Genomic DNA, 43,291 nt, shown 5'->3' on the forward strand with positions numbered 1-43,291 from the left:
GCATCGATGACGCGCGCGTGCGCAATGCGGTGCGCACGGTCCACCCTGATGCCGCAGCCCCCGCGCAGGCCTTGCCGCCGCCGCCAAGCTGAGCCATCATCTGGCGCTTACTGACGGCCCTCCGCCATTTCTCGACGGGGGGCCGTATCCGTTCCGCAGGGCCTTTCGGCAACGAGGACAGGATGAGCGTCAACAAGTCGGGTCACATCAGGCTGACCTCGCATCCCGGTGCCGGCACGGCGTCGCGTTTCAAGATCGCCTGGGGCGCCGCCACGCCGGAGGCGCGGGGGCCTGTCGTCGCCACCGTCAATTCAGCCTCCGACCGCAATGCCATCGGCACCCATGGCGGGTCCTACGCCCTCTACCGCGCCCTCGCCGTCTCGGCCGGCGCCCTCAACCCGATCCAGCGTCCGGACCTGACCAACACCCATCCCGTCGTCGGCATCGGCCCCTTCCCGCAATGGTCGGAGCCGGGCCGCATCGTCTCCATCGATCCCTTCGGCCACCTCGTCGGCGAGGCCTTCGGCCAAGACATCGCCGAGGGCGTCGATATCCGTCCGTCCATCGCCATCACCAAGGCGCGCCTGACCCTGCCCGAACTGCAGCACGATATCGGCAAGCGGCTGCCCGTCGACGGGACGATCGTGCGCGACAGCGGCGACATCGCCTGCGTGAAGATCGCCATCGACCCCGTCTGGTACCTGCCGGGCATCGCCGAGCGCTTCGGCACGTCGGAGACCCATCTCAGGCGGACGCTCTTCGAACAGACCGGCGGCATGTATCCCGAACTGGTGACCCGTCCGGACATCGCGGTCTTCCTGCCGCCCATCGGCAACACCACCGTCTATCTCTTCGGCGATGTCGCCAGGCTCGGCGATCCCGCCACCTTCATCTCCGGCCGCCTCCACGACGAGTGCAACGGTTCCGACGTCTTCGGCTCCGACATCTGCACCTGCCGCCCCTATCTCGTGCACGGCATCGAGGAGGCCGCCCGCGACGCCCAGAACGGCGGCGTCGGCTTCATCGTCTATAACCGCAAGGAAGGCCGCGCGCTCGGCGAGGTGACGAAGTTCCTCGTCTACAATGCCCGCAAGCGCCAGGAGGGTGGCGACCAGGCCGCCACCTATTTCGAGCGCACCGAATGTGTCGCCGGCGTCCAGGACGCGCGGTTCCAGCAGCTCATGCCCGACGTCATGCACTGGCTCGGCATCCGCCGCATCGACCGGTTCATGTCGATGTCGAACATGAAATATGACGCCCTCGTCCAGGCCGGCATCGACGTCGTCGAGCGGGTGCCCATCCCGGTCGATCTCGTGCCGACCGACGCCTCCGTCGAGATGGAGGCGAAGAAGGCGGCCGGCTATTTCACGCCGGAGCCGACGCCCTCGGCGGACGACCTCACCCGCGTCATCGGCCGCAAGATCGAAGACTTCTGATGGCGCTGCCCTTCCGCAAGACGAGCGTGAGTCCCGTCAGCTCAGGCATGTCGAAAATGCCCCACCCGCACCCTCCCCTCGCTCCGCGAGGAGAGGGGGACTTCGACGTCCAGCCCATCTCGTCAGGGTCGCGCCTGGCTCGGCCGACGAAGATCAGGCGTGACGCTGGAGTCCCCCTCTCCTCGCGGAGCGAGGGAAGGGTACGGGTGGGGCCTTCCATCGGGCACCATGCCGGTCGCCCGCCGTCCCTCCACCCCGTTCACTGCCCCCCGGAGCCCTGCTGATGGCCTTCGCCATGCTCGACGCCCCACGGGCCGCCCGCGCGCTGCTCACCGCCTCCGCCGTCCGCGAGCGCTCCGCGAGGATGCTGGACCTCGGTCTCGACGGAAAGCTGACCGCCTTCACCGTCGCCATGGACCGCCTGCCGGCGGCGGCCGATACCGTCGTCGACGTCATCCGCGCCAATTATCCCGACCTCGTCATTCCCTTCCATGCGCGCTGGCGTCACTTCGTCGCCGGCGGCCGCGATCTCGGTGCCGAACTGATCGCGGCCATCGCCGATCCCGCCGAACGCGGCCGCACCGCCTTCGATCTCGCCATCGTCTCGGTCCTGCTCGACGCCGGCGCCGGCATGGGCTGGCGCTACCGCGACGGCCCGACCGGTGCCGACCTGTCAAAGTCGGAGGGGCTCGCCGTCGCCTCGCTCCGGATGTTTGCCGCGGGGGCCTTCGCCACCGACGGGCGGAGCCCGCGGGCCGACGCGGCGCGCCTCGCCACGATCACCGCCGATGACATCGCCGCGGGCTTCCAGGTCGGGCCCGGCAACCCGCTGGTCGGCCTCGAGGGTCGCGCCGCGCTGCTCGCCCGCCTCGGCCAGGCGGCAGCCGCCGCGCCCGCCGTTTTCGCTGCCGCCGACACGCCCCGCCCGGGCGGTCTCTTCGACCATCTCGCCGCGAAGGCCGAGGCCGGGCGCCTGCCCGCCACCGCCATTCTCGCCGCGGTGCTCGCCCATCTCGGGCCCATCTGGCCGAGCCGGGTGACCCTCGGCGGCATCGCGCTGGGCGATTGCTGGCACCACCCGCTGATCCGCGCCGGCGATGCCAGCGATGGCCTCATTCCCTTCCACAAGCTGTCGCAATGGCTCTCCTATTCGCTCATCGAGCCGCTCGAGAGCGCCGGCCTGACCGTCACCCATGTCGACGGGCTGACCGGCCTGCCCGAATACCGCAATGGCGGCCTGTTCATCGACATGGGCGTCATCGCCCTGCGCGACGCGGCCATGGCGACGGCGGAGAATCATGTGGACAGCGCCCTCGTCGTCGAATGGCGTGGCCTCACCGTCGCCCTGCTCGACGCCATCGCGCCGCTGGTGCGCGAGCGGCTCGGCCTCTCGGCCGCCGACTTCCCCCTGGCCCGCGTCCTCGAAGGCGGCACCTGGGCCGCCGGCCGGCGCCTCGCCCGGGAGCTGCGCGCCGATGGCGGCCCGCCCATCCGGGTCGTCAGCGACGGCACCGTCTTCTAGGATAGCTCCCACACCGAGACCGCCTGGAGGGGCGCATGAACAAGGTCACCGTCGTCGACCATCCGCTGGTGCAGCACAAGCTCACTCTGATGCGCGACAAGAACCGCTCGACCAAGGGCTTCCGCCAGCTCCTGCACGAGATCGGCATGCTGCTCTGCTACGAGGTGACGCGCGATCTCCCGCTTGAGATGACGGAGATCGAGACGCCGCTGCAGACGATGATGGCCCCGCAGATCGGCGGCAAGAAGCTGGTTCTCGCGCCGATCCTGCGCGCCGGCCTCGGCTTCGTCGACGGCATGCTGGAGCTCGTGCCCTCGGCCCGCGTCGCCCATATCGGCCTCTACCGCGATCCGGCGACCCTCACGGCGGTCGAATATTACTTCAAGGCGCCCGAGGATGTGGCCGATCGCCTGGTCATCATCATCGACCCGATGCTGGCGACCGCCAACTCCGCCATCGCGGCGGTCGATCGGCTGAAGGAACGCGGCGTCGCCAACATGCGCTTCGTCTGCCTGCTGGCGGCGCCGGAAGGCATCGCCAATTTCCACGCCCATCATCCCGAGGTCGGCATCTGGACGGCGGCCATCGACAGCCAGCTCAACGACCACGGCTATATCGTGCCGGGCCTCGGCGATGCCGGCGACCGCATGTTCGGCACCAAGTAGCGACCGGCGCAACGCGGCGGGGGACCAGCAAAAAAACACGCCGCCTGGGAAGGCGGCGTGGGTGTCAAACGGGTTCGCGGCAGAGCCGATGGCATGGCCGGACGGCGGGAGACGACCGCGGGACGGTCGCCCCTCACCGCCCCTGGAGCTCAATAGCGCGCCGAGATCGGGCCGCGGCGGTGATATCCGTGATGCTCACGGTGACCGACAGAGTGGGACCGACCGTAATGGGCGTGATGGCCGCGGTGGCGCGCCTCCGCATAACCACGCTGGCGGCCGACCCGGACCCACTGTTCGGTGGCGGGCGCGACCTGGACGGTGCGCGCCACGACGCCATACTGCGCCGGGACATGCGCCGCGACGACCCGCTCCGGCCGCACCACGACGGTGCGGGCGACGGTGCCATACTGGGCCGGCAAGGTCTGGTGGACGATCTGCTCGGGACGGAGGACCACGTGGCGGGCGACGGTGCCGTAGCGGGCGGGCTGCCTGGTCTCGCAGATGATCTTGCGGCCATGGGCGTCGTAACGGGTGGTCCAGCCACGGGTGGCGGGCGCCAGCTGCACATGCTGGTGGACGACGCCGTATTCGGCCGGGATCCGGCGCGCGACCGTCACGGCCGGACGGACCTGCACGGTCTCGTGCACGACGCCGAGCTGGGCCGGCTGGCGGTAGAGGACCGTCTGGGCCGGGCGGGTCTGCACGGTCTGGTGGACGACGCCATATTGGGCCGGCCGCACCTCGCGACGGAAACAGGTTTCGCAGCCGCCGCCGGCAAAGGCCGGACTGGCGGACAGCAACGCTGCCGATGCGACGGCGAGCGTGATCGTCTTACGCATGATCAATCTCCAAGAGCTCAAGTCCGGCGAACGGCGATCGCTGATGCGCCCGTGCCTTCCGCACCTGCAGCCAGTCTTGGCCCGGCGGACGCGCGGCGACAATCGAAACACTCTGTTTACCCTAAGCCTTCACCCTAATGCCGGCCATCACCGCAGGGACGGGCCATGATCCTGGGCGGCCGCGCCGCTGGAACGCCGGCTGACAGCTTGGAGGCATTCGGCCCCACCTTGGCCTTTCGGCCTCATCCGTCCACGGCTATCGGGGCGCCTGTTGGAGGTCTGGACAGCAAAAAGCCCCGCCGGGGTGAGCCGATCGGGGCTTTGGGTTTGGTTGCGGGGGCCAGATTTGAACTGACGACCTTCAGGTTATGAGCCCCATGCAGGGATATAGACCCCAACAAGCGCCAATACCGAACAGTAGCATTTACAGGGGTTTAGGGCCAGTCGCCTGTTGAAAATCATTGGCGGATGAGGCATGTTGATGGGAGAAAGTGTCCCCAATTTGTCCCCGCGTGTCCCCGAGGCCCCGCCATGCCCACCATCGAAAAGCGTGTCCGTAGTGACAACGGCGATACCTACTATCGCGTCAGGGTGCGGGTGCGCGGACTGCCTGAGAAGCAGAAGACCTTCAAGCGCCTGACGGATGCGAAGCTGTGGGCGCAACAGACGGAAGCGGCCATCCGGCGCGGTGAAGTGCAGAACGTCGTCCCTGCCGCGAAGGGAAAGACGCTGGCCGACGTGATCGAGCGCTACAAGAAGCGCGTGCTGCCGCACCGGGCGGAAAGCACGCAACGGGCGGCGGTGACCTATCTCGCCTATTGGGAGAAGGCGCTCGGCGCCTATGGGCTGACCTACATCACGACCGATCTGATCGAAGCGGAGCTTGAGAAGCTGGCCGCTGCCGGGGACATGCGGCGCAAGAGCGATGAAGGCGAACCGGCTGGTAAGCCGAAGAGCCGCAAGACGATCAAGCACTACCGGGACACGCTGGCGCTGCTGATGAAGCACGCCAAGTCGTGGGGCTGGGCGACCCAGAACCCCATGGAGGGGGTGACGCCGATCACCAACATTCGGGATGAGCGCACGCGGTTTCTGAGCGACTCGGAACGCGCCGTCCTGCTCGACGCCTGCAAGGCGAGCGACAACGATCAGCTGTTCAACATCGTGGTGTTCGCGCTTTCGACCGGCGCGCGGAAGAGCGAAATCCTCGGCCTGACGCTGGCCGATGTGGACCTCCAGCGTGGCTCGGCGATCTTTCGGGACACGAAGAACGGGGACACGCGGGCCGCTCCTCTCGCCCGCCATCTGCGCGACCTGCTGACCGGACAGGTGGCGAAGGCGGAAGCCCTCTATGCCGCCCTGCCCCATGCGCCGAAGACGCGTTGGCTGTTTCCGCGCGCGGACGGCGTGCTGCCCATCGACATTCGCACTGCCTGGGAAAACGCCCGCGACAAGGCGGGGCTGGTGGATTTCCGCTTCCATGACCTGCGGCACTCGACGGCAAGCTATTTGGCCATGAAGGGCGCGAGCCTGGTGGAGATTGCGGAGGTGCTTGGTCACCGCACGCTTCAGATGGTGCGCCGCTACGCGCACCTGTCCGAAAGCCACGTCAAAGGGCTCGTGGAGAGCCTCGGCGAGGACATCTTCGAGGGTGCGGCGGACGGCACGCGACCTGCGAAGGAATTGAACCGGGGCGGAAGTTCGGTCATAAGGAAGGTTCCTGCTCCTTTATAGGCCCCGAACCATGAGGTAACCCATGGTTGACTACAGGGACCTGGCGACCGTGAAGCAGGTAGCGGCGGAAGCGCCGTTCATCACGGAAGCCACGCTGCGCTGGTGGATATTCCATGCGGAGACGAATGGATTGAAGCCCGCGCTGCTGAAGATCGGTGGCCGGGTCTATATCGACCGCGCCGAATTCAACAAGTGGCTGGAGGGCCAGCGCATGGCTCCGAGGCCGTTGAAGCCCGCGGCCTGACACGGCCTTGATCGACGACTGAAGCCCCGCCGCGAGGCGGGGCTTCTTTGTCATTGGGCTTCTGCAACCGCAGCCGTGCTGGCCGCCCCCTCCTCGCGCAATGAATATCGGGACATCAGATCGGCATCCACCGACCGGGTGTGCGTCGCCATCAATCCGCTGATCGTCGCGTTCGGCAGTACGGCGGTTTCAGGCACAAGCAGGTAGGACCATGGCTTGTCGCCAGCGCCTTCGCCGTTCGCACGGTTGGCGATGTGGCACCACAGGGCGGCGGCATCGGCCTTCCTGACAACGAGCGGGTTGGTCATCTCCGATGCGCGTTTCGTCTCGATGATGAGCTTGTCCGTCTTGGTCTCGACGACGAAGTCGGGCTGGTAGGGCGCATTGTCCTCGTCGTAAATCTTGAACTGGTTCGGCCCAGGCTTCATCCAAAGCTGCACGGAAGGGTCCTGCTCCAGGATGACTGCCATCCGCCGCTCGGGGTCGGAATCGAACTTGGCCATGTTGTAGCAGGACTTCTCGAAGCCGACGAAGATGAAGCGCTTTATGTCGCTGAGGCGGTCAGGCGGACTGCGATAGTCACGCATCGCGTCCTTTCCGCTGCCATCGAACGTCTGCGGCTTCAGCTGGTCAAAGGCAGATACCCGCGTGACGCGGTAGTTGGTCTGCTCGCGCCACATGTGGCGCTTCATCTGGGCGACGAGGGCTTCGGCGATCTGGCGCGCATGGCCCTGAAGGATCGAGCGGACCTGCTCGTCATCCGAATGCTTCGCCCGGAAGTGGGCGACCACTTGCCCGGCCAGGTCATACAGAATGTCGGCATGGGCGTCGTAGTCGATCTCGGGCACGTCGATCAGCTTGGCGACGACATAATCCTCCAGCCGCGACGGCGTTTCGCCGCCTGCATCGCCGGAAATGACGCTGCGCTCCTCCGTCCGGAGGATCTGGATCAGCAGCTCGCGCGAGAGCGGCTGATAGTTCCAGGACTTCAAATCGACGTCGAAGCGCCGGAAGCCGAAGGAGACATGCTGCTCGGGCGTGATCGTCAGCATCGGAATGGCGATCGTCCGCTGGACGAACTGCTTGCAGACCTCCGCCGCCACGGCCTTGGCCTGCTCCGGCGTCACCATGGAAAGCAAGCCGTCCTCGAACTTCTGGGCGGCCATCGCCGCCTCCGCGATCCGCTGTACGACCTTCGGGTCTTCGAGGTCCTTGATGGAGGACACCTGCTTGCTGATCTGAGGCAGGACGACGTTGAGGACGGTCTTTGCCAACCCGATCTCCTCGGGCTTGTCATACTTGAACGGGGGCGCGGTCGGCGCCTGGAATCCGGGCGGGGTGACTGCCACGCCATCCTTGACCGATGACGCGTCCGGCGCTGTTGCCGCCTGTGGGCCAGCCGCCGCTTGCAGCACCATCTGCTCGACCAGCGACGGCGCGATCACCATGATCGGCTTCGAGGCCGGAACGTCGCCGCCTTCACCGATGGTCAAAGCCTTCAGCTTGCGCGTGACGCCGTTCTCTTCCTTCGCCTTCTCGATCAGCTCGTTGAACCGCTCGTGGGCGATGACGGTGAGAGTATCGACGACCTCGACCCCGGTGCGCTTGCCATAGGGCAGCCGCAGGCCGCGCCCGAGGGTCTGCTCGGTCAGGATTTCGGACGCCGAGGCCCGCAGCGGAACGATGGTGAAGAGGTTGGTGACGTCCCACCCTTCCTTCAGCTTGTTGACGTGGATGACGATGTCCGTGTCGCCGCTCTTCTCGATGTTCAGAAGGCGCTGCGCGTTCTCGTCGCTTTCCTCACCGGTCAACTTTGAATGGATTTCGATCACGCGGCCCTTGTAGCGCCCGTCGAAGAACTGGTCGGACTGGACGAATTCGTTGACCTGCCGGGCATGCGTCGTGTCCTGGGTCACCACCAGCATGAATGGGCGCACCACATGGGTCTGGTGCTGCAAGGCGTAGGTCTCCAGCGCGACGCGCACGTGCTCGTGGTAATTGACGCCGTCTTCGAGCTTGATCCGCTCCAGCGTCGCCTCATCGACCGATTTCGGGTTGAAGTTGGCTCGCGTGCCGACGGCAGGCTCCTTGACGTAGCCGTCCTCCATCGCGTCCGGCAGCTCGTAACGATAGACGACGTTCTTGAACTCGGCCGACCGCGCCCCGACGCTTTTGGGCGTCGCAGTCACCTCTAGGCCAAGGATCGGCTTCAGCTCGGCGATGGCCTTGGCGCCAGCGGACGCTCGGTAGCGATGCGCCTCGTCCATCAGCAGGACAAGGTCATCGAGGCCAGAGAGGTAGGCGAAGTAGCTGTCCCCGATGTATTCCTGAAGGCGCTTGATGCGAGGCGAATTGCCGCCGCGAACCTCGGAGTTGATCTTCGAGATGTTGAAGATGTTGATGATCGCGCCCTCGCGGCCGAATAGGTCGGTACCGCGAACGCCGCGCCCTTCCTCGTAGTTCTCGGCGTTGACGATCAGCGGCGCCTGGTGCGCGAATGCCTCGATACCTCGGAAGACGTATTTCGGGCTGGTCGGCTGAAAGTCGGCGAGGAGCTTCTCATAAATGGTCAGGTTCGGGGCCAGAACGAAAAAGTTCCGGCTCTTGCCGATCATGTAGAGGTAGCTGATGAACGCTCCCATCAGCCGCGTCTTCCCGACGCCCGTGGCGAGCGCGAAGCAGATCGAGGGGAAGTCCCGCTCGAACTCCTCGAACCGGGCATCGGGCATCGGGCCGTAGACCTGGCGCACGGCATCGCGCGCGGCTTCGACATCGGTGTCCTTCGACGGGGCGATCAGGTCCACGATATCGTCGAGACGCCGCAAAGCCTCAGCCTGCGGCTTGCGCAGCGAGAGGCGCTGGGTGATCTGGGTGACGGCGCGTTTGGGATCGACGGTCTGCATCCTCAGCCCTCCGCCTCATCGGCGAAGAGGTCGCCCGTGGCTGCGTCTTTCTTGCCGTTGCGCTTGGGCGCGAGCGGCAGGTCGTCTTCCTCATCCTCCTGCATCATCGGCAGGGACTCGATCTTGAGGGAATAGTCGTCCTTGCCCCACTCGCAGCGGTCCAGCACGGCGCCGGGGATTTTCCGGATCGTGAGGTTGCCGAGCGCGCGCGCGCTCTGCTCCTCGAACGCCTTGCAGCAAATCAGCAGGCTGCGATGCTCGCCAACCTCCTCCGACAGGGCGCGCAGCTGCTCGCCGGTCAGGCTGTTGGTGGTGACATAGATGTAGGATGTCTCGGAGCTGTGGCCGTGCATCCAGAAATGCTCGGTCGAGGGCGCGTAGGTGTAGTTGAAGTGCTTGCACATCGCCTCGGCCAGCATGGCCGGGTTGTACTCCTTGCGGATGACCCAGTTGCCCCAAGCATCCTTTTCCAGAAGCGACGGCGCAAGACGCGCAAAGCGGTAGCCACCGCCACCCTTCCAGTCTGCGGCCTCGGTGACGCCACCCTTGTCGGTGCCGTCGATCACTTTTTGCAAGCGAGGCACAATATGGGTTTTGGCATGGTCGCCGAGCTCGACCATGATCCAGCGGCGACCCATCTTGTGCGCTACGGCGCCGGTGGTACCGGAACCCGCGAACGAGTCGAGGACGAGGTCGCCGGGGTTGGTAGCAATCTCCAGTACCCGTTGTATCAGTCTTTCTGGCTTGGGTGTATCGAAGGGCTTTACGCCCTCAATGTAACCCTTAGCTTCAAGCTTAGCGGTCCGGTTACTGCCTACATCGCTGTGCGGCCAGATTGTCTCCGGTGGCCGCTTATCATTGTCTTCGGCATAAATCCGAAAGTATGGAGCCCATCCGTTTCTACCTTTTACCCACTCAAGTCGGTGTGATTCCTCTTCAACTCTCTTAGGGCTCCAGCGCCACCTGCTATCGGAACCATCCGGATTTTTCGGAAACACGTCCTCGCCATCTGGAGCTTTTATTGAAAAGTACATAGACGGTCTTGCTTCACGCGTGCCATCCGCACCCATTGCGCGAAGCGGCTTCGTATAATAACGGCGCCCATCGGCGTCAGTCTTGTTGTAATGACTGGCTGGCTCGGCTCCGGCAGAAAGGCGATTGAGCTTCCAGTTACTCCTATCTCTCGAATAAACCAGCATGTGGTCATGCCTTGAGGAAAAAAACTCCACATCCATCCGTGGACTATCAGCTTTCTCCCAAATGAGGTTGGACATAAAATTTCTTCGACCGAACACCTCATCTGCAACTATCTTCAGATAGTGGACCTCATTGTCGTCCAGCGTAATCCATATTGATCCTTCATCCGACAAGAGATTCCGCAATATCTCCAGCCGCTCACGCATCATTCCCAGCCAAATCGAATGCTCCAACCCATCGTCATAATGCTCGAAAGCCGATCCGGTATTGTAGGGCGGGTCGATAAAAATGCACTTTACCTTTCCCCGCAACGCCGGGTCAGTCTCAAGCGCCTTGAGGGCTAGCAGGTTGTCGCCGTGGATCAGCAGGTTGTCGAAGATGTCGCCATCACGCCGCGCCTTGGCATGGTAGGACAGCTCCGGCTCTTCGATCAGGATGCGCGGTTCCAGCCGGGGACGGATGTCCTTGCCAATCCAGGTGAGTTCGAGCTTGGTTTTGGCGGCCATCAGACAAGGCTCCATCTTATTGTAAACAGCGTGGTCAGTGCCGGGGTCAGGTTCAGCTGATCGGCGATTTCGTCGAGCATGCGCTCCCGCTCTTCGTCGATTTCTCGAAGGCGCGTGTAAAGCTGGTGTTGCAGGTCATCAACCTGCCGCTGGATTTGCTTCGCTTCCCGCTGAAGCGCCAGCTTGGATTCAAGATTGGCCGTGGCGCGGGCGAGCTTCTTCTTCTCGTTCGCTTCCTTGCTGAGCGCCTTGATCTGCTGGTCGAACAGCACCTTGGCATCATCGCGCCAAGCGTCGAGCCGCTCTTCCTCCTCGTTCAGGAACTCGCCCAACCGCTCCTGCGCGCGCGCAACGACAGCCGTCTGGCGGGCATCCATGACGCCGGACAGGTGATCATCGGGCACCGCCCCCGTCGCCGCGCCCGTCTCCTGCGCGGGCACCTGCAAGAGGCGCTCCACCGTTTCGGAATGGACCTCGCGGCCATCGTCGGTGAAGGCGGCGCAGATGATCTCGTCATAGGTCTTCGCCGGGGTGTGGAGCGTCAGCCGCGCGACCCGCATCCAACCCGACTGCCCCCGCAGCTCGGCCACGTCGGCGAGATTGCCGGGGTAGGCCGCATAGTCGAACTCCAACGATGCAGGCGCCAGCTGCCGGTCCTTGGCCTGGGCGATGAGCAGGTCGGCCAAGCCGCCATCGGCGAGCCGGAAGAACCGCCAGCCCCGCTCGTCGGCCTCGGGCCACTCGGTCGACCAGGTCTCGCCCGCGTAGTCGAAGCGCTGCGCATGGTCGTTGTGGAAGCGCGCATCGGGCAATTCGGCCCGCGCGAGCCCGAGAAGCGCCCGCTTGAAGTCGCCGATGGCGGAAACGACGGCCTCACGCCGCCCCAACAGGCGTTCGATCACCCGATCGTCCATCTCAGCCAGCAGCTTGTTGCGGGCGTCCTTCTTGGCCTCGTCGATCTCGACGCTGAACTCGGACTGAAGGCGGTCGAAGGCCGCGTTGATCTCGTCATTGGTCCGGCAGGACTGCACGATATCGAGGATGCGCCGCTCGATATCGACGCCGGATTCGATGGCCCCGAGCACTTCGTCGGAAGACCCGAACACCCCCTCGAAGAGCTTGAACTTCTGTTCCAGCAGCTGGTGAATGCGGGCTTCGGCGTGGTTCTTCCGGTTCAGGAAGTTGATGACGGTGACGTCGATCTTCTGGCCGTAACGGTGGCAGCGCCCGATCCGCTGCTCGACCCGCTGCGGGTTCCAAGGCAGGTCGTAGTTGATCAGCAGGGAACAGAATTGAAGGTTGATACCCTCGGCCCCGGACTCGGTGGCGATCAGGATGGTTCTGTCATTGCGGAAGGCATCGACGATAGCGGCTTTCATGTCGGCGGTCTTCGACCCCGACACGGCTTCGGTTCCCCTATGCTTGTCCAGCCAAGCCTTGTAGATCGCGTTGCTGTCCTTGTCGGAGTTGGAGCCGTTCAGGATGACCGTCTGCCCCTGGAAGCCGTTCGCCCCCAGCAGGTCGCGCAGATAGGACTGCGTCCGCACGGATTCAGTGAAGATCACCGCCTTGCGCTGCCCGCCCTTGCCAACGATTTCGGTCAGGACATGCGGCAGGCAGTCCAACAGCGCGCGCCCTTTCGCGTTGTCCGCGATGGACATGGCGAGGTCGCGGTAGCGGGTCAGCTCGTCGATTTCCGCCTGAAGCTTCTTCGGATCGATGCGCTCGATAGCGTCGTCGTCATGATCCTCGACGGCATCGGCCTCGGCGCCCCCTCCGGCATCGCGCCAGTCTTCCGCTTCCTCGGCAAAGCCGTCGATATCGTCCAGCGTCTCGTCATCGACGATCAGCTTGCCCTGTAACCGCTTGACCATCTTGTCGAGGGTCTGGGCCACGGCAAAGGACGATGATCCGAGGATCTTCCGCAGCATCAGCGTCACGAGGTGCCGCCCGTTCTGTCCCAGCGCGATGGTGTCGGTCCTCTGGAGATAGGCCGACATCAGGTCATAGAGGTCGGTCTCCAGCCGGGCGGGCGTGAAGTCGAAGGTCTTGGCCAGGCGGTTGGTGTAGTTGATCAGGCCCGCCTTCTGCACCTGACGCCGAAGCGTGCGCTTGCAGATCGGCTCAAGGCGGCGGGCCAGCAGCGCCTGCGAGGCAACCTCTTCCCGCCCGCCGAACTCGGCGCGAAACGCCTGTTCGGACCCGAAGTAGGTGTCGTCGATGACGCTGATCAGCCCGAACAGCTCCATCAGATTGTTCTGAAGCGGTGTGGCCGTCAGCAGGAGCTTCTGGCGACCGGCCAGCGCGTCCCGCAGAACGGCAGCCCGTGAGGTTTCGGCGGCTCGGTAGACGTTTCGTAGCTTGTGCGCCTCGTCGAACACGACCAGGTGCCACGGGACCATCCGGATGGCGTCAGCCATTCGGGCGGCGAACTCGTAGGAGAGGATGACGATGCTCTCGCCCCGCCCGATAGGGTTCGGGCGCCCGCTGGCCGTGATGTCCTTCAGGCGTTTCGCGTCGAGAATCTCGGACGGAAGCGAAAACTTCTCCATCAGCTCGGTGGCCCACTGCTTGCGCAGCGAGGCCGGAACGACGAGGAGCAGGTTCCGCTGGCGGCTCCACCAATACTGGCTGAGCACGAGCGCGGCCTCGATCGTCTTTCCCAGGCCCACCTCGTCGGCCAGCAGTACGCCCTTGGACAGCGGGGATCGAAGGGCAAACATGGCGGCATCGACCTGATGAGGGTTCAGGTCCACGCGTGCGGAAGAGAGGGACTGCGTGAGTGCGTCACCGTCCTCGAAGCCTTCCCGTGTCAGGAAGTGGGCGAAGTACTTCGCCTGATGCTGACTAAAGCCCCGCTGCACCGCCCCTATGTCCCCCGCTTTTCAGTCTCTCTTTTTTATTGGCCTCAGTGCCCGATCGTTGCGCGTGTTCTGCGAGACGCTCGTACTCTTCGACGGCGACGACCACGACCACCCCCCTGCCATGCTTCTCGATCATCACCGGCTCAGCCCTCGCGGTGTCGATCAGAAGACCGAAGGCGTTCTTGGCCTCCCTCGCAGACATGGTTTTCATTGCCGCCGCCCGCTGTGGACATTGTAGCCATAATAGGCACAAGAGACAGCCGGTAACAACTCAGTCTTGGGGCGCTGGCCCCAGCCTTCTGTCGATTTAGCGAGGCTTCGGCCTCACAACGGCAGCTCGGCGGAACCGTCCTGCACGGCACCACGCCCTCCGGGCAGATGCCGATAGAGCGTCGCGATGGAGACCCCGAGTTCTCGTGCCACTTCGTCCATGGTGATGGTCGGGTTGGAAAGCATGCCCTTGGCCATCGCAATCTTCTTCGTCGTCATCTGCTTCGGCCTGCCGCCGCGACGCCCGCGAGCGCGCGAGGCCGCGAGACCTGCCATCGTCCGTTCCTTGATGATGCTGCGCTCGAACTCGGCCAGCGCGCCGAAGACGTGGAAGACGAAACGGCCGCCGGCGCCGCTCGTATCGATTGCCTCGGTCAGACTGCGGAAGGCGATGTTCCGCGTCTGGAGCAGTTCCACCGTTTCGATCAGCTGCTTCAGGGATCGCGACAGACGGTCGAGCTTCCAGACCACCAGCGTGTCGCCTTCGCGAGCGAACTCAAGCGCCGCCTTCAACTGGGAACGCTCCCGCTGCGCGCCCGAGGCTTGCTCGACGAACACCTTCTCGCACCCAGCCTGCGTCAGAGCGTCCAGTTGGAGCTCGGGCTTCTGGTCTAGTGTGGATGTGCGCGCGTAGCCGATGAGCATGCATGTCCTCTCAAAACTCAACTCACATGGTACCAAATTGAGATGTTGGTTTCGAGAAGCTTTTTTGATAGCCTGAATCAATGAGGGTGCCTCGCCCGCTTCGGGCGGCGCCAGCCCTCTCAAAAACGGATGATTTCAAGAAGGGCGTGCTGCATCACCACTTCTCTTTGTGTCCGCAGGCGATAACTGAGCACGATCAGCCGTGCTGACGGAATTATGGGGGCGACCGCGTGCGACTTGTTAGATTTCGGGTTACGAACTTCCGCTCTGTCGATGATAGCGGCTGGGTTGAGGCGGATGCCGTGACCGCGCTCATTGGCGTAAACGAATCCGGCAAGACAAACCTTCTCCTCCCGCTCTGGAAGCTGAATCCCGCTCGCGATGGCGAGATTGAACCCACATCCGACTACCCGAAAATCAAGTTTGGCGAAATCCGCGAAGCGCCAGGGCGCTACAGATTCGTAGAGGTAGATTTCGACGCCGGTGCTTCTGGGGCGAAGTTCGCAAAGGCCACAGGCTTGTCCGAGAGTGAGGTAGCTATAGTCAACGTGTCCCGGTTCTTCGATGGCACTTACCGGTTTCGCTTTCCCGCCGCACGCCGCGCTGAGACGGTTGAAGGTACAGCCCTGCGTGAGAAGATTCTCGGATACGCAATGTCTTTAGAGAGTGCTAAGGCTCTCAAGCAGGAAGTGGAGCTTCATGCACAGCTGCCTGAACGCCTGCGTGAGATCGCAGCCGACGTGGCGGAAGATCAAGATCTCGACGCCTCGCAACTAGAGGCTGTTCTGGCCTCTGTTGCAGCACTCATCCCTTCCGATCCAGCGAAGACGAGCGCGATTGTCCCGCTGCTCGCGCAGTTGCACACAGAGCTTTCGGATGAGATCGTCGCGTTGCGCGCGCCCGAGCCCGGCGAAGTTGAGGAGGTAAAAGCGCTTGTTCTCGAAGCGCTGCCGAAGTTCGTCTACTACTCCAACTACGGCAATCTCGATTCCGAGATTTATCTTCCACATGTCGTCGAGAACCTTACTCGGACTGACCTGGGCGCCAAGGAGGCTGCCAAAACCCGTACACTGCGCGTGTTGTTCGAGTTTGTCCGCCTCAAGGCACAGGAGATTCTAGAGCTGGGGCAGGACTTCCGCGACCCCAATGGCCGGAGGCCGACCGACGAGGAACTGGAGAAAATCGCGGAAGCAAAGAAAACGCGCTCCATCTTGCTTCAGTCGGCCGGAGCAACGCTCACGATGCGTTTTCGTGACTGGTGGAAGCAAGGCGACTATCAGTTCCGCTTCGAGGCCGATGGCAATCACTTCAGGATCTGGGTGAAGGACGACCGCCGTCCCACGGAAGTCGAGCTGGAAAACCGGAGCACGGGCCTCCAGTGGTTCCTTAGCTTCTACCTCGTGTTTTTGGTCGAGAGCCAGGGGGAGCATCGCCGTGCTGTCCTGCTTCTTGACGAGCCGGGCATGTCGCTTCACCCGCTCGCGCAGCGCGACTTGTCCGCCTTCTTTGAGAATTTGTCGGCGACCAACCAGCTGATCTACACCTCGCACTCGCCGTTTCTGGTCGACGCTGATCGGCTAGAGCGGGCGCGCAAGGTCTTCGTCGCAGCCGACGGCACGACAAAGGCTACCCCTAACCTGCGCCATTCCGAAGGCAGGGACGAGCAAAAGGGCGCCGCCTATGCCGTGCATTCGGCGCTGAACCTCAGTGTCGCCGAAAGCCTGCTGGTGGGCTGCCAGCCTGTGCTCGTCGAAGGCCCATCCGATCAGCACTATCTGACCACCATCAAATCCCTTCTCGTCTCGGCGGGACGAATCAAACCATCGCGCGAACTCGTGTTCCCACCCTCGGGCGGCACCAAGACCGCCCGCGTGGTGGCCAGCATCCTCACGGGGCGGGACGAAGTCCTGCCCAAAATTCTGCTCGATGCCGACGCGCCGGGACGCAAGATGGCGACGGCACTCAAGAGCGAGCTCTACGCCGATGCGCCGGATCGTGTGCTGTCGGTTGAGCAATTCGTGGGCTTCACCGATGCCGAGGTGGAGGACCTATTTCCAGCTGGTTTCCTGGCTGATGAGATAGATCGGATGGTGCGCGACCCAGACGAACGGCTGGCGGATGTCATCCAAATAGACAGACCTTTCGTCGGTCAAGTGGAGGCATGGACGGCAGCCCGCGGACATCAACTCGACCAACACTGGAAAGTGGCACTTTCGATCAAGGCTAAGCAAAGAGCACTTAATATTGGACCGGGGAAGTTTGACGAGGATACGCTCGCGCGGTGGGAGCGTCTATTTTCCGTCCTTGTGTAGGCGAAGCTCTGAGTACTTGACTCAAGAATTTTGATATTTGCATGAATCCATTAAAATTGAATTGCGGCCTTTGGATGGGGCAACCCGTGGCTGTCTATTTTGACCGTTATTTTTTCATGCACATCGCATAAACATAAGCAACTCCATTCTGTGCATAAGATGTATCACATCCAATAGTCCATCCGTTTCCGTGCGGCCTGTTTGTAGGCATACGCCAGTCTCCACTTCCGCCGGTGCAGACTCCTCCGCCGCCGGTTATCTGTTCGCTTGAGTCGCAGCTCGCTGTGGCGCCAGGCCAGCGCCAAGCCGACCCCGAAGCAGAAACCACTCTCACGGCGCCCGCGCCACCACCGCTCGGGGGTGACTGGTCGCAGATAACCTGCGATCCGTTAGTGCGACACCAGCGACCGTTGATCAACGTGCCTACTTTCGGGTCGATTTCCGTCGCGGCCGTTGCGCCAATGTTATCGGTCACGCAGCTCCAAGCAGTACCGCTCCATTGCAATTTTTGGGCGCTGGTACAGCTGGGAATGCTGCCCACGTTGCCGCTGCCCACAAACAGCTGGTTGGTTGTCACACGCCCGGTGACGGTCATGTTGTTGCCAAAGGTGGAGGTGCCGGTCACGTTCAGGGTGTTGTTGACGGTGGTTGGCCCACCCACTGTCAGGTTGTTGTTGAACGCGCTGTTACCGGTTACCGTGACTCCGCCGCTATTAACGGTTACTCCGTTGGTAAACGTGGCCGACCCCGTTGTTGGGTTGAGCGTGAGATGCGGAATGCAGTCGTTAGCATCACGATTGGGATGGGTGGGCGCGTAAATCCGACCAGTCACAGTGCATGCGTTCATGCGCATGGATTCATTCTGGATTGTAGTTAGCTGCGCTTGCGCTCGGGCACCCTCTGCCCCACCCCGGCTAGGCGTCACCATCCACTTGTCTTGGCCCAGCACGTCCGCGCTGGTGAGCACAAAAACAAACAAGAAGACTGGCACCCCGAACAGAACCAGTAGAGCGAAATTGAATGCGCGATGCGCATCATGGCGATTTTTTATTGGGAGATCGTATCGCAATCTAGGCATATCGTCCGTCCTATTGTTAGGCTTCTTGTTTATGACCGGCACACCAAATGATATTGCTGACATAATGCCCACCGTTCCCGACGGCACCAAACTTCCTTTGCGTCTATGTCAGGCGATGAAACGCCAATACTTCTGCCGCTTTTCATAAATGAATGCGTTGCCAGCTCCATTTGGTTCTAGACATGTCAATCGGAGATCGGACATGGGAGCTGGCAACATATTTAAGTATAGCATCAAATTTATCGTCTTTGCAGTCGTCAGTCGTCCGTTTTTTCTTCATCCCATAAGATTTCGGTTCTAGATGTTTTATCAATTGGAGATTTCCGTCATGGAATTTCTCACGCGTTATGCGCTATTGGCGCGGGTCCTGTTGGTTACCGTGCCGTTTTGGTTCATCGTCCTCGTCGGATTCGGCCTGCTCATCGATTACCTCCTCGAAGGCGGACCGGTGTATTGGCTCCTTGTCGGCATCGGCACGGCCGCCGCGATCCTTACTCTCACCGGCCTGAAACGCCTGTTCGCCGCGACGCCGTCAGCGTTCGGCGCTGCCTGCTTCGCCACGCTGAAGGAGCTGAAGGCAGCCGGTCTGTTCGCCCGCGGCCCGGTCATCGGACGGTTCGCGGGGCGCTTCCTACGCTTCGACAAGCCGGGTCATCTGCTGACGTTCGCCCCAACGCGGTCGGGCAAGGGTGTCGGTGCCGTCATCCCGAACCTCCTCGATCACCGGGGCTCCGTGTTCGTGACGGACATCAAGGGCGAGAACCTCGCCATCACGGGCGAGCACCGGAAGTCCTTCGGACGCGTCATCGCCTTCGCCCCCTTCGAGGAAGGCATGCAGTCCGACTGCTACAATCCACTCGACTTCATCCGCGTCGGTACCCCCTTGGAGGTAGACGACGCGCGGATGATCGCGGAGATGATCGTCTCCCCCGACGGCCAGGAGGAAAACCACTGGGAGCGCGAGGCGCGCGTCCTGATCACGGGGCTGCTGCTGCACGTCCTGCATGACCGACAACCCTATGAACGCACCCTGTACCGGGTGCGTTGTCTTCTGATGCGGTCAAAGGAGAGCTTCACCGCCGTGCTCTCTAGCATGACCGGGTCAGGGCACCCGGCTATCAAGCGGATCGCGGAAGGGTTTTCCCAGAAGGAGGACAAGGAACGCTCGGGCGTGATTTCGACGGCGCAAAGCCGGATGGAAGCCTTCGAGAGCCCGCTCATTCAGGCGGTCACCTGCCGGTCCACGTTCCAGATGGAGGATCTGAAGCGGGACACGGTCTCGCTCTACGTCGTGATCCCGCCGGAATACACCTCCGTCTACAAGCCGGTGCTGCGGCTGCTCGTGGGCCTCGCCACGGCCGCCATGACCCGCGACCGGCGCACGCCGCGTCGGCCCGTACTGTTCCTTCTCGATGAGCTGCCCGCGCTTGGGTACATGCGGCCCATCGAAGACGGGATCGGCTACCTGGCCGGGTTCGGCGCGTCGCTGTGGCTGTTCGTGCAGGACCTCGATCAGCTCCAGAAGACCTACCGGAAATGGAACTCGATGATTGCCAACTGCGCGGTGCGACAGGCGTTCAACGTGCAGGACGTTGCGACGGCACAAGTCCTGTCGGATATGCTGGGGCAGCGCACCGTCCGCATCAAATCGGGGGTTCGTTCCGGCAAGATGCCGTGGCTGTGGATGTCCTCCACCTACGGCGAAACCGTCGGCGAGACGGGCCAGCCGCTTCTGTCGCCCGCGCAGATCATGGCCTTGAAGGAAGATCAGATGCTGGTCTTCGTCCAGGGCTGCAAGCCGATCCTCGCCGAGAAAATCCGCTACTTCGCCGAGAAGGCATTCGCCGGGCTGTATAGCCCGCCGCCCATGGCGCGGCCTCTCGACGATGGCGAGCATGATGACGTTCAATGACGAAAGGGTATTTCCATGAAGACTATTCTCACCACGATGGCTCTGGCCGCATGCCTCACTTTGGGATAGGCAAGGGCGGAAACCGCCGACATCGCAGCTTCACCTGAACTGCCCGCGTGCGATGCGCCGCTTACTGCGTATTACGTGCGCACCGGCTACGAGGCGACGGGCAATGTCCTGGTGGCATCCTTGTCTGACCTTGTCGAAGCCGAGCCGAGCGACGGCACACGACGCCAGTGCCGAGGCACGTTGATCGCCCTCGATGGGCGCCATATGGTGACCTTCGAGATCGGCTGGCACGATGCCGAGCGCACGGTCCCCTCCTTTTCGGGCGATGTGATTGCGTCGGAATAGACCTGACAACGGACACGCCGCGCGGGCGCAGACCGGCGCGGCGTCCCCGTCAGAGCTCGAAGCCCAGTTCCCGCGACAACTCCTTCTTCCTCGCCAGCTCACGCTTGCGCTCCTGATGCTGCCGCCACGCTTTTTCGAGCTGCTGCTTGCGATGATCGGCCAGGCGGGCACGGGCGAAGGCCCTCTCGGAGAGCCGTTCCAGCGCGCGGGCGCGGGCGCGGATGCGCTCCAGAAGCCGCTCCTTCAGTTCCTTCGGCGTCCCGGCCACCTGCTGAATCAGCTCGTACTCACGCTGCACAGCTTTGGTCTTGCGGCGGGCGAGCTCGATCTCGCTGCGCGTGTGGTCGAGGCGGAGACGGGCGTCCCGGAACTTCTGCCGCCGCTCCATGAGGTACTTGAAGGTCCGCCGCGCCTGCTCACGCTCCGGCGTGCGGATGTTGCCGGTGCGGATGCCCTTCACCGATCCCAAGAGGAACGGATTGGCCTTGATGGCGTCCTCGGCCTCCTTCACGCCGAGCTTGCCCTCCAGCGCATCCCAGAGGCTACGCGCCTTGTCGACGTCCTTGTAGACCTTGCCCAGCCCCTCCATGAAGCTGCGCTCGCGCCGGGCGAGCCAGCCCCGGTCCCGCTTCTCCTGGTTTTCGAGCGCGCGCTCGCGCTGGTGGGCGTAGCGCACCACGCCCTGCCGGGAGCGATAGGCCGCCTCCACCTGCTGCCAGTAGCGATAGTCCATGTCGGCCTCGTCGGCGCGGCGCACCGCCGTCCCCTCCGGCGAGCGATCGACGTCGCCTTCCATCATGGCCTCAACCGTCCGCCGCGACGCTGGATCGAGGTCGCTGGTGTCGAGGCCGCGCTCGCGGGCGTCGCGGGCCACCTCGGCGGCGCGGTCGGCCATGAAGTCGTCGAAGCGCTGGCCGAAGCGCTTCTCCAGCGTCTGGAAGCGCAAGCCCTTGCCCATCTCGGAGAGCTTAGTGTAGCGCTCGCCGTCGGTGAGGATGAGGCCCTGCCCCTTCCGCTCCAGGGTGATGCCCTTCTGGGCGAGCCGGTAGTTCAGGTCGGCCCATGTCTGGGCGCGGTAGAAGTCGTCCTTGAGGCGGCGGCGCAGATCGCCGACGGCGTCCTTGCCGAAGGGCAGCTGTGCGTCGCGCTCCTCCCGCTTGGCCTGCCAGTATTCGGCATCGGAGACGGCGGGGCCGTAGTCCTCCACCACATCCCGCCCGAGCTGCCGCTCGTACTCGCGGTTGCGGAGGATGTTGAGTCCGTGCTCCTGCGCCAGCTCCTTGACGATGCCGGTCAGCCGCTTGCCGTCCTGATGGCGATCATAGGCGACATGCTTCTCGGGATGCACCCGGTTGACGAGGAAATGTAGGTGGGGGTGGTCGGTGTCGCGGTGGCTGTAGACGAGGAGCTGGTGCTCTTCGAGCCCCATGCGCTCGATGACCTGCTGGGCGATCTGCCGCTTCAGCTCCGGCGTCACCTTCCCCGCCTCGGCGTCCTTCGGGTCGAAGGTGATCATGAAGTGATAGGCGGGCTGCTGGCAGCGCACCGACTTCGACGCCGTGGCCTCCATGAGCGCCGCCGCCGCGCGCGGGTCGTCGGTGTGGATGTTGCGCGTCTCGACGAATTCCACCCGGTCGGGGCTGAGACCCTTGATCCGACCGGCGAGGTAGAGCGCCGATCCCTTGAAGCTCTCGGGCTGACGGGCGGGCACCTTAAAGCGCATCGTCGCCCTCCGTCCCCGGCTCGGGGGACGGCTCCTCGGCGGGGAGCCCCTTCGCCGTCCGGACGATGGCCTTGCGCAGGGGCTCCAGCATCTCTTTCAGAATGGTAAGGGCCTCGTCGCGCTCCCCTTCCTCGATCTCGCGGCCCATATTGGCGCGGCGGGCGATGCCGTTGATGAGGTGGCCGACGCCGTTGATGGCGTCGAGGTTGCGTCTCAGCACCCCGGCCAGGTCGTTCCGCTCGGCCAGGCGTTCGATCATGTCCTTGCCGACATAGGTCACCCAAGGGCCATAGGTGTCGTCCCCGGTGGCGACCTGGAGCTGGGCGAGGTTGTTGGCGATCCGCCCCAGCTCATAGAGGGCGTCATCGAGGGTGGCGGTGGTGGCGGGCTTGGCGCGCGGCCTGCGCCCGAGCGCGGTGTCCCGAACGTAAGTGGCGAAGGTCACCCCGGCTTCTACGGCGCGCTTCTGGATGGCGCGCTGCTCGTCGGGGGTCAGACGAATGCGGGCGACGACGCTGCGACGGTCCTGAGGAGGCTTAGGTTTCCGTCCTGCCATCGCGCCCGCCTCCGCCTAGCGGCACCGATTGGTGGAAGACAGGGGTAAGTCTGTCTCCCCGCCTTGAGGCCGCAGGGCCGAATGGCGAGGCAAGACGGCGCCGCTTGAGACCCGGTCACGGGGTCGAATGCGGGCCGTGTTGGGATGCAAAACATGCCGTCGGGCGGCCCCGAAGGGGGCGTCCGGATGGGCCGGTCGCAGACCGCCCGTCAGGCATTTTTGTAGACCAACATCCATCTTGCCTCCCCCCTGTGGCACGCTTTCGCTTACCCACTTATGGGGTCGGACAGAAGCAGGAAATGGATTCGCAGAGGAATCACAGTCCACTAGGGCCAGTGATAGGCAACGGGAACATAACAGAATCAACGCGCACCCGCAACGCTCAACACGCGGACACAGACACCAACAGGGCGGCAAGCGCCAGCGCAGCCAGGCCCTGCGCCGCGCCAGCGGACCGGGGGAGAGGCGCGACAGCGCCCTCTTCCGGCCGCCGCGCGGGTCCCCACGCGAACGCGAAAAACCCCGCCCGGCGGATCACGCGGGCGGGGCGAGCGGAGCGACCTCCGGCTCAGGCGGCGAGGAACCAGTGCTCGCGCTGCTCCAGCGGGCGGCGGGCGTCGATGATGCTCATGACGCAGCCGTTGGGGCAGAGGCCGCGCTCGAAGGCGGCGAGCACCGTGGCGTAGTCGTCCTCGGCCAGGTCGTTGCCGGTCTCGATGAGGTGCAGGTCTTCCACGGTGATGACGAACTCGTCCCAGGTCAGCTCGTAGTCGGTGTCGATGGTGTGCAGGGTGTTCATGGTTTGCCTCCTTCCGTTGCTCTTGGCCGCGACCGCGGCCTTCCATGGGCAACGTGAAGCGTCGGCAAGGGCGGCCAGCCGCACCCGAAGGGCGAAGCGCAGCGGCAGACGGCGAGGCCCGTCTTTCTTGGAGCGCAGCGACCGCGAGGAAGGCGCCATCGGCGCCGGGGAAGAAAGTCGGGCAGCGCCGTTGCGGCGGACGCTGCCGACGCCAGTTTGCCCAGTTGGAAGGCCCGCATCGGTCGCGTGCCTCGGAAGGTGGCAAGCCCCGCCCTGCATGCCTGACCTCCGACCCGCTGACCGTGAGGACGTCAGGCGCCGGGTGACACGTCACCGCCATAAGACCCGTGTCGGCCGACCGACGCCTGTGCCGGGGCCAGCTCGCCACGTCACGCCTCGCCGCCGCCGCTCGTCAGAAGCAGCGTCGCGCCACCGGGGCACGATATGAGCCGCCTACGTCTGACCGCAGGACGCACCGACCGGCCGACCCCGCCGCCGTCGAGGAACCTCTGACGGGAACCGCGGTTGAGGCCGCCCTTGGCCAGGGCGGCCTCGTTCCGAGCGGCGCTCACCACCACGAGGTGTAGAACACCGTCTTCCCTTCGGCGATGGCTGCTCGCGCCTTCGCGATGAAGGCGAGGTCGAGATCGATCTCGTCGGGCCGCGAGGTGCCGAAGAAAAACCCCTCGGTGTGCGGCAGAGCCTGATTGCGAAGGTCACGCTCCAGCCGGTCGATATCCTCGCCGGTCAGCGCGACGTTCACGCAATTGAAGTCGGCGTCGGTGCCGCCCTTGGCGCGGTAGAGCTGTTCCATCCACCCGTGAAGGTCGGGGTGTTTGCGCCAGTAGGCGAGTTCGGTGGCGTTCTCGGTGGTGAAGTCCACTGCGGCCGCGACGGGCTCGGCGGTGGTGAAGGCGTACATATCCAGTCCCATGAGGGTCTCCTTTCGGTCTTTGGTTGCTCGTCCTGATGGACGCGACCGAAAGGGCGGACGGCATCAGCCACCGCCGTCCTGACCAACACGGGCGGGCTCGCCCGCTGGCGCGGGCAGGTCATGGACGGCAAGGCGTCGTCCGCCAGGGAAGCGGACTCTCCGAAGGGCGGGCAACGGACCGGGAGATGCTATGGTGAACGGGCTGCTGCCTTCAGCGCGGCCGGAATCGGATGCAGAGGATGACCAACATCGAGAACCTGAACCGCCTCATCGCGCGCGGGCTGCCAACCACGGTGGCGATGGACGTTGACGCCGGGCGGCTCGACGAAGAGTTCGAAGTGGCGTTGTGGACGACGCGTCGCGAGGCCGAGAGCTGGGCGAAGGACGCCGCGAACAGGTCTGCGACGTTCAAGCCGGTCTGGGATTTCGACCCGTCACGTTTCTACCTGGCGCTCGACGGCGAGAAGCCGGACACCGTCGATGGTGCGGCCCTGACGGTGGTCGAGGTGACGGTGGGCGAATTGCACGGTGCCCTCCAGCACGGAAGCGGGCGCGACGAAGACCCGTGGGCGGAACGGTATCGGTCGAAGACCGCCGTGCTCGCCTATCGTTGGGCAATGGGGCTGGCGGTCACGCCGCCGTTGATCCGTCCATGGCAGGGCGAGATCGTCATCGCCGGCGGCATGCATCGTTTGCATCTCGCGCGGCACTACGGGGCGCAGTCGATGCCCGTGCTGGTGTGGCGGAAGGAGCTGGACGAGGTGGTAAGTGTTCTACCATCGGCGCGGGCGCCGTAGCGGCCGACCGAAGTGGATGTGCGTGGAAAATCCGCCTCAATCGAGGCGGATTTCCAGTTGGTCGATGCCGTTCCAAGGGCGCTCTGTGATGAAATAGCCCAGCCGGTTGACGAAGTGGCAGCCGGAGAGAAGCCAGAGGCTCTCATCCTCGCCATCGACGATGGTCCAGACGCAGGCCGGATCGGCGGCGGCGACGGCGTCGAGTTCGGGGCCGAATGTCTCGAACATCAGCCCGTCGAACGGCGCAGCGGGGCGCAGGGTGTTGCGGGCCGGACGGTAGGCGTCGCGCCAGTCGTCGAAGGTCAGGGTCGTGTCAATCGTGGTCGTCATGATCAAAGTCCTTTTGGTGCAATGGTGGAAGGCGACGCCGCCCGCCTCGTCGGCGGGCGGCGGGGTCGTCAGCGGCTCCAGATGAGGGCGAAGCCTTTGTCCTGCTCGACCAGGTTGGCGTAGATCGGGGCGGCGAAGCTCGGGTCGTCCAGCTTGACCGAGATGTACTCGTTGCCGCCCTTGGAGGTGCGGTGCCAGGCCGCGCCGATCTCGACAGCGCCCGCCTTGACGCGGAAGTCGGGGGCGGCGTCTGCGGTTTTCTCGACGCTGGTGATCGCGACCTTGGTAGCCTTGACGCCGAGGGTCTGGATGGTGCCGGTGAAGCCGCTGTCGGTCTTGGTGAAGGTGCCGATGGTTGCCATGATGTAAGTCTCCTCTGTTTGGTTCTGGCGGTCGCGCCCATCGCGACCTTTCCATGGTCCATGACGGAGACCGTCAAAGGCCGGACCCGCACCCGGAGGGCGAAGCGAAGCGGCAGACGGCAAGCGGGCTGTTTCTTGTTTCGCGAGGAATGACCGGAGGTCAGGGGAAGAAACTGACCGCGCGCCGTTGCGGGGACGGGCGACGGGCTCAGATGTGGCCATGAGAGGAAAGGACGCAGCTGGGCGGCTGATCCGCGCCAAACAGAGGCAAGACGCGCTGGCGACCTCGGCCTACTTCGCCCGACACGCGGCCAATCGGCCTCCGTCCCCTCACGGCTTCCGGCCAGATCGCGTCACTTGAGCACCGAGAAACCGCCCCGCCCCCTGACGGGAGCGAGGCGGCGTTGTGGGTCGGTGTTTGGCCGCACCGCCCTCGATGCGGCACACGGGATCTTCGGTCAGCTGGGCTTCGACCCGCTTCGGATCGCCCTGACAATCCAGCCGAGGATGAGCAGAACGTAGAACAGCCCCAAGGCTGCCAGCGGCGCGACGACCAGCACCGCGATGAAGGCGTCGGCGCTGCCGGTTCGGGTGCTGACGAAGGCGGCGAGGATGATGAACGCGAGGGTCACGATGATCGGCATGGCGATGGCTCCCCGACCGTCAGGATGACGGCGGCGGACCACGGAACGCAGCCAGCAGCTTGCCGATGATCCAGAGCACGATGGCTGTGACGGGAATGACGAAGGGCACGGCGACGATCGTCCAGAGGAAGTTCTCCGGATTGCCCGTGACGTGGGCGATGTAGGCGGCGAGGACAAAGAGCGCGATTGCGCCAAGGATGGTGGGCATGGGACACCTGTTGGATGAGGAATTGACGAAATGAGGAAAGGACGAAGCCCGCCCATGGCGGGCGGGCCTCGCAGGACGGATCAGGCCGCGTGGGCGGGCTGCACGTCCTCGGCGACGGCGGGCGTGGGGAAACCGTCGCCAACTGCGTCATCGGCCTCGATCTCGGTCACGTCCTCGGCCTCGGCCATGTCGCCGCCCTCCACCGCGACCCCGCGGAAGCGCATGGCCTCGGGCAGCCACGCATTGGCGCGGGCCTTCAGGTCGGCGGCGATCAGCTTGTCATCGGCCGCGCAGCGCTCGAAGTGACGGGCAAGGGCAGCGGCCAGCTGCGTCTTGTTGTAGTCCTTCAGCGCCCCGAGGCGGGTCACCGCGCCCGTCTCCTTGGCGATAGCCTCCAGCTGATCCTTGCGGCGGCGGGTAAGGAACGCCTCGTCGGGGCACCAATGATCCCGCATCGACACCCCGAGATCGCTGGCCACGCGGTTGAACAGGCTCGCCCCATCATCGAGCGCGTCCATGTTGCCCTGACCGAAGGTCAGCGTGGTCAGAAGCAGATGCAGCGCATCGAGCGCGGCATCATCGAGGGCGGTCACGGCCTCGTAAAGCGCGAGCGGCTCCTTCTGGGGGCGCAAGAGCGTCTCCCATGCCCCTTGGTCGGGCGCGGGATAGCGGCTGGTGAGCGTGCCGGCGATGTCGAGCGCCTCCACCACCGCCTGTGCCGCCCCTTCTACCTTGGCATAGGTTTCGGGCTGGCTGTCCTCGCCCGCGAAATATCCCAGCGCGGGATGGGCATCGAGACGCGCCCGCGCCGTCCAGTCACAGGCGTTCAGCATCGTCACCACGGCCACCTCCCGCGCCTTGCGGGGGTTGGCCAGAAGCCCCGCCATGACGGCGAGCGACTTGTGGGCGGCGACCATGCGGATGACCGCGCCCGTGTATTCGGGCTTCTCCTTGGGCGCGGCGGGATGGTCGGCGGTCTCTTCCGCCACACTCGGGCGCACCTCGCGGCGCGTCAGTCCTTCCCGCACCTCGACACGGCCTGACGGTTTGAAGTGGATCACCACCCCGCCCGCCTCGCCCTGCTCGGCATCGGCCTCCCGATACTGCCACCATGCGGCGTAGTTCTCGGTGAGTACGTCCACAAAGGCGGCACCTGCCTCGCGGTGGTGCGCGGCCAGCGCCTCAACGGCTTCGGTCTGGAGCCGCAGGAACTGCTCGGCATCGTCGAAGACGGTCGCGTCCTCGTCGGCGAACAGGTCGGACGTGGTCGTGCCCTCGTAGCGTTCCAGCGGAAAGATCGCCAAGGACAGGGCAGGCTTCTCGCCCGTCAGCCAGTCGCGGATGTCGTCGGCATCGTAGCGATAGCCGCTGTCCAGCCGTTCGATGACGGCGCGCTGCTGCTCGGCATTGCCCAGCGTCAGCGCCTCGGCGGCGGCAAGGGAAATCTCTCCTTCCCGCACAAGCGCCTTCACCTCGTCGGTGAGGCTCGCCAGCGCCACGCGGCGCTTGACGGTCAAGACCGACACGCCCGCTTTCGCGGCCACGTCCTCAAGGCTGGCACCCGCGCCCAACAGGGTGGCGAACGCCTCGGCCTCGTCCATGGGCGCAAGCTGCTCCCGCTGGATGTTCTCGACGGTGGCCAGACGCAAAGCGTCGGCCTCGGTCAGATCGGCGCGCACCTCGACAGGCACAGGATAGTCCTTCCCGATGTCGCCGCGCTCCACCAACAGGGCGAGCGCGCGCCAGCGCCGTTCGCCCGAGACGATGCGGAACTTCCGCCCGTCGCGGCGCACCACAAGGTTCTGCAACAGGCCGTCGGCCTTGATCGAGGCGGCAAGCCCCTCGATGGCGGCGGCGTCCATGCTGCGGCGGGGGTTCGCGCCCTCGGTCGGGGCGAGTTTCGAGAAGGGGATGGTTTCGATGGTCATGGGTTCGGTTCCTTTCGATGGGGTGAGCGCCCGCGCCGTGACGCGGGCGCGGGGTGTCAGGCGCTGATGCGCCCGTGTTCGTTCGCCTCGGCGGCGTAGGCCGTCAGGCTCTTGGTCGGCTTGAAGTGGAGGTCACGCTCGATGGTCAGCCCAGCGGGGCCACGAATGGCGGCAAGTTCCGAGAGCCGCACGCTGCCCAGTTCAGGGCAACCCATGCCCAAATCACAAAGGCCAAAAGCGATGTCCTCGTCCTCGGGGTCGATCTCCGAGAGAAGCCACGTCGCGGCTCCCCATGGGCAGAACAGCTTCACCACGGGCCAGAAGTCCTGGGTGTTGCCGTCATCGGCCATGCGTTCGGCATTGGCGCGACCGTTGGCCAGCATGCGCGCATGCTGGCAATCCGTGAGAAGCGGCATCATTGCGCGGCCTTCCGTCCATCATGGTCGGTCAGGCGCATCGTGTCGGTCACCGACACGAAAAGCGGGCGGATGAGGTATTCGCCCGCCTGCTCGGTCACCGCGCAGATGGCGGCGGCGGGCTGGCCGTCCGCGAAGCAGGAGAACAGGGCGAAGTTGGAAAACCCGCCGCTGGTCAGCGCCTCGAAAGCGCTGCGATGGTCTGGTGTGATGTTGGTCTGGCTCATGGCCGAAGTCCTCCGTTCAGTCGTTCAAGGCTGCGAAGGACACCCACGCCCCGCGCATTACCCTCTGCCCAGCGGCGAGCGACGACAGACGGTGGAGTGCGAGGACGTGCTTGGATTGAACCTGGCGGCGGCGCGCCGACATCCGACGGGCTCCAAGGGAGCCGCCCCGTCAGGGGGCATCCGGCCAACACGGGAGGGCGGCGTCAGCCGCCCGAATGGAGCGGGCAGGCCGGACGGCGACCTTGGGCAAGCCCGACGGGGTCGGCATAAGCTGGCAGAAGAGGGTATCGCGCCAAGGCGCGATCACAGGATCAGCTCCGGCCCGAAGGGCCGTCCGCTGCCGCCGCATCGGGCAGCGTCAGCGCGGGTCCCGATGTGGCGGCGATGGGGGCGTTACGGGGCACAGCCCTGTAGAGGGGGTAGTGGAAGACGGCTCGCAGGCTGAAGCGAGGGGGAGACCTCCCCCCAAAGGTTTGTGTCCATGTGCGTCAGATATTTTTATGCCTTTATTGACTTTGTCAGATTTTGCTGCGCATAGTGCAGGCATAGGAGGTTCCCATGACCGATGGACCGTTCCGGAATCTGAAGCTGGGAAGCGGCTGGAAACGGCTCGCTGATGCCGTCCAGAACGACGCCAGCTCGACGGCGGAATGCGGCCTGCTGGCAACTGATGGCCTAGTTCGGCACCTGGCGACCAAAGAAAACTGCGCCGCGGTGCAAGAGTTGGAAGCCTACACGCAGCAACCGCAGTTGGACTTCGACCCGCGCGCAAAGATCGAAGAAACCTTCGATGCGCACGAAAAGACCCCCTTCCTCGACACGTTGGAGAAGGAGTTGCTGTATCGGATCGCCGACGGTGCTCGTCCCGCAGAGGCCCTCGACCGCGCGCTTGACGCTGCTGTCAAAGAAGAAGTCGGCGAAGCACGCAACCGCTTCGAAGAGGAATGCATCCGGCTCCGCGATACCGGCGAAATGAGCCGCGAGGCTTGCCAGCGTGCGATCGGCAAAACGAACGACGCCTTTGACGCTGTCAACAGTCGGGACGTGTGTGCGGCCATTCGAGAGGGCGACAAGAACGCCTTCAAAGCCGCGACTGCAAAAAGAGAAGGTCTAGATGAAGGACCCGGTTTGTGAAGATCCAACGACCAGAAGTAAGTGCCTACGGCTTGACCTTGCACGTCGTGGAACAGGGCCGAAAGGTCAATCGGCGTGGCCAAAAGCACTGCCATACCGCCGAGATCGGCAAAGACATCGTCTTCGAGGCCGATGCGCTGGACACCTACAACTACGAGGGCTGGAAGCCGATCCACCACGATCTGCTCGTGGTGAGCGCTGCGGTCGAGTACGCGGACCGCCGGTGCGGACGCCGCATCGGCAAGTGGTCGCGAAACCTGCGCATAACCGTTCCGGTATCGGAGCTTGAGACTTGGCGCCGAAAGGACGTGGCGGACCGGCTCCACGGCGCCTTGCGCCACCTGACCGGGGACGCCTGGGAGATTTCCTTCGTGAAGTGGGAGGGCGCGGCCATTGTCGGCGCGCGCCAGCGCTCGCTTGGCTTCGGAACCGATCGGCAGTTCGTCATCGCCTACTCGGACGGGCTGGATTCACGCTGCGTGGCGAAGCTGTGCGGGGGCATCGGGGCGGCGGTATGCGTGCGGGTGACGAAGAACAAGCACGCCCTCAAGAAGGGCGATGAGCCTTTCGATCAGATCCCGTTCAAGGTTCATGTGCCGTCGTCGCGCGAAAGCAGCGTCCGTTCTCGGGGCTTCAAGTTCGCGGCGATCACGGCCATCGCCGCGCACCTGACGGGGCTGGAGCGGATCGTCGTTCCTGAAAGCGGCCAAGGCGCGCTCGGACCGGTGCTACTGCCACTGCACAACGTCTATGCGGATTATCGCAATCACCCGACGTACTTCCGGAAGATGGAACAGTTCATCAAGGCGGTGCTGGGGCACGCCGTTCGCTACGAACAGCCGCGTCTCTGGGCGACAAAGGGCGAGACGGTCGAAGCGTATCGCCGGTCGACAAACGAGCCGGTCGACGAGTTGTTCGAGACGCGGTCGTGCTGGCAGCAGCGGTGGAACGCAAAGACTGGGGGGCGGCTTCGCCAGTGCGGATTGTGCGCCGCCTGCCTGCTCCGTCGCATGAGCATGCATGCGGCGGGCATCACGGAGCCTGCGGATACCTATGTCATCGCCGACCTCACCGTGCCCGAGTTTTCGATGGCGCTCCCGAAAGGAAAAGTGCGCCTGAGCGGCACGATGGTCGAGTACGGCAGCGTCGGCGCGCGGCACCTGCAACAGCTCGCGGACATGGCAGCGCTGCCCGATGAGCGTCTGAGACGCCATGCCTTCGAGATCGCCCAGGCCACGGGCGAGCCGGAGGCGCAAACACTGGGAAGGTTGAGGACCATGCTGGTGGCTCACGCGAAGGAATGGCGCGCCTTCATGGCCGCCCAAGGAGAACAAAGCTTCCTGAGAAGCTGGACGGAGGGAGGACGCAATGGCCGATCTAAATGAACTGAGCGCTCAAGAAATCGGTCGCCGCCTCCGATTGGCTCGCGAGAACGCCGATATCCGACAGGATGAGGCCGCACAGGTTATCGGCATGTCGCGGCCGACGCTGGTCTCCATCGAGAAGGGCACGCGCCGGGTCCGCATTCAAGAGCTTCAGGCCCTTGCGCGTCACTATGGGGTCTCGGTGAATGCGATCTTGCGGCGCGAGGCCGTGCATACGGACCTGATCCCCCGTTTCCGCAAACTACGGGAGACCGAGGACGATCACACGCTCGAAGCCATTCAGTTACTGAATGACCTCGTCAAAGCCGAGGTGGAGCTGGAGAACGTGCTCGGCGTCGAGCGCCGCCGTCACTATCCCCCTGAGCGCGGCATCAACGAGGGGGATGTTCTGGAGCTTGCGGAGAAACACGCTCAGGAGCTGCGCGACTGGCTGGGGCTGGGCTCCGGTCCAATCGCGGACATTTTCTCGATCATCGAGCTCGATCTGGGGATACGCCTCTATCAGCGCCGGCTTTCGTCCAAGTCGAGGGTTGCGGGCCTGTTCACCTATGACGATGCCGTTGGGGCCTGCATTCTGCTGAACGCCAATCACCCGCTGGAGCGGCGTATTCAGTCGGCGGCCCATGAGGTGGGCCACTTTTTCGGCACGCGCCGTGTGCCGGAAGTGCTCGAAGACAACGAGCAATTCCTGTCACGGGACGAGCGGTATGCGAACGCCTTCGGCCGCGCGTTCCTGACGCCGAGGAAGAGCTTCGAGGAGAGCTTCCGACAATTGACCGCCGGGGCGGACAAGCTGACCAGGCGCCATGTCATCCTACTGGCGCACCAGCACAATCTGTCTCGTGAGGCAGCTGTCCGGCGGCTGGAGGAACTGGACCTCGTCAGGAAGGGCACGTGGGAGTGGTTCAAGCGGAACGGCGGCATCAAGGACGAACAGGCGCGCGAGGTGCTCGGGACGGCCGCGATGCGGCCTGACCCGGCGAAGGACGATGCCAACCGACCGGTGTCGCACCGCTTGAGCCTGATGGCGCATGCCGCGTGGAAACGTGGCCTGATGTCGGAAGGCCAACTGGCGGAGCTTTTGAAACTGCGCCGTGTGGAGGTGCGCGGGCTCATCGACCAAATCGAGCTTGAGGAAAGCGTGACGGATGACCTTCTCAAGCTCCCTGGCTGATGAATCGAGGCCGCTGGTCCTCGACACGAGCGTCCTGATCAACCTCCACGCCTGCACCTTCGGCCAGCGGATACTGATGGCGGTTCCCAACGCCATCGTGGTCCCTGAGGTGGTCGCGGACGAACTCGACACCGAAACGGGCCGGAGGAATGGCGACCACGGGTTCCTGCACGGTCTCGTGGCCCAGGGGAAGATCGGCATCGTCGCCATGACGGACGACGAGTACGAGATTTTCGCCGCCCTCACCTCGGGCACGCCGTCCCTCGACGACGGCGAAGCCGCCACGATTGCCGTGGCCGCCCGACGAGACTTCCGTCCGGTCATCGATGAGAGAAAAGGCCGTGCCCAAGCCATCGTCCGGATGGGCGGCGAAGAGCCGGGCTGGACCCTCGACCTGCTTCAACATCCTGCGGCGCGGCGCAGCCTTGGCGACGCTGACATGGCCGAGGCCATCTATCTCGCCCTCCGTGAAGGCCGGATGCGCATCCCGCAAGAGCACGGCGACGCCGTTGTTGTCCTGATCGGTATAGAGCGCGCGCTCCATTGCTCCTGCCTGCCGAACTACAAGGGCCTGTTGAAGAGGAAAAGCTGCTGCTCAGAATAACTTTTCTAAGTCGTTAGACGGCCGGGGTCGGCACAATCTGACGGTTGCAGGCAGGGGAAGCCTTGCCCCTAATCATCCCCCAATAGCAGAACGCAGGGGTCGCCATCCGGTGTCAAGATCGTCGTACACCGCTTGCCCCGCGTCACGCTCACCCGAAGATTCTGTCGCGACTGGTCATCGATTTCGTCTCGGGAATTGAAACGCACGATACGGTCGGCATTGTAGGGTGGCTGGCCTTTGCGCTTAATCGGCCAACCCTCGAAGATAATCACTTCATCGAACTGCTTACCCTTGGCCTTGTGCATGTTCATCACAACGACACCGGTCTCGGGTTTGGCGTTGGTAGAAAAGTGCTCCTGGACAAACGCCTGCCGAATGATCGCCAGAGCGTTGCGATAGGCGCCGGTATCCCGCCAGTCCTGAGAGAGCGCCTGGCGGAGCTGCGTCCCCCGCTCCAATACGCGGATGTTCCGCACCTCCTGAGCGATCTCTTTCAACCGTGGACAGGCACCATCCTCCAGAAGGCGCCGCATGGCTCGCCAGTCCTTGTCGGGATCACCGGTGAGCGCGAGATCTCGTGCCTGGCCATAGACGGCAAGCATGGCGACCAGGATGCTGTTCTTTCGGAGCGCTTTGCCCGTGGCGAGGCAGGCAATGTGTTCGCCGTAGGCTTTCTGGATATTGGCAGCCTCGTTCAGAGCGCCTTTGGTCGGTGTGTCGCCGCCCTTGCCATGGAAATAGTTGCGTATCAGGGCGATGAACCGCTCGAAGTGAGAGCCATCGGTATCCGGCTGCATGAGCAAAGCGATAACCTCGGTGCCGAGGATGGCCGCCTCCAATTCGATAACCGCCGAATGCGGAATCTCGGTCATCCCGCCCGGCGGCGACCGGAAGGCGTCTGATACCAGCCGGGTCATCTTCTTAGTCGGCACGAGGATGGCCAGCGACCATTCCTTCATACCAGCATCAACAAGTCGCTTCCGCGCCTTGTACGTCGTGGTTACAAGCTTGGAGAACGCCTGATCGGTATTGGGCGGATAGACGTAGATTTGCACACCCGCATACGGCTCTTCGCGGAACTTGCCCTTGAGGATGTCATTGCCGAAGACCCCGATGTCGGTGCCCGCGCTGCGATGGTTGTCGGTGCTGAGGTCCACTTCCGCTGGCGTAAATGCGGCCCTAAAATGGTCAAGGCGCTCCGGATCGGCGCCAATCCAGTCGTAGATGCGCTGCTCAGGGTCGGCGAGCGCAATAAGCGTGGTGAACTCTCCGAGCGCCTGGATGACACGCCATTGCACCGCGTTGGTATCCTGAAATTCGTCGAGGATGATGACGGGGTACATCGTGGCCATCAGCCTTCTGATGCGCTCGCTGCCATGAAGGATGTCCCGGACATACGGCGCAAAAAGATCGAAGTAGACCCTGCCGTCTTCGCGGGCAAGCCGTAAACGCTCGGCCTCTTCTGCCGCCGCTTTTTCGATTTGCTGGGCCTCGGTCAGCTTCGACGCAGCGGCATACCCGCTGCGGATGTCCGACAGGGCAATTGCTTCGGTCGGCGGCGTCAGAATGTCGATGCGCCGCGGCAGGCCGACCAGGTAGCCGTGCGCCTTTAGGATGCGCCAGAAAAAGGAGTGGTAGGTTTCGACGTCGATCCGCCGCTTCTGCTCGCGGGGGATTTGCTGTTCGTACTCGATGGCCTCGACGACACGGGAGACGGTCGCGCGGGCGAAGCTGAGGAACAGCACCTTCTGCCCCGGCCGCAAACGCTGCTCGGCAATCTGCGCGGCCTTGAGAATGGAAACCGTGGTCTTGCCGGAGCCCGGCCCTCCCGTGACGAGGAGGTGGCCTTCGGCTGCCATGATCTCAAGCTGCTTCTCAGTTAGCTGCATCCGCACCGGCCCCTGGCTCGATCGGCGCTTCGCCGCCTTCGGCGGCGGCGGGAGCGGGCGCACAAGTGTCCTTGACGGCGATACATGCCTCACGAAGCCAAGCAGGTATCTCGGCCTCGGAACATTGGGCGAGGAAGTCGGCGATGCCCCAGTTGGCCTTGGTCCAGCCGAAGTAGTCCCTGAGTGCGTCAGAGGCCGACGCCTCCACGTCGGGGTACTTGGCCGTGAGGTGCGGCGGCCAGTCGACGAGCTTGGCGAACCGCTTGAGGGCTTCCTCGGTCGTGTTCTTCAGGACGAGGTCCTCAAAGCCTTTCTCGTCATGCATCAACAGCAGCTCGACCTGGGCCTCGATGAGCGCCTGATTCGCCGCGTCTTGCTTGTCGCAGATGGCGAAGACGCGCTTGCCCAGCTCACGGTAGAGCTCGGCCATGTCGGGGATACTGTTCTGGCTGCCGGCGTCGATGGTGCAGATGCCCAACGCCTCCAGCGAGGAATAGGTATCGGGCTTCAGTTCCGACAACCGACGGCACACCACTGGAAACGCCGCCGCCTCGGTTACCCCTTCGGCGACCAGAATGCGACGCGCGAGCAAGCCTTCGCAGAAGCGGGTGCGGAACTCCTGACGGTAGCGTTTGGGCTTGACGCTATCAGGCAAGGCAATGGCGCGCTTGGCGAGCACGCCCTTGTCATCCCGCCCCAACACGACGGTCTCGTCGAGCGCGAACTCCTCCAGGACATAGGGCGAATGCGAGGTGAAAATGGTTTGCGACGCCAGCTTGCGGATCTCGTGGACGATCCGCTTCTGGGCGTAGGGCGGGATGGCGGTTTCCGGCTCTTCCATCGCGAAGATGACGTTCTGCTTGTCTTCGGCGATCTGGGACAGCATGGCCAGCACGAGCATGTTGATGGTGCCTGTGCCCTGCCGATAGAACGGCGCCGCATGGCTGCCTTCGCCCGTGGCGATGAATGCGGTGATGACCTTCCGCAGATGTTCTCGGGTGAGATTGGACACCTTCAGGTGAGGCTCGATCCCCCACTCTTTCGGGACGTATTTCTTCAGCGCCGTGTTGATGCTCTCCAGCACGCCTGAGATGCCAAGCTCAGGGTCGCTGGCAACCGAGTAATCGGCAAGCGTGGTGATGGTGTCCTCCCACATCTGCGGCCTGACCTCTTTCAGGCGCAGGATGATGTCCAGCAGGCTGCCCCTTTCGAGGCTCAGGGCGCGGGAGCCGGTGCGCAGCGAACGCAGGTACAGGAAGCCGCAGACCTGTTTGTCCTTCTTGGAGAACGGGACGGGGGTGTCGCTCTCGGTGAGGCTTCGGGTGAAGTAGGTCTTACCCTCGAAGTCGTCCTCCTCCGGGTCGTACCAGCCGTGAAAGGTGACGCGGAGCGCCTCGGTGATATGCGCCGCATCGACGCCTGCCGGATTGGCCTCGCCATAGAAGATGTCCGTCGCAGCATCCCAGAACTCGGTGTAGTCCCCGAACTTGGCTTTCTGTTCCTCGGTCAGGTCGGCAATGGCCACTTCGATCTCAATGCGCGGCGCGTCTGCGCCAGCCGCAATTGCCGCCGCCTCGCCCGCGCCATCTTCACCTGCTGCCTCTGCCTGGACCGCGTCTGGCTGCGCGTCTGCGCCCTCGTCCTCTGCCGCTTCGCCACCTGCATCAGCAGCTTTGGCAAGGTACTTGCCTTGGAAGAAGTCGTGCTCGTCAATAGGGGGCTGCCGGTTCAGACGGTCAGGCCCCAGCACGAGGTCGAGGGCCTCCAGGAGCGTTGTCTTTCCGGTATTATTGTCGCCAATGAGCACTGCGTGCTTTGGAAGCAGTATGGTCGCAGACTTCACCCCGCGAAAATTCGCGATACTCAAGCGACACACTTTCATATCGCTGCCCCCCTTCTTGCTCTTTAATCCCGAGTGCAAGGGTAACGGCAGTCGGTCGTCAATGAAAGAAACTCCGCCGAGAGACGTGCGGCGACATCACTGAGCAAGGGCAGCGCGTCGTATCGGGGAGTAGAGGCGGCCGTCAGGCCGCCTCCTCGACTTCGGCGGCTTGCAGCCCGGCGAGGAAGTCGGTGGCCTTGGCCGCTTGGCTGGCGGCGGTGAAGATGGCCTTCTTGTCGGCCTTGAGGACCTTCAGCCAGTTGTCGATGTAGGCGGCGTGGTCGGGACGCGGGGTAAGCGTCACGCCTAGGTCGGCGCACAGGAACGCCGCGCCCAACTCGGCCACGAGTTCTTCCATGGCGTAGGCATCGTCGCCGAAGCGCTTGCCGAATTGCCGGTCACAGCGGCGGGTCTCGCCCGTCCAGTGGGTCAGTTCGTGCAAGAGCGTGGCGTAGTAGCTCTCGGTCGCCGTGCTGGTTTCGGTGCCAAGGAAGCGCTCGCGCTCGGGCATCTGGATGATGTCGTCGGAGGGACGATAGAAGGCACGGCTGCCGCCGTGACGGATGATCGCGCCGGTGGCTGTGATGAACCGGTCTGCGGCTGCGACGGTGGCGACGGGGTCCTTGGGCTCGGGGAGCGCGGGCGTCTCGTAGCCGTCCACCTGGTCGGCATTGAAGACCCAGCTTGCGCGGGCCATCAGGCGCTTGCCGTGCTCGGTCTCGCCGGTGTCGTTGTTCCGCTCTTCCACGTCGAACTCCTTGTAGAAGACCACAAGGCTCGACTTCTCGCCCTTGCGGACCTGGCAGCCATTGGCCTGCCATTGGCGATAGGTGCCCCAGGTGCCGGTGGTGAAGCCGCGGGCTTGGGCGGAGGCCCAGAGGCTGACGACGTTGATGCCGCGATAGGCCTTGGCGGTGTCGATGTTGACGGGGCGGTTCAGGCCCTCGCCGCTGCGGTGCCAGGGCATCTGCCAGTCGCCCGCGCCCGCCTCGATGGCGGCGATGATGTTGTTGGTGACCTGGGTGTAGACGTCGATGCGTTCGGTAGTCATGGGGTCCTCTCCTTGTCTGGGAGGCCGCGCCTATCGCGGCCGTCCGATGGCGACCGGAGAGGCAGGGGCAAGCCGGACGACGCACCCGCATGGGCTGGAGGGAACCGGAAGACGGCGGGCGGGCTGTTTCTTGAAGCGCAGCGCCCGCGAGGAATGCGGCCTCAGCTGCAGGGGAAGAAACTACCCGACCGCCGTTGCGCCGCATGGCGTCCCTGCCAGGTCAGCCACGAATGAGGACGGCCTGTGGAGCGCGGAATCGGACAAGGGCGAGAGGAGCTCAACCGGACGCGTTCGGCGTGCCCAAGGGCACTGCGTCATGCCGCTATCGGGCGTGGGGCTTTTCGACTGGCTGCCCTCTGTTGGCAGCGCGCTGGACGGGCAACCCCGCGCCGCTTCATCCGCCAGAAGCCAAGCCGCGTAGAACCAACGTCAAAGCCACGTCCGGCCAAGCATTTCCGGCGGATTCATTGGCAATTTGGTGGTAGCGTGGCGATAGGCAGGATGACTGTTCAAGGGAGCATTCGGCGAGGGAGCGGCGATGGTGTGGAAGAAGCTGTTCGGGGGTGGAGGGGAGAAGGAACCGTCGCCGCGCGAGATTGAGCGCAACCGCCGGATTGATCGCTGGCTGGATGCGATGGGGCCGGAATGGGCCGAGGCGTACATGATCATCGGAACCGACCCCGCCATTGACAGGGTCTTCTTTGAGAGCCTGCATTACAAGTTGAGAGATGGTGAAATCGAGGAAGCGCGAAAGCATTTACGCGTCTGCATGCGCTTTCTTACTGACGAATCCCGCGAGAAGCTACGCAACGTCGGCCAGGCGCAACGCTGGGCCACCTTCGATCAGATGGCGGAAGCGGGCATCGTGATTTCGAGCAACGCGACGTTCCCCATGGACGCGCTGCAAATCGCCAAGCAGCCGGTGCCGGATCGCCCGGACCTGGAGTTCCCGCTTTACTTCCGGGGCGAAGGGCATCTGTTGACGGTGGCCCCCACGGGCGCGGGCAAGGGCCAGCGGCTGATCCTGCCGGTGCTGCTGGATTACGAAGGGCCGACGGTGGTGATCGACCCCAAGGGCGAGAACTACGAGCACACGGCGTGGCGTCGCAGCCTCTACGGGCAGGTGTTCAAATGGGCGCCGGGTGTGGCCGATTCCGACTGCTACAACCCGCTCGATCGGGTGACGGGCTGGGACGATGCGCGGCTTCTGGCCGAACTGCTGGTCATTCCCCAGGGCAAGGAGCCCTTCTGGGACGAGGCCGCGCGCGACCTGCTGACGGGGCTGATCTTCTATGTCATCCGCACGCGGCCTGAGGGTCAGCGCAACATGCGCGCGGTCTGTCGCCTGCTGACGCCGAGCAAGGCGGATTTCGAGGCGATGGTCGAAGACCTGCAAGGGTCTGACGACGAGCGCCTGAAGGAGCTGGGCAATATCCTGGAGACGCAGTCGGAGGCTTTGCGCGCCTCGATCTCGACGACGCTGCGCACACAGCTTGCGATCTGGCGGTCGGACGACGTGGCCAACGTCACCTCCTCGACGACGCCGGGCTGGACGGTCGAGGACATCCTTGTCCGCGACAATATCAGCGTCACCTTCGCCGCCAAGACCGGCCGCGCGCCGGGCTGGCACCAGCGCGAGGATGGTGGGGTGACGCGCGGCAGCGCGGCCACGGTCTACCTGATCGTGCCGCCCGAGAAGATGGCCACCATGCGCAGCGTGCTGCGTGTGATGCTGGGCCAGCACCTGAGCGAAGCGATCCGGGTGCGCAAGGTGATCGACGCGGCCAATGCCGAGGATGAGAGCCTGCCCGCCGAATATCTCGACTGGCCGATGATGTTCGTCTTCGACGAGATGCCGCAGCTGGGTTACATGCGGATCATCGAGGACGCGGTGGCGATCACGCGTAGCTACCGCATCCGGCTCTGGCTCTTTGCGCAGGACCTGGCGCAGCTCGAAGAGGTGTACCCGAAGTGGCGCAGCCTCGTCGCCAACTGTCGGGGCCAGATCTTCTTCCGCCCAAACGACACCCGAACCGCCGAACACGTGGCAGAGCGGCTGGGTCGACGGAAGGACATCTGGGGCGGCGAGGATTGGGTGGCCTCGCCCCAGCAGCTGATGGGGCCGGAGTTCCGCGACGACTGCGTGATCTTTCAGGACGGGCTGTCGATCCGGGCCAACCTGTACCCGCCCTATTTCGCGAACGAGAAGCTGAAGGAATGGGTGGAACAGAAGAAGCGCGAGTTCGGCGACACGGTGTACCGCGCCCCGCGCCCCGCTTTGACGCCGGAGTTCGAGCCAGACGAGGACGATGCCGACCTGAAGGACGACCCTGAGTATCAGGCGGAGCTTGCAGCGCTTCAGGCGCGGATGCGGGCACGAAAAGGCGACACGCCGCCCGAGGCGGAGCCCAAGCCCGAGGACATTCCGCCCAAACCGCCTGAGCGGCCGTCTGGTGCATCGGAGAGTCCCAAGCGCCCACCTACCCCTCCGAGCTTCGACGAATGAACTGAGGAGGCTCTCAGCGCGCCATGACCCCTTTCAAAACCCCTTACCTGCGCCCTCACAGACATGAGGCGCGTCAAGCGGTCTTCGTCAGCGTCGCTCTGCCACACCCCGTTCAAAACCTTACGGGACCGGGTGCCGCCAAAAGTCGTCCGACTGAAATGGACGCGACGGACGTGTGTTTGGGATGAATAGGGATGCTCGGCGACCCGCTTCAGCCTCAACAAAGGTGGGACTTACCCACAGGACCACATCGCCGCGTCGCTTGCAGTATTGGGGCTGCTGCTCGCGGCTCCGGCCTGTGGATAAGTCCAAGGCATATGTAAGACTAAGAAGGGGAAAGCTAGAAATCGAGGAAATCCGCGGATGTAATGTGGCCTCCTAGAGGCCACATATATGTGGCTCCCTAGAAGCCACATATATGTGGCATTCAGATTACCAGCAGGGAATTTTATTTCCCTCTACGGAGTTTTTATTTCCGTTTTTTGGACAGACTGATGTAAATTAGCTGCAAACAATAAAAAACCGGGGCAAACCCATGGAATTAGCAGTCGACTATACCTCGAACCGCGATGCTTCCGAAAAGAAGCCGCATTTCACGAAGATCTACAAGCCCGGCTGGAACCGGATCAAGCGGTTGCTGGAGGGAGATCCAACAGCTGCGCGCGTCTGGGTTTTCCTCGTGGAAAACGCAGGGCACGACAATGTTCTCGCATGCAGCATGGCGATCCTGGAGGAAGAGCTCGGCCTCCATCGAAAGACCATCTACAAGAAGGTCAAGTATCTCTCGGAACAGGGCGCTCTGGCGATAGCCAAGATGGGCACTGCAAATGTCTACATCCTCAATCCCCATGAGACATGGAAGGCCAGCGAGGAATTCAAGAATTATCATGCGATTACCGCACGGGCCTTGATCGGAAAGACCGAGAACAAGGCATTCCGCAAGCGGCTAACCCACATCGTGGGGCAAGCCGAGCAGGTGGAATTATTCCCTGTTGATTAAAGGTCATGCCAGCACGCGAGCATGCTGGCATGCGTAATGGGAGGTCATTTTGTGGCACACATCATTGGGGTCGTTTCCCAGAAAGGTGGCGTTGGCAAGAGCACGTTGACTCGGCTCGTGGCGCGCGAATTTGCGCAGCAAGGCTGGGACGTGAAGATTGCCGACCTCGACGTTTCACAGGGCACTTGCGTCGAGTGGGGGCGCATTCGTCAGAAGAACGGCATCGCCCCGCTGATCCGTGTCGAGAGCTTCGGCAGACTTGAGCCAGCGCTCGCTGATGCGGAGCGCTTCGATCTCGTGATCATCGACGGAGCACCGCACGCGACGGCGATGACGCTGGACATCGCGCGCGTCTGCGATCTTGTGGTCATCCCGACCGGCCTGTCGCTCGATGATCTGCGGCCAGCGGTCGTGCTTGCCCACGAACTCGTCCGGAAGGGTATTTCGAGCGACAAGCTGGTTTTTGTGCTGGCACGCATCGGAGAGAGCGCGAACGCCCTCGAAGATGCGCGGCGCTTCCTCGTCCAGGCGGGATATGACGTGGCCCAGCACGAGCTACCCGACAGAATTGGATATCAACGTGCCATGAACGCCGGGTTGGCCGCGTCAGAGAGCGCTCACAGAACGCTGAACGAGAAAGCTGAGGCGGTCGCGCAAGACATTGCGGATCGCTTGACCAGCCTCGTTTCGCGCAGGGAGGTTGCGTGAGGTGAAGGTAAAGCTGGCGAAGCCGAGCAAACGAACTGCGCTCCCGCCGCCACCGGCGAAGCCGGAGCCGGTTGGGAACCTGCACAAGCCTACTGCAAGCGAGAAGGTGCCGCTTCAGCTGAAGATCGCACCCGAGATCAGGCGGGCGTATCGGGCCTATGCGGCGGAGCAGGATTTGGAGCTGAGCGAGTTGTTCTGCGCGATGTGGGAGCACTACCGCGCGACGGCACGCTAGCCGTCCGGCATGCGAGCATGCTCGCCTTCGAGCATGCGTCGATGTTGAGATTCGTAGTGGCGTTGTGTGGGGACTTGGGGCCAACTGTCCCCATTTTGTCCCCGAACGCGAAAAAGCCCCGGCCTGGCGGCTCGGGGCTTTCTGCTGAAGTGTTGATTTTCTTCAGGTATTTTGGTTGCGGGGGCAGGATTTGAACCTGCGACCTTCAGGTTATGAGCCTGACGAGCTACCGGGCTGCTCCACCCCGCGGAAGGCGGTGTCTTTGCGGCGCGGAGCCCGGTCGCTGTTGCCGGCGACGGCCTTTGGGCTTTTGCCCTG

At 63.8% G+C, this 43,291-nt stretch carries 39 protein-coding genes and 1 tRNA gene (1 of these 40 only partly in view); 18 read left to right on the plus strand and 22 right to left on the minus strand.

Features of this window, described 5'->3' with window-relative positions; translation table 11 throughout:
• The 4 genes from Q0C57_RS12150 to upp all read left to right on the plus strand — a co-directional run.
• Positions 1-92, plus strand: the end of a protein-coding gene (locus tag Q0C57_RS12150) for a cation:proton antiporter (protein WP_296576691.1). Its footprint begins 1,738 nt before the window's first position; the window shows 92 of its 1,830 coding nt (coding positions 1,739-1,830); the start codon falls outside the window, past its left edge; its stop codon occupies positions 90-92.
• A gap of 90 nt (positions 93-182) precedes the next feature.
• Positions 183-1,436 carry a GTP cyclohydrolase II gene (locus Q0C57_RS12155; RefSeq protein ID WP_296576692.1) on the plus strand — a complete coding sequence of 418 codons (1,254 nt, stop codon included), beginning with the start codon at positions 183-185 and terminating at the stop codon, positions 1,434-1,436.
• A 295-nt stretch (positions 1,437-1,731) separates the two neighbouring features.
• The gene (locus tag Q0C57_RS12160; protein ID WP_296576729.1) at positions 1,732-2,958 is read left to right on the plus strand and encodes a DUF1688 family protein; all 1,227 of its coding nucleotides are present in this window, start codon (positions 1,732-1,734) and stop codon (positions 2,956-2,958) included.
• Positions 2,959-2,993: 35 nt separating this feature from the next.
• Complete coding sequence (upp, locus tag Q0C57_RS12165) at positions 2,994-3,623, plus strand: uracil phosphoribosyltransferase (RefSeq protein ID WP_296576693.1); 630 nt, start codon at positions 2,994-2,996, stop codon at positions 3,621-3,623.
• 149 nt (positions 3,624-3,772) lie between these two features.
• Here the strand turns inward: upp and Q0C57_RS12170 are convergent, their stop codons facing one another.
• Positions 3,773-4,462 (minus strand): hypothetical protein, encoded by a 690-nt coding sequence (locus Q0C57_RS12170; RefSeq protein ID WP_296576694.1) that lies wholly within the window; start codon positions 4,460-4,462, stop codon positions 3,773-3,775.
• 531 nt (positions 4,463-4,993) lie between these two features.
• On the opposite strand from Q0C57_RS12170, the gene Q0C57_RS12175 reads away from it, so the two are divergent.
• Complete coding sequence (locus Q0C57_RS12175) at positions 4,994-6,196, plus strand: tyrosine-type recombinase/integrase (RefSeq protein ID WP_296576695.1); 1,203 nt, start codon at positions 4,994-4,996, stop codon at positions 6,194-6,196.
• Between the two features lie 22 nt (positions 6,197-6,218).
• The gene (locus Q0C57_RS12180; protein ID WP_296576696.1) at positions 6,219-6,440 is read left to right on the plus strand and encodes a helix-turn-helix domain-containing protein; all 222 of its coding nucleotides are present in this window, start codon (positions 6,219-6,221) and stop codon (positions 6,438-6,440) included.
• A gap of 50 nt (positions 6,441-6,490) precedes the next feature.
• Here Q0C57_RS12180 and Q0C57_RS12185 read toward each other — a convergent pair whose 3' ends face one another.
• The 5 genes from Q0C57_RS12185 to Q0C57_RS12205 all read right to left on the minus strand — a co-directional run bounded on the left by Q0C57_RS12185 (position 6,491) and on the right by Q0C57_RS12205 (position 14,825).
• Positions 6,491-9,343 carry a DEAD/DEAH box helicase family protein gene (locus tag Q0C57_RS12185; protein ID WP_296576697.1) on the minus strand — a complete coding sequence of 951 codons (2,853 nt, stop codon included), beginning with the start codon at positions 9,341-9,343 and terminating at the stop codon, positions 6,491-6,493.
• Between the two features lie 2 nt (positions 9,344-9,345).
• Entirely contained in the window at positions 9,346-11,046 is a 1,701-nt protein-coding gene (locus Q0C57_RS12190) for a site-specific DNA-methyltransferase (protein ID WP_296576698.1), read from the minus strand.
• Positions 11,046-13,910, minus strand: a complete 2,865-nt coding sequence (locus Q0C57_RS12195; protein WP_296576699.1) for an SNF2-related protein — start codon at positions 13,908-13,910, stop codon at positions 11,046-11,048. Before Q0C57_RS12195 ends, Q0C57_RS12190 begins: the two co-directional genes overlap by 1 nt.
• On the minus strand, positions 13,894-14,121 hold the full coding sequence (locus Q0C57_RS12200; RefSeq protein ID WP_366937826.1) for a type II toxin-antitoxin system prevent-host-death family antitoxin: 228 nt from the start codon (positions 14,119-14,121) through the stop codon (positions 13,894-13,896). Before Q0C57_RS12200 ends, Q0C57_RS12195 begins: the two co-directional genes overlap by 17 nt.
• A gap of 113 nt (positions 14,122-14,234) precedes the next feature.
• A complete protein-coding gene (locus Q0C57_RS12205; RefSeq protein WP_296576701.1) occupies positions 14,235-14,825 on the minus strand; it encodes a recombinase family protein in 591 nt (196 codons plus the stop codon).
• 302 nt (positions 14,826-15,127) lie between these two features.
• Here Q0C57_RS12205 and Q0C57_RS12210 point away from each other — a divergent pair, with 302 nt between their 5' ends.
• Complete coding sequence (locus Q0C57_RS12210) at positions 15,128-17,137, plus strand: AAA family ATPase (RefSeq protein ID WP_296576702.1); 2,010 nt, start codon at positions 15,128-15,130, stop codon at positions 17,135-17,137.
• Positions 17,138-17,243: 106 nt separating this feature from the next.
• On the opposite strand, the gene Q0C57_RS12215 is transcribed toward Q0C57_RS12210, so the two are convergent.
• Positions 17,244-18,206, minus strand: coding sequence for a hypothetical protein (locus Q0C57_RS12215; RefSeq protein ID WP_296576703.1), 963 nt, complete (start codon positions 18,204-18,206; stop codon positions 17,244-17,246).
• 337 nt (positions 18,207-18,543) lie between these two features.
• Here Q0C57_RS12215 and Q0C57_RS12220 point away from each other — a divergent pair, with 337 nt between their 5' ends.
• Both Q0C57_RS12220 and Q0C57_RS12225 read left to right on the plus strand, forming a co-directional pair.
• Complete coding sequence (locus Q0C57_RS12220; protein WP_296576704.1) at positions 18,544-20,127, plus strand: type IV secretory system conjugative DNA transfer family protein; 1,584 nt, start codon at positions 18,544-18,546, stop codon at positions 20,125-20,127.
• A gap of 189 nt (positions 20,128-20,316) precedes the next feature.
• Positions 20,317-20,481, plus strand: coding sequence for a hypothetical protein (locus tag Q0C57_RS12225; RefSeq protein ID WP_296576705.1), 165 nt, complete (start codon positions 20,317-20,319; stop codon positions 20,479-20,481).
• A 49-nt stretch (positions 20,482-20,530) separates the two neighbouring features.
• Here Q0C57_RS12225 and Q0C57_RS12230 read toward each other — a convergent pair whose 3' ends face one another.
• The 4 genes from Q0C57_RS12230 to Q0C57_RS12245 all read right to left on the minus strand — a co-directional run bounded on the left by Q0C57_RS12230 (position 20,531) and on the right by Q0C57_RS12245 (position 24,493).
• Positions 20,531-22,204: a relaxase/mobilization nuclease domain-containing protein gene (locus Q0C57_RS12230; protein ID WP_296576706.1), complete on the minus strand. Its 1,674-nt coding sequence runs from the start codon at positions 22,202-22,204 to the stop codon at positions 20,531-20,533.
• A complete protein-coding gene (locus Q0C57_RS12235) occupies positions 22,194-22,760 on the minus strand; it encodes a hypothetical protein (RefSeq protein WP_296576707.1) in 567 nt (188 codons plus the stop codon). The genes Q0C57_RS12230 and Q0C57_RS12235 overlap by 11 nt, the downstream gene beginning before the upstream one ends.
• Positions 22,761-23,328: 568 nt before the next feature.
• The gene (locus Q0C57_RS12240) at positions 23,329-23,559 is read right to left on the minus strand and encodes a hypothetical protein (RefSeq protein ID WP_296576708.1); all 231 of its coding nucleotides are present in this window, start codon (positions 23,557-23,559) and stop codon (positions 23,329-23,331) included.
• Between the two features lie 568 nt (positions 23,560-24,127).
• Complete coding sequence (locus tag Q0C57_RS12245; protein ID WP_296576709.1) at positions 24,128-24,493, minus strand: phosphoglycerate kinase; 366 nt, start codon at positions 24,491-24,493, stop codon at positions 24,128-24,130.
• Between the two features lie 239 nt (positions 24,494-24,732).
• On the opposite strand from Q0C57_RS12245, the gene Q0C57_RS12250 reads away from it, so the two are divergent.
• The gene (locus Q0C57_RS12250; RefSeq protein WP_296576710.1) at positions 24,733-25,290 is read left to right on the plus strand and encodes a hypothetical protein; all 558 of its coding nucleotides are present in this window, start codon (positions 24,733-24,735) and stop codon (positions 25,288-25,290) included.
• A 36-nt stretch (positions 25,291-25,326) separates the two neighbouring features.
• Here Q0C57_RS12250 and Q0C57_RS12255 read toward each other — a convergent pair whose 3' ends face one another.
• From Q0C57_RS12255 to Q0C57_RS12285, 7 genes are all read right to left on the minus strand, one after another.
• Positions 25,327-25,620: a hypothetical protein gene (locus Q0C57_RS12255; RefSeq protein WP_296576711.1), complete on the minus strand. Its 294-nt coding sequence runs from the start codon at positions 25,618-25,620 to the stop codon at positions 25,327-25,329.
• A gap of 68 nt (positions 25,621-25,688) precedes the next feature.
• Positions 25,689-25,982 (minus strand): DUF736 domain-containing protein, encoded by a 294-nt coding sequence (locus Q0C57_RS12260; protein WP_023433005.1) that lies wholly within the window; start codon positions 25,980-25,982, stop codon positions 25,689-25,691.
• A 458-nt stretch (positions 25,983-26,440) separates the two neighbouring features.
• Complete coding sequence (locus tag Q0C57_RS12265; protein WP_296576712.1) at positions 26,441-26,626, minus strand: hypothetical protein; 186 nt, start codon at positions 26,624-26,626, stop codon at positions 26,441-26,443.
• A 19-nt stretch (positions 26,627-26,645) separates the two neighbouring features.
• Positions 26,646-26,834, minus strand: a complete 189-nt coding sequence (locus Q0C57_RS12270; protein ID WP_296576713.1) for a hypothetical protein — start codon at positions 26,832-26,834, stop codon at positions 26,646-26,648.
• A gap of 80 nt (positions 26,835-26,914) precedes the next feature.
• A complete protein-coding gene (locus Q0C57_RS12275; protein WP_296576714.1) occupies positions 26,915-28,762 on the minus strand; it encodes a ParB/RepB/Spo0J family partition protein in 1,848 nt (615 codons plus the stop codon).
• A 56-nt stretch (positions 28,763-28,818) separates the two neighbouring features.
• Positions 28,819-29,178 (minus strand): DUF2958 domain-containing protein, encoded by a 360-nt coding sequence (locus Q0C57_RS12280; RefSeq protein ID WP_296576730.1) that lies wholly within the window; start codon positions 29,176-29,178, stop codon positions 28,819-28,821.
• A complete protein-coding gene (locus tag Q0C57_RS12285) occupies positions 29,178-29,405 on the minus strand; it encodes a hypothetical protein (protein ID WP_296576715.1) in 228 nt (75 codons plus the stop codon). Before Q0C57_RS12285 ends, Q0C57_RS12280 begins: the two co-directional genes overlap by 1 nt.
• Before the next feature lie 558 nt (positions 29,406-29,963).
• On the opposite strand from Q0C57_RS12285, the gene Q0C57_RS12290 reads away from it, so the two are divergent.
• The 4 genes from Q0C57_RS12290 to Q0C57_RS12305 are packed head-to-tail and all read left to right on the plus strand — an operon-like array spanning position 29,964 to position 33,702.
• Entirely contained in the window at positions 29,964-30,539 is a 576-nt protein-coding gene (locus tag Q0C57_RS12290; RefSeq protein ID WP_296576716.1) for a hypothetical protein, read from the plus strand.
• 32 nt (positions 30,540-30,571) lie between these two features.
• Entirely contained in the window at positions 30,572-31,924 is a 1,353-nt protein-coding gene (locus Q0C57_RS12295) for a 7-cyano-7-deazaguanine synthase (protein ID WP_296576717.1), read from the plus strand.
• Positions 31,908-33,098, plus strand: coding sequence for an XRE family transcriptional regulator (locus Q0C57_RS12300; protein WP_296576718.1), 1,191 nt, complete (start codon positions 31,908-31,910; stop codon positions 33,096-33,098). The genes Q0C57_RS12295 and Q0C57_RS12300 overlap by 17 nt, the downstream gene beginning before the upstream one ends.
• Positions 33,073-33,702, plus strand: coding sequence for a DNA-binding protein (locus Q0C57_RS12305; RefSeq protein ID WP_296576719.1), 630 nt, complete (start codon positions 33,073-33,075; stop codon positions 33,700-33,702). Before Q0C57_RS12300 ends, Q0C57_RS12305 begins: the two co-directional genes overlap by 26 nt.
• Positions 33,703-33,770: 68 nt before the next feature.
• On the opposite strand, the gene Q0C57_RS12310 is transcribed toward Q0C57_RS12305, so the two are convergent.
• From Q0C57_RS12310 to Q0C57_RS12320, 3 genes are all read right to left on the minus strand, one after another.
• A complete protein-coding gene (locus Q0C57_RS12310; protein WP_296576720.1) occupies positions 33,771-35,591 on the minus strand; it encodes an ATP-dependent helicase in 1,821 nt (606 codons plus the stop codon).
• Positions 35,578-37,473 carry an AAA family ATPase gene (locus Q0C57_RS12315; RefSeq protein ID WP_296576721.1) on the minus strand — a complete coding sequence of 632 codons (1,896 nt, stop codon included), beginning with the start codon at positions 37,471-37,473 and terminating at the stop codon, positions 35,578-35,580. Before Q0C57_RS12315 ends, Q0C57_RS12310 begins: the two co-directional genes overlap by 14 nt.
• 142 nt (positions 37,474-37,615) lie before the next feature.
• On the minus strand, positions 37,616-38,524 hold the full coding sequence (locus Q0C57_RS12320; RefSeq protein WP_296576722.1) for a zincin-like metallopeptidase domain-containing protein: 909 nt from the start codon (positions 38,522-38,524) through the stop codon (positions 37,616-37,618).
• 538 nt (positions 38,525-39,062) lie between these two features.
• Here Q0C57_RS12320 and Q0C57_RS12325 point away from each other — a divergent pair.
• The 4 genes from Q0C57_RS12325 to Q0C57_RS12340 all read left to right on the plus strand — a co-directional run bounded on the left by Q0C57_RS12325 (position 39,063) and on the right by Q0C57_RS12340 (position 42,973).
• Positions 39,063-41,030 (plus strand): type IV secretory system conjugative DNA transfer family protein, encoded by a 1,968-nt coding sequence (locus tag Q0C57_RS12325; protein ID WP_296576723.1) that lies wholly within the window; start codon positions 39,063-39,065, stop codon positions 41,028-41,030.
• Between the two features lie 535 nt (positions 41,031-41,565).
• On the plus strand, positions 41,566-42,030 hold the full coding sequence (locus Q0C57_RS12330) for a replication/maintenance protein RepL (protein WP_296576724.1): 465 nt from the start codon (positions 41,566-41,568) through the stop codon (positions 42,028-42,030).
• Between the two features lie 51 nt (positions 42,031-42,081).
• The gene (locus Q0C57_RS12335) at positions 42,082-42,738 is read left to right on the plus strand and encodes a ParA family protein (protein ID WP_296576725.1); all 657 of its coding nucleotides are present in this window, start codon (positions 42,082-42,084) and stop codon (positions 42,736-42,738) included.
• A 1-nt stretch (position 42,739) separates the two neighbouring features.
• Entirely contained in the window at positions 42,740-42,973 is a 234-nt protein-coding gene (locus tag Q0C57_RS12340; RefSeq protein ID WP_296576726.1) for a hypothetical protein, read from the plus strand.
• A 172-nt stretch (positions 42,974-43,145) separates the two neighbouring features.
• Here Q0C57_RS12340 and Q0C57_RS12345 read toward each other — a convergent pair.
• A tRNA-Met gene (locus Q0C57_RS12345) sits at positions 43,146-43,222 on the minus strand.
• Positions 43,223-43,291: the final 69 nt, after the last annotated feature.

The sequence above is a fragment of the Phreatobacter sp. genome, from assembly GCF_022843985.1.
GTDB lineage: Bacteria > Pseudomonadota > Alphaproteobacteria > Rhizobiales > Phreatobacteraceae > Phreatobacter.

Bases quoted from the DNA above. Each gene is read 5' to 3' on its own strand.
- Q0C57_RS12220 (WP_296576704.1), top strand. From the start codon at position 18,544: ATGGAATTTCTCACGCGTTATGCGCTATTGGCGCGGGTCCTGTTGGTT.
- Q0C57_RS12205 (WP_296576701.1), bottom strand. From the start codon at position 14,825: ATGCTCATCGGCTACGCGCGCACATCCACACTAGACCAGAAGCCCGAG.
- Q0C57_RS12245 (WP_296576709.1), bottom strand. From the start codon at position 24,493: ATGGGACTGGATATGTACGCCTTCACCACCGCCGAGCCCGTCGCGGCC.
- Q0C57_RS12260 (WP_023433005.1), bottom strand. From the start codon at position 25,982: ATGGCAACCATCGGCACCTTCACCAAGACCGACAGCGGCTTCACCGGC.
- Q0C57_RS12265 (WP_296576712.1), bottom strand. From the start codon at position 26,626: ATGCCGATCATCGTGACCCTCGCGTTCATCATCCTCGCCGCCTTCGTC.
- Q0C57_RS12310 (WP_296576720.1), bottom strand. From the start codon at position 35,591: ATGCAGCTAACTGAGAAGCAGCTTGAGATCATGGCAGCCGAAGGCCAC.
- Q0C57_RS12235 (WP_296576707.1), bottom strand. From the start codon at position 22,760: ATGGCAGGACGGAAACCTAAGCCTCCTCAGGACCGTCGCAGCGTCGTC.
- Q0C57_RS12290 (WP_296576716.1), top strand. From the start codon at position 29,964: ATGACCGATGGACCGTTCCGGAATCTGAAGCTGGGAAGCGGCTGGAAA.
- Q0C57_RS12315 (WP_296576721.1), bottom strand. From the start codon at position 37,473: ATGAAAGTGTGTCGCTTGAGTATCGCGAATTTTCGCGGGGTGAAGTCT.
- Q0C57_RS12285 (WP_296576715.1), bottom strand. From the start codon at position 29,405: ATGAGCCAGACCAACATCACACCAGACCATCGCAGCGCTTTCGAGGCG.
- Q0C57_RS12280 (WP_296576730.1), bottom strand. From the start codon at position 29,178: ATGCCGCTTCTCACGGATTGCCAGCATGCGCGCATGCTGGCCAACGGT.
- Q0C57_RS12190 (WP_296576698.1), bottom strand. From the start codon at position 11,046: ATGGCCGCCAAAACCAAGCTCGAACTCACCTGGATTGGCAAGGACATC.
- upp (WP_296576693.1), top strand. From the start codon at position 2,994: ATGAACAAGGTCACCGTCGTCGACCATCCGCTGGTGCAGCACAAGCTC.
- Q0C57_RS12255 (WP_296576711.1), bottom strand. From the start codon at position 25,620: ATGACGACCACGATTGACACGACCCTGACCTTCGACGACTGGCGCGAC.
- Q0C57_RS12300 (WP_296576718.1), top strand. From the start codon at position 31,908: ATGGCCGATCTAAATGAACTGAGCGCTCAAGAAATCGGTCGCCGCCTC.
- Q0C57_RS12275 (WP_296576714.1), bottom strand. From the start codon at position 28,762: ATGACCATCGAAACCATCCCCTTCTCGAAACTCGCCCCGACCGAGGGC.
- Q0C57_RS12250 (WP_296576710.1), top strand. From the start codon at position 24,733: ATGACCAACATCGAGAACCTGAACCGCCTCATCGCGCGCGGGCTGCCA.
- Q0C57_RS12320 (WP_296576722.1), bottom strand. From the start codon at position 38,524: ATGACTACCGAACGCATCGACGTCTACACCCAGGTCACCAACAACATC.
- Q0C57_RS12155 (WP_296576692.1), top strand. From the start codon at position 183: ATGAGCGTCAACAAGTCGGGTCACATCAGGCTGACCTCGCATCCCGGT.
- Q0C57_RS12200 (WP_366937826.1), bottom strand. From the start codon at position 14,121: ATGAAAACCATGTCTGCGAGGGAGGCCAAGAACGCCTTCGGTCTTCTG.
- Q0C57_RS12170 (WP_296576694.1), bottom strand. From the start codon at position 4,462: ATGCGTAAGACGATCACGCTCGCCGTCGCATCGGCAGCGTTGCTGTCC.
- Q0C57_RS12230 (WP_296576706.1), bottom strand. From the start codon at position 22,204: ATGCGCTTTAAGGTGCCCGCCCGTCAGCCCGAGAGCTTCAAGGGATCG.
- Q0C57_RS12330 (WP_296576724.1), top strand. From the start codon at position 41,566: ATGGAATTAGCAGTCGACTATACCTCGAACCGCGATGCTTCCGAAAAG.
- Q0C57_RS12180 (WP_296576696.1), top strand. From the start codon at position 6,219: ATGGTTGACTACAGGGACCTGGCGACCGTGAAGCAGGTAGCGGCGGAA.
- Q0C57_RS12325 (WP_296576723.1), top strand. From the start codon at position 39,063: ATGGTGTGGAAGAAGCTGTTCGGGGGTGGAGGGGAGAAGGAACCGTCG.
- Q0C57_RS12270 (WP_296576713.1), bottom strand. From the start codon at position 26,834: ATGCCCACCATCCTTGGCGCAATCGCGCTCTTTGTCCTCGCCGCCTAC.
- Q0C57_RS12175 (WP_296576695.1), top strand. From the start codon at position 4,994: ATGCCCACCATCGAAAAGCGTGTCCGTAGTGACAACGGCGATACCTAC.
- Q0C57_RS12305 (WP_296576719.1), top strand. From the start codon at position 33,073: ATGACCTTCTCAAGCTCCCTGGCTGATGAATCGAGGCCGCTGGTCCTC.
- Q0C57_RS12185 (WP_296576697.1), bottom strand. From the start codon at position 9,343: ATGCAGACCGTCGATCCCAAACGCGCCGTCACCCAGATCACCCAGCGC.
- Q0C57_RS12160 (WP_296576729.1), top strand. From the start codon at position 1,732: ATGCTCGACGCCCCACGGGCCGCCCGCGCGCTGCTCACCGCCTCCGCC.
- Q0C57_RS12240 (WP_296576708.1), bottom strand. From the start codon at position 23,559: ATGAACACCCTGCACACCATCGACACCGACTACGAGCTGACCTGGGAC.